Source organism: Sphingobium sp. TB-6 (genome assembly GCF_012927365.1).
In the GTDB taxonomy this organism is placed as follows: domain Bacteria; phylum Pseudomonadota; class Alphaproteobacteria; order Sphingomonadales; family Sphingomonadaceae; genus Sphingobium.
Window position 1 is genome coordinate 1 of the sequence record NZ_JABBGL010000028.1, and the last position, 45,026, is coordinate 45,026.

Sequence of the window (45,026 nt, forward strand, 5' to 3'; positions counted from 1 at the left end):
ACATCCATCGCCAGATCGTGCAGCTTGAGGATGTCATTGCGGATTTCCGGGGGATTGTGGTGCTCCCGATCGTTCAGATGGCCACGCATTTTATCGAGTTCGTCGACCGCGTGAATGAGCGACAGTGTGTCCAATCCGTCCTGGAGCGCTTCCAGTTCTTTGTCGGTGATCTCCGCCATCTCAGGCCTCCAACGCCTTGAGCGCGTGACTCCGGAGCGCGCCGTCTGGACCGATATAACGATATAGAGTCGCGCGGCTGATATCGAGCTCTCGGCATAGCTGCGCCACGTGGGTGTCCCGATTGGCCATGGCGGACTGCGCGAGACGGATCTGGTTCTTGGTCAGCTCGAATTTGCGCCCGCCATGGCGACCTCGCGCCCGGGCAGCGGCGAGGCCGGCCATGGTGCGCTCGCGGATCAGATCTCCTTCGAATTCCGCGAGAGCGGCGAAGATGCCGAAGATCAGTTTCCCGCTCGCGGTCGTGGTGTCGATATTCGCACCCTGGCCGGTCAACACACACAACCCAATATTGCGGTCAGAGAGACCGCGGACCGTGTTGACCAAGTGCTTGAGGTCCCGTCCGAGGCGATCGAGCTTCCATATATATAATGCGTCGCCCTCGCGGAGCGCTTTCAGGCAGGCCTCCAGCCCAGGGCGATCATCGCGCTTACCCGAGGCTTCGTCTTGATAGAGGTGTTCCTGCGCCACGCCAGCGGCGGTCAGAGCGTCGATCTGCAAATCCAGCGTCTGTGAGCCGTCGGCCTTGGATATGCGGGCGTAGCCCAGGTTCATGATAGTCTCACAAACGAACGTATGCGCGACTTTGAGGAACAGCCCTCAAGCGGCATTCGAGCGTGTATCATATCCCGTATCGGAAATAAAGTTTAGCAAAGGGGTGTCGTTCCAAGAAAACGAGACACCTAATGCCCGAATGCAAATCCTCACTGTCGCCGAACAGCATGTGTTCGGCACGCCGCCCATTTTCAACGCCGCCCAGCGAAAGGCGGTCTTTGATCTGCCCCGCGCCCTCCAGAAGGAAGCCGAAAAACTGCGCGATCCGATCCATCGAATCGGCTTCTGGGTGAACGCTGGGTATTTGGGGCTCCGTGGGAATTTCTTCAGCCGTGTACGCTAAGCGATTTGGCGGCGGCAGAGGGTAACGACAAACAGGTGATTGTCGTGCTTGGCGTGTGACCAATGGTCTAGAATATCCCGCGCGACAATCCCTGTCGGATCGCTACGGTGTGCGTCAATGTCCGATTCGGGGTTTGTCGCACATGCTGGTCGGTTACATGCGGGTGTCGACCAATGATGAGCGCCAATCGGTCGACCTGCAGCGTGACGCCCTGCTCGGCGCAGGGGTCGACGAGCGGCACCTGCATCACGATCGCGCCTCGGGGGCGCGAGATGACCGGCCCGGCCTCAAGGCATGCATGGCCGACCTGCGCGAGGGCGATGTCCTTGTCGTTTGGAAGCTCGATCGGCTCGGCCGGTCGCTGCCGCACCTGATCCGGATCGTCGAGGAGCTGAAACAGCGCGGGGTCGCCTTCCGATCGTTGACCGAGGCGATCGACACGACGAGTGTGCATGGCAGCTTCCTGTTCAACCTTTTCGGCACGCTCGCCGAATATGAGCGGGCGCTGATCACCGAGCGCGTCAACGCCGGGCTCGCGGCGGCGCGTCGACGTGGCCGCAAGGGCGGCAGGCCGCCCACGATCGATGCGGAGAAGATCGACCAGATTTTGGCGGCGTTGGAGGGCGGTGCCAGCAAGGCCTCGGTGTGCCGCAGCTTCAAGGTGCCGCGCTCGACATTGATCGACATGCTGAAGCGGACCGGATGGGCTGGGGCCGGGACGGCCGACAAGCCCGCAATCACCGGCTGAAGGAGCGGATCGCGGGCATGGCCTTCCTGGACGCTCAGGCGCGAGCGGTCCTGTTCGAGCCTCCCGACACCCACGAAGAGGCGCTGGCGCGCTATGCGCTCACGCCGGAGGACGTCGCCTTCGCCAGGCGTCGTCGCCGATCGCACAACCGGCTAGGCTTTGCGGTGCAGCTGGCGCTGGTGCGCGATCTCGGGCGGCCGTTGCGCCCGGGCGAGACGATCCCGGCTGCCGTCCTGGATACGGTCGCCGACCAGATCGGCATCGATCCGGTCGTGTTCGAGCTTTACGCCCGGCGTGACGAGACCCGCCGCGAGCATCTGGCCGAGATCGTGGCCCAACTGGACCTGCGCACGATGCGCGAGCGGGATTACCGATTGTGCATCCGCGCGGCGACGACAGGTGCTGTCGCCACGGAAAAGGGTGAACCGATCGTACTCGCCGTGATCGACGCGCTGAAGGCCGCGCGCATCGTCGTCCCGGGCGCGGGCCCCACCCAGGGCCTCGAACACAGTTTGCATGGAACCTCCCGTCGATCGGTCGGCCCGGCTGCTGGCGGCAATCCCTCATGGACATAGCCCTCCCGTTCTCGAAAACAGCGTTTTCGAGTTGACTTCACGTCCGATCTGCGGGAGGCTTGTTCTTGCGACAGAACGCGGGTTGCCTCCCGCAAATCAGACTTTCCGAGAGCCCGGCCGCCAAGCCGGGCTTTCGTCGTTTTGGCCCTAGCGGTGCCACCCGCTATGATCGCCACGGCGAATCGGCGAACGAGTCCGCCGACACCAAAGCCTGTCAGATTCCGATAGCGTTGGGAAGTGCGCTCTATAACGCTGGTGCAATAGGCCAATTGTGCACGTGTTCACACATTCACACATTCACACGTGAACTTGTTCACTTCTCGATGGGCTGATTGTACTTCTGGAGAATGTCGAGAACGGCCTCGGTTAACATCGCCTCAATCGTGCTATCTTCCTTGACGGCGAGGATCGCAAACGCTCGGGCAATCGCCGGATCGAAACGGCCAGCGATCGACTTCTTGCCAATGCGATTGCGCTGGCGACGCGGGGCTTCGATCGGCAGCATCGGTTCGTCGGCCTCCGTTGCCGTCCCGGCCGGTTTCCTGGCGTTTGTCGATCGTGCCACCCCCAAGCTCCTAATCTTTGTGTTCACACACTCACACGTTCACATATCCACACGTGGACAACTATCGCTCGCCGAACGGATGCTTGCCATGCTGGCGCATGAGTAAGTCGATGGCTTCGCCAAGGAGAGCCTGCAACGTCGTTCCCTGCTCGGCCGCCAGCATATTCAGACCGCGACTGACCTCCGGGCTGAAATAGGCGCTCACTGCCTTTTTGCCTTGCCGGGTCGCGGCGCGCGAGGCGGGCATTGCCGCTGCCGCGTCGGGACTTTCGCCGATCGCGCCCGCCTTCTCCGCCCGTTGCTGCTTCATCGCGCCAAACTTACTCATGCCGCGCCCCGCTTTTTGTTCACTCGTGAACGTGTGGACACGTTCACCTGTTTGCTTGTCCACGCCCATAGCGCGGCGACCTCCTCGGCCGCTTTGCCTGCGGGTTCTAGTTCGATCGCGGTTTTCCCCTGCGCCGTGCTGTGATGGTAGATCGCCCGCTGGGTGAGCATGACGGGAGCGACGTCCACGCCCATGCCGGCGACGCCATCACCGCCCTCGATCAGCTCGCGCGCATCCCGGTAGGTCGTCGGCGCGCGCTGGGGGCCGCCCATGAACAGCACGAACGCGGGCTTACCGGCCGCCTGCACCAGCTCGGCCGTCATCTCGACGGCCTTGAGGTCGAAGGCTTGCGGACGACAGGGAATCAGCACCAGGTCCGCCACCTTGCAGGCTTCCCGCGCCATGATGTCGGCATGGGGCGGGGTGTCGATCACCACCAGATCGGCACCGAGTTCGGCCGCTTGCTGGAGCTTGCGGGGCAAGAGGGAAGGGGAGGCGCAATCGACCACCTCAAGGTCCGACGATCCGCGCCACTCGCTCCAGTGGCTCGCCGTCGCCTGCGGGTCGGTGTCGAGGATCAACGCGGTAAGCCCCGCGCCAGCGCCGGCCGCGGCTAGGTGGATCGCCAGAGTAGTCTTACCCGCGCCGCCCTTCTGGCTGATGACGGTGATGACCTTCATGCGAACCCCTGAACACGTGAACGTGTGGACTTGTGAACACGTTCACGTGTGGACGCTTCATGCGTCCAGGTCAAGGCGACGATCGCCGTGCGGATCCTCGCCCCCGCCAGCCGATCGGAACCCGGCAGGGCCAAGACCGCTCGCGGGCTTGGGGAGCGGAGCGACTGAGAGCTGCGGTGCCGCGTAGCGGCAGGTGCCAATCGTTTCAGGCCGGGTGAAGGTGAAACCCTGCTTGCCCGCCGGGCTTGCGCGGCAGCACGGAAACGGACACCTGCACGTCGCGATTGAGCCGATCGAGGATCGTCATCAACCGGTCGATGGTGAAGCCTTTGAGCTTGGCCTGACGGATGCGCGAAAAGTCAGCGGCGGCGACACCGGTGATCTTCTCGGCCGCACGAACGGTCAGATTGTCGGTCGCGAGCGTCTTGCTGATTTCAGCCGCTAGGATTGCGCGGAGCTGGCGCTGTTCGGGTTCCTTCATGCCAAGGTCGGCATAGACGTTGCCGGTGCCTCGGATCAGCTCGAAGTCATCGTCGTCGGTCATTGCAGCACCTCCTTCAAACGCTTGATGCGCTCTCGCACCAGGTCGATTTCCTGCTTCGGGGTGGCGATCCCGCTCTTGGACTTCTTCTGGAAGGCGTGAACCACCCAAATGTCGTCGTCGAGCTGGAGCGCGTAGATCACCCGGAAGGCGTCTCCCCGTTCCTTGATCGCCAGTTCCCATATTCCCGAACCCAACCCGGTCATGGGCTTGGCGATTTCCGGCGTGTCGCCCTCGGCGATAGCCGTGAGGGCGTCGGTCGCTTGGTCCTGCGCGTCCTCGGGAAAGCGGCCGAACTCTCTGAGCGCGCCCTTGATCCACGAAATGTTACGCAGGGCTTTTCGATGCATTGGCGCAAATGTAGTTGTTTTTCACAACACGGTCAAGGGACGGGTGCAATGATCCGGCGGCAATCGGCCGGGCCGAAGGCCAGGCCCCAAGGGTTAGGTGGGTGGGACAGACACGCGGGCCGCCGGAACGGCAGCCTTCATCAAGCCGGGCAGGGCAGGGGGCTATGCTCCCGCCGATCGCGCCCGATGCTGGCGCAATACGCGCTGCACGGTCGATCGCGACACGCGGAACAGGTTGGCGAGCTGGGCGGGGGAGCCTTGGCCGGACTCCGCCTTAGCGATGATCTCGGCACGCTGCTGGCCGGTAAGGCTCGGCCGGCGTCCAAGGTGCTGGCCGGCTTTGCGGGCGTGCGCCAGCCCGTTCATGGTGCGCTCGCGGATCATGGCGCGCTCGAACTCAGCGAACGCGCCTAGCATCTGCGTCATCAATCGACCGGGGGCGGTCGTGGTATCGATCGCCTCCGTCACCGATCGGAACCCTGCGCCTGCGGCGGTGATCGCCTCAAGGGTGAACAGTAGATCGCGAAGCGAGCGCGATAGCCGGTCGAGCTTCCACACCACGAACACGTCGCCGGCCTTCAACGCGCCGATCGCACGCTCCAGCTCGGGACGGTCAGCTCGGCCGCCCGATGCCTCCTCCTGGTAGATGGGATCACACCCCGCATCGCGGAGCGCGCGAAGCTGCGGGTCTATGTCCTGGGAGTCACCTCGGGACACGCGGGCATAGCCGATTTCCATGCTGTCATTCTGGCACGGGGTTTTGACACCTGCAAACCCTTGAAAAAGCTGGGGCAGGGTGTTGGTGTCAAAACCGACCGGTTGTGACACCCAGTCGCTTCTCGAAAACCGCTCCCGAGAATGCTCGCCCCGTCTCGCCGGCTGCTCCCAAATCGGGAGAACTGCGGCACTCCCCGCAGCGGAGGTTGCCTTACGCGACAACATAAGAGCTGCTGTCTGCACACGCGTACCCATTGCTCGCTCACGGACACGACAGGGTCCTACCTGTGTGACGACAGTTATGTTGGCCGCCTGACGACAAACGAGATGGCCGGATCGTGATACATTTGTGTCAGCTTTGCCCCCTGCGATCGCAGGGGGCAAAGCTGATGCCAGGTGAGTGGATCACGGACCGCCAGTACAGGCGGTATATGGAACGTAAACAGCAGGGTGACACGCAGGTGCTGGCGGCGAGCCGGGCCGGGATTAGTGAACGCAGCGCGCGCCGGATCAGCGCGGCAGCATCATTACCAAGCCAGTGTCGCAAAGCGCGTGGACGGACGCGGCCAGACCCGCTTGCCGATGTGTGGGACGGAGAGAGCAAGAGAGGACTGCTGGATGTGTGGACAGAATCAAACCGCACAGGATAGCGACGGCGTCGCGGACAATTCTGATCCCGACGCCTGGTTCATCCTGTGGATCCTCACAGCGGCGATGGTCATCAGTTATGCGGATCGTCAAGCGCTCGCGATCCTCGTTCAACCCATTAAGACCGATCTCGCCATTTCGGACACGGCAATGGGGATAGCCACGGGCTTCGCCTTTTCAGCATTTTACGCAACGTTTGGGTTGGTGATCGCTCGGATGTCGGACCTGTACGGCGGGCGAAAGGTGATCATAGGCTCTCTGCTAATCTGGAGCGTGATGACCGCTTTGTCCGGCGCGGCCCAAAACTTCTTTCATCTGATCGCTGCTCGATTTGGAGTGGGTGCCGGCGAAGCTGGGGTCGCACCGGCATCTCACGCCATCCTCGCGCGGCTATTTCCGCCCGCGCGGCGCAGCCTGCCGCTTGCAATCGTCAGCGCCGGCGGACCAGTGGGAATTATTCTTTCTTTGCTTCTCTGCACAACGATCGAGCAGCGTGTCGGCTGGCGCCTCACCTTTGTGCTCATGGGCGTGCCGGGAGTCTTGCTTGCCCTGGTTTTTCTGATCGTGCCGCGTCTGAAGCAAAGTAAAGTGCTCAAGCCGCCTCAGGATCACATACCTGCGGAACAGGCCCGAGTGCTACAGATGCTCGTTTTGAGCCCAGCATTCTTGAGCGTCAGCTTCACTCTGGCAGGATTGGTATACCTTTCTTTCGGCCAGGGCCAATGGCTCCCAGCCTATCTTGAGCGAAGCTTCCACCTTTCGCGATCCAACATCGGCGTAGGCCTTGCCCTTACGCAGGGCCTTGGGATGATCTTCGGGATCGTTCTCGGAGGCGCGGTAAGCGATTGGGCCTCCGAACGAGCTCCCTTGATGCGGGCGCTCCTAATCGTTGGCGCGCTTGTTTTAGCCGGGCCACTCACGATCTCGATCTTTCTGGTAAAGTCCTCTTGGGCAGTTTTTACGCTAATTGGCATCGCGACCGTCTTTACGGCGTTACCAACAGGCGCTTTGTGGGCTTCTGTTCAGGACAGGCTAACCGACTCCGCGCGCGCGACCGGAGCAGCATGCGCAACTCTTATTGGATTTATAGTCGGACTTGGATTTGGACCTTTCGCTATAGGGGCGGTCAGCGATGCACTGACCGTAAACTACGGGAGCGAGTCTCTACGCTATGCTCTTCTTATATCGACATCTGCTGCAGTCCTTCTTCTTCTACCACCAATGGCCGGTGTGGTGTACTTTGCAAGGAATCAAGTTATCGATGTTTAGAACGGATTCCTTTCAGTCTGGGTTATATCCGCACGAGCTGAAGTAGTTGGCGCATTCCTGCGGCTCGAAGAGGTCGACCAGTTTGCCGATGAGCGACAACAGCCCGGACACGGTGCGCTCGCCTGCCTTGTGGAGATGGCCTTGAGGCGAGCAAAGGCCTTTTCGATCGGGTTGAAGTCGGGGTTCCGCTGACAGGATGCGCTCGGAGAGCGCCTTCTCCAGCTCGTCGAGCAGACCGTAGCGGACTTCTGCCGGTGGCGGTTGGCTGACTTGACAGAGCTCGGCGGCTTGTTCATTCAAATCCGAAATCGAATAACCTCCTGCAACGATCGGAGGTTAGTTGGGGAGAGGCATCATGAAGAATGCGCACGTTTCCGTAAGCATTGCGCTGCTCCTTGCCGGATCGGCGATGCCTGCTCTGGCTCAGGACATCGGAGCGGCCCCACCCGAGGAAAGTCAGCCCAGCGCCGGTATCGAGGACATCGTCGTCACCGCCACCCGTCGCGAGGAGCGTTTGCAGGAAATTCCGGTGACCGTCACCGCGCTCACCAGCGGCGCGATCGCTAGCGCTGGTGTTATCGACTTACGCAGCCTGACAACGCTGGTGCCCGGTTTCTCGGGCAACCGCACCACGTCAGTCATCCTGCCCGTCATCCGCGGCGTCGGCTCGGGCGGCGTCTCGGTCGGCGATGAGCCGAACGTTGCCACCTACATCGACGGGATCTACCAGCCGGACGCCTTTTCGAACTCGACCGAGCTCGTGGAGATCGAGCGCGTGGAAGTGTTGCGCGGCCCGCAGGGCACCGTCTTCGGCCGCAATGCCACCGGCGGCCTGATCAATGTCATCACGCCGGAACCTAGTTTCTCCACGCGCGGCCGCATCGCGGCGCGCTACGGCCGGCTGCGCAACGACTCGAGCGACTACGACGTGCGCGGCTATTTCACCACCGGCCTCACTGAAACGATCGCGTTCGACTTCGCTGGCCTCTACCGCGAGACCGATCCCTATATCGAGGATCTCGCGCTGGGCGAGGATCTCGGCTGGATCCGCGTCTTCGACGCGCGCAGCAAGCTGCTGTTCCAGCCGAGCGACACGGTCCAGTTCATCTTGACGGGCGGCTACACCAACCAGAAGAGCAACATCAATGGGTCGCAGCCGATCAACGACAATACGATCGGCAAGTCGCTGCCCGGTGTGCTTCTGCCACAGGAAGCTTGGCAGTCATCTTCGAGCCTGGAGCCGCGGATCGACTACGAAAAGGTGAGCTTGTCCCTGCGCGGCCGGATCGAACTCGATGCCTTCAACATCGAGACGGCAACCGGCTATATGCACAATTCCGGCGTGCAGTTCATCGATTCCGACGCCACCAACCTCGACTTGGGGCAGATCAACCTGCCGAGCATCAAGGCAGAGGCGATCAGCCAGGAGGTCCGGCTGTTGTCGACGGGCAGTGGGCCACTCAACTGGCTGGTCGGCATCTATGCCTTCCAAATGAAAGGCAGTTTCGACGCCGACTTCGCCGTTCCCAACCCGGCCGGGCCGACTACGCTGCCGCTGATCCACACCTACCTCTTGCCGAAGACCAAAACCACCTCCTTCGCCGGTTTCGCGGAAGGTACATATGCGCTGACCGACGCGCTGTTCCTGACCCTCGGCGGCCGCTACACCACCGAGAAGCGCGAGTTCATTCAGATCGTAAACGGCGCTGTCGTGCCGCCGGGCTGGGTAGACAAGCGCTTCAACCGCGCAACCTACCGGGCCGCGCTGCGCTATCAGTTCACCGAGGACGCGAACCTTTATGCAAGCTACGGCACCGGCTTCAAGAGCGGGGTGTACAATCTGCTTTCGCCCACGAACGTGCCGGTTAACCCAGAGAAGATCAAGGCCTGGGAGGCCGGCCTGAAGGCAGACCCCTTCCGTTGGCTACGCACCAACTTCTCTGTTTTCCACTATGACTATAGCGACCTGCAGGTGCAGGCGCGCAACGCCGCCGGCAGCGGCTTCGTCCTCCTTAACGCCGCAAGTTCGGAGATTTACGGCGGCGAAGCGGAAGTGACGATCGTCCCCGGCGACGGGCTGAACATCCGTAGCGCCATTTCCTATCTGCACGGCAAATATACGGATTTCCCGGGCGCACAGGACTTCATCCCGCTCGCGCGGGGCGGCAATATGCCTGCGGTGACCGACGCCTCCGGCAACCAAGTTATCAGGTCGCCGCGCTTCACCGCCATGATGGGCATCGACTGGCGCACCCCGCTGGCCGGCGGCGAGTTCGGGGTGTCCGCCAATTTCTTCCACAGCAGTCGCGTCTTTTATGACGCGCCTAACCGCTTCTCGCAGGATCCCTACGAGATGGTGAGCGGCGAGATCAGCTGGACCCCCGGCACCGAGGGTCTTCGCTTGAGTCTATGGGTAACCAACCTCACAAATGCGAAGGTCGCGCAGCAGGTCCGCCCGAGCCCACTCGGCACCGATGCCCTCTACGAGAAGCCGCGGGTCATCGGCGTCGGCGCGCAATACAAGTTCTGAGTTCGACTTTCCGCATTTTGTTGGCCGATGAGTCGATCTCGACGCTGGTGTTCGCGGGAGAACTTGCCGAACTCCCCACGCGTCATATTGCGTGAATCGGGGTGGGGGATGTCAAGGGTTAGCGATGCGAGCTACCCACCTAGACAAGGTCAAACGGACCATTTGGGGCCGGTTACCTGATCTCGATGTTGCGGCTTCCAGCGAGGTTGACGTGAAGCATTTCGATGACCTCTGGAACGACGCGCCAGGATTCTGAGAGGATTTGTGAGGCCTGTGCATTGATCGCGGCTATGCGCTCGTCTTCACTGATCATGGTGGTACAGTGGGCAAGGATCGCGGTCATAGCGATTCCGATCTCGTGATGGCTTATAAAGGGCTTCCAGTCGTCAATGCTCAGGCGCATGCCAAGGTAAAATCCGTTGGCGAAGTCTTCGAGCAGCACCTCTTCATCATCTGTGCGCATGAAGACGGGTGCATAGCGTTTTGGCCCACCTGACAGCGTCGCACCGATCTGACTGTATCGGTGGAAGATCGTGTTTCGGACAGCGCTCTGGATGCTGCCATCGGGCGCATCGGCGATCTCACGACCAACTATGGGCAAGAGCCATTGCTCAGGAGGTATAAACTGTGGCGAGACGACAAGCGCGGCCAGGTAACCGTCGATCATTGAGACATTGGCAGCCTGCGGGTCGAGATTGGAAAGCCAGTCTTCCAGCTTCTCGCGCGTGAGGATCCGCGCTGTCCCCGGCTTGGCGGACCGCTTGAACCGGCTGCTACTCATGCTGCCAGTTGCACCTTAGGCTGATCAGCAAGCCTCCAGTTCCAGGCGAGAAGCTGATCGAGTTCGTTATTTTTAACTTCGCCCGATACGATGCGCGTCAGCACATCATTGAGCCAAGTGAAGGGATCGTGTCCGTTGAGCTTGGCAGTCTGAAGCAGCGAGGCGAGGACGGCCCAGCTGTGCGCGCCGCCATCATTGCCGGCGAACAGACTGTTCCGTCGACTGATGCCAATGGGTCGCATTTGCCGCTCGATCATATTGTTATCCACCTCGATCCGGCCATCGTCGAGGAACAAGGTAAGGCCACGCCAATGCCCTTGAGCGTAGCCGATATGCTCGGCAAGCTTCGAAGTGCTCGACACGCGTTCTCCCGTGTCGTCGAGCAGCCGCTTAAGATCTTCCATGATCGGCCTGGATTGCGCGGCCCGGACTGACAGCCGGTGTTCGGCGCTGGCACCGCGGATCTCTGCCTCGGTTTTATAGACGCGGCCAAGCATGCTGATAATCTGCGCAGTGATCGGCGATTGCGTGCTTTTATGCAGATCCACAAAGCGCCGCCGCAGATGCGCAAGGCAGAAAGCCAGCCTTATCTTCCCGGCTTGGCGGCCCGGATCCTCAAGAGCCTTGTAAGCGGTGTACCCATCGACCTGCAGCACGCCTGTATAACAGCCCAGTTGCTCAGCGATGGCGCGATGACTGCGGGATCGGGCATGCACATAACAGACCGCTGGCGGTGCTGGCCCATTCCAGGGGCGATCGTCTGATCCATGGGCCCAGAACTGATCGATTCTGACCTGACCCCGCCCCGGATCAATGACCGGCATGCGGGTCTCGTCGACATGGATCCTGGCTTGACTATGGATGAAGCGCAGTTGTCGATCGTAAAGACCCTCGAGCCACCAGGCCGCAGACTTGACCCATCGCACCGGTGTCGAACGATCGAGCACGAGGCCATGGCCTGCCAGCATCTGGGTTTGACGGTAGATCGGCAGATACCAAGCGAAGCGCTGGGTTACGATCCAGGCGATGAACGATATCGTCGCCATGCCGCCTTCGATCATCCGCCGTGGCGCGGGTGCCTGGATGATTGTGCCTTCGCACGCACGACAGGCATATTTCGGGCGAACCGTCTCGATAACACGCAATATAGCGGGCACGATGTCGATGGCTTCGCTGACATCCTCGCCGATCCGATGCATGGTGCCTTGGCAGCAAGCACATTGCGTGCTTTCCGGCTCGATAATATGGACAACACGGGGAAGATGCTTCGGCAAGGCGCCGATATTGCGTTTGGGCCGGGATCTGGACGAAGACGCGCCATCGTCATTGGCTGCCAGTGGTGCGGCAAGTTCGCTCAGATCTCCCAGATCGAGGCGCGCCTGCTCGGCAAGAACGAGGCTGGCTTTTTCTGAACGTGGGCCAAAGAGCATCGCTTTGTAGGTGCCCAACAGGCTGTTGGCGGCAGCGAGCTCAGCCTCCAGTTCGGCGACTTTCTGCCGTAGCGCATCGAGCGCTCTGCCAGGATTTTCCGGTGGCTCACTCACCCACTATTCATAACGCGCAACGGCTCAAAAGCCCAGCAAAATCCCCATTTCCTAGCCTGCCATCGTCGGTTTTCTCACAGGGTTTTCCTCCAGCCTGCGCCAGTCCATGCCGCCTAAAAGCAGTGTCATTTGTGCGTGACTGAGCTTTATCACGCCGCCTTCGACAGGCGGCCAGACGAACTTGCCGGCCTCAAGCCATTTGGTAGCCAGTATCATCCCCGATCCGTCAAAATGGATAAGCTTGAGCCGGTCCATCCGCTTGGACCGGAACACGAAGACGTCGCCGCAATAGGGATCTTTCTTCAGCGCATGGGCGACCAACGCCGCCAGCTTGTTTATGCCTGCCCGGAAGTCGATAGGGCCTGTCACCAACACGACCTTAAGGTCACTTCGATCGCCGATCACTTAAGTCGCAGTGCGTCGAACACGGCTCGTAATAGGGCACCATCGACGGCACCGCGCACATGGACGCGAGCGCCGCCGATCTCCACTTCCAGTGCCGAGCTGGTCGATGCCGAACCGTCCTCCATCGTCAGCGGAATGAACGAGATCGGCTCCATGCCACCACGATCGCGCACCATTCGTCGCCAATAATGCAAAAGCCCAAGGCTCACGCCATGGCGCCGTGCGACCGCCGAGATATTCGCGCCAGGCTCAAAACTTTCCGCCGTGATCTTCGCCTTCTCCTTGGGATCCCATCGGCGTGGGCCTCGCGGCGCGCCAAGAACATTGGCACTGTGCGAGCTCGGACCCCCACTATGCGGCGCATAGGTCAAATCGACACTCGCACTGTGCGCCGCATGGTTCAAATCTCCTGCAGCACTATCCCTCTCGCCGTCCAATGCCACAATCCACCTCGCCGATTACACACCGCCGCGGTCTCAGATTTTTATTGCCACTCGTCTATGTGGGATGCTCGCATCGCTAACTGTCAAGGCGCGCTGCCGCCGCTTTCAAAAGCGATAAGCCGCACCAAGGCCCACCTGGCGAGGACGCTCGAAGATTGCGTCGGTGCCGAGTGCGCCTGGACGTAGCGTCTGAACATAAGCCTCATTGGTGATATTTTTCGCCCAAATCGAAAAGCGCCAGGCCTCGTTAGGTGATGTCCATGACATTTCGCCGCTCAAGGTCGTATAGGGCTTTTGTGACGCGAGATTGAGGAAGTCGTAATAGACCCGCGCACTGTGGAAGAGGTTGCCAACGATTTGAAGCCTTCCGCTCCCGACGTCGCGGCCCCAATCAAACCCAAGGTTGATGGTATGGCGCGGAGCGCGAATCATATGGTTGCCAGAAGCGTCCGAAGGTACCACCTGATTGCCCCCGGTAGGCCGTGGGACGAAACCCTGCGCGGCGGGGAAGCTGGTATATTCGGCGTGCGTGTAGACTAGTGCGCCGCGCAGGTTGAGATCCTTGGTCACTGCCGCGGTGACTTCCAATTCGCCGCCGTAGATCTCTGCGTTCGCAGCATTCTGCAAGATGTAGCTAACGCCCGCAGCGTCACGAGCCTGCACCTGTAGATCGTTATATTTATACCGGTAGATCGAGAGGTTGGTACGCAGCCAAGACAGTGGGTCGGCTTTCAGGCCGATTTCGGCCGCCTTGATAGTCTCGGGTCTCGTCGCGGTGCCTAGAACGCCCAGCTCATTAAAGACGCCACTCTTGAAGCCCGTTCCGTAGCTCGCATAGACATTCGCGCTGTCTGCAAAATTATATCGTAGCGCGACGCGATATGTCCATTTGTTGAATGAAGCTTTCGCTCTACCGAACGGCAGGGGAACCAAGTTTCGTAGTGTCGTAAATCTTCGCGTTTCTTCCGTATAACGCACACCAGCTGTCAGAAAAAGCGAGTCTATGACCTCGTATGTGCCTTCTCCAAAAGCTGCGTAAGATTTTACCTTGGAACTCGGATCGAGCCGCGTGACGGTAACTGGTTGCCCGGGACCGGCAGAGTTCTGAAGTTGGATATTCTCGAATCCGGCGTCGAGTTTGAAGAAATAAAGACCGGCAATCCATTTAAACCGACCGCGGCCGGTCGAGAGGAGCCGTACTTCCTGACTGAAGGATTTGCCGGACGTGTCAAATGGAATTTGACCTAACAGGATGTTCGATGCGTCGGAATCAGTAAATTGTTTGCCGTTGTTGTCAATGTAGCCAGTAGTGGTCTGGAGGCTGACAGATCCTAGGTCAAACGCGGTGTGCAGGTTGATTGTCACCTGCTCGTAGTTGGATATGGGCACTTCTGTCAGCGACGCCTCCCACGGGCCCTTCGGCAAGATGACGCCCGGAATAGTCGCGGCCGCAGTGTTGCTTCCATAAGGCCGAACCGTGTTCACGCTGCTCTCATGATCGACATAATTGGCCATCAGGATGATGCGTGCGGTCTCGCTAGGCTCGAACAGCAGCTTGCTACGCACATTGAACATCCGCGAATCGCCCAATCCGCCCCCGCGGACGAGATCAGTGATGAAGCCGCCATTATCACGGTAGAGGCCAGCAAAATCCATTGCTATCTTGTCGTTGAGGCCGCCGGTCACGTAGGTCCGTAGGTCAATTTCATTGGCATCGTTGCGCATGCGACCGAAGCGCGCCTCGACGCGACCTTTCGTCGTAAAGCTTGGATCGGGCGTAATGACGTTTACAAGGCCGCCTGTCGCGTTCCGGCCAAACACTGTCCCCTGCGGACCACGCAAAACCTCGATACGCTCGATTTCAACAAGATCAAGCGAGCTGGTGAAGGAGAACGGATGATAAACGCCGTCAATATAGGTGGCGACATTGGCTTCGTCAGCCATGCCGACGCCGCTCGATCCAACGCCCCGGATCGTCGGCTGGTTCACGCCGGAGTTCCGCCCTCCCTGAAAGCCTGGGACAACGAGGGTGAGTTCACGAAGAATGCCGACTCCCGCGCCACCGAGTGCCGCGTTCGTGATTGCCGTGACGGCCACCGGGACGTCTTGAAGCCGCTCTTCACGGCGGGTCGCCGTTACGACGATATCCTCTAGTCCGCCACTAGTCTCAGCAACAGCGGGGGTCCTATTGGGATTGGCGTCCGGTGATTGAGCGTCCGCGCCAGAGTCCTGCGCAAACGCTGTTCCGCTTGCGGAGCAGGCAAGTACCGCCAAGGCACTCAAGATCTTCTTGAACATTGTAAATCCCCCAAATCGCTTATTAGTATTTATATTGATGCTTCGTATAAAATGCTCGTTTCCGGCGGCGCGCCTCTGACCAAATCAATGAGCTCCAGGGGATTTTCTGGTTCGGAATCCCCGCGCCACGCGATATGCTGATCGGGCCGTGAGAGCACCAGTTTGCAACGATAGATGTCGCCCCCACCGCCCGATGAAAGATCTAAGATGGTGAGCGGCACGCCGCGTTGCGCCGCAGCTTGGCTAAGCCCTGTCACGTCAACGGCGGGGTCGAAACGCAATAGCGTGAACTCCGAACCCATCCGATCATAGAGAGAGACTCCACCGTCGAGCCAAAGATGCGGTGTGCGGCATCCGGGAACGGTGGAGGGGTGATAGATCAAGAGATCGTATGCCGGTGCGGCTTCGCCATCATAGGCGATGACCGGAGATTCTTCATAGTAGGTGCCGAAATTTAAGCCAAGGCAGGCGAACTGGCCAACATTGGCGTCATAGAGATAGCGTCCGGCTTCGGCGCGGATCCTGTCGCCTGCTGGTCCATCTTCAATCAAAGTCGCTGGAGGATTCTTGACCAGATCTGTGTCCAGATTGCTGAGCGCGATCGCCATGACGACGCGTGATACCTGATCGGTGACGGGATGGCGTTCAACCTCATAGGCGCGCAGCAGCCCGGGATCGCCCCACCCATTGATCACTCCGGCAAGCTGCCACGAAAGATTCATGGCATCGGCGATCCCGGCGTTCATCCCATAGCCGGCAAAGGGTATCCAGATGTGCGCCGCATCGCCGGCGATGAAAATGCGGCTGTCGCGAAATCGGCTCGCGATCAGCCGGCGTCCGTACCAGTCATCGATAGATATGATGTCATATTCAAGATCGCCACCTACCGCTGCGCGGATCGCGATTTCCGGGTCGACCGAATCAAAATCCGGCGCCCTGGACGGCAGCCAGATGTGGAAGGCCCAGAGGTCCGTGCCATTCATTGCAACCACACACCCGAACCCGCCCGGGTTGACGAACCAGGTCATCCAAGCTGGTTTGTTATGCAGCATTCCCAGAAGCGCGGGCGCGCGAACCAACACGGACCGTGTGCCCGAAATGACGCTGGCTCCCTCGAAACTGGCGCCGATGGCCTTGCGAATGGTTGATACACCACCGTCGCATCCGACCAGATACTCGGCTCGGAACAGCAACTCCTTATCGCTGCCCGCAACGCGCGCCCGCACTATGACACCGCTATCGTCCTGCGTCGTTTCGATGACCTCGTGATCGTAGAATATACGGATACGCGGAGATGCCTGTATGTGGCGCTGCAGGATAGGTTCGAAGTACATCTGGTTACAACGGTGCGGCGGCTCTGGCGTTGGCCAATCTGAATCGGCATAGCCGACACTGCCGAACCGATCCGCGCGCGCGGGGATGCGGATACGCGTCAATTCGTGACCGGTTAGCGTGGTGACATAAGCGACATCTTGTGGGTAGTTCGCAGGTAGGCCAGCGTCGCGAATTTCAGCCGCCACACCCAGACGCCGGAAGATCTCTAGCGTGCGCGCGGAGATATGATTGCACCGTTGACGCGGTGGCGCATGCTCCGCGCGCTTTTCGACTACGGCCACCTCCACCCCGCGCGATGCCAGGTCAAGGGCAAGTGTCATCCCAACTGGCCCCGCACCGACTATGAGCACTGAAGTCTGCACTGTCTGAGCGTCCGCCGCCATCGATCATCCCCCCGCTCACGCCGTTTCTGAACAATTATTTCCTTGGGCAATGCGTTGCACGCTGTGTATATATTATGCATATGAGGTGCAAGGGGAGTGGCTTCGCACTCGTAATAGCGTTTCATCTCTAATGAAGCGCGGCGGTCGATAGCCCCGATATCCGGTGTTTCTGCGTCGACCCCAATGTACAACTTGTGCTATTGGCAGTGATGAGAGGCTTCGTATTTTACGGGCCAACCACTCAATTTCACCCATCATCTTTATGTCGGCGCGGTCCACTATCAAGTGCAGACCTGCATCCGTCGTTTCACACCCTCAATTCAGTCGCAAGGCGGTGTCATAATCCTGTCCTGGGCCGATGATCCGATGCACGAAGATGCAATCCGACTCGACAGAATAGAGAATTCCATATCCCTTGTGGGAACGACGCCTGATCCCATGCTGTTCATAGCGCGGGACCAGCGGGAAGGCGCGGGGCATGTCGCCTATGCGTTTCGCGGTGCCGCGCAGATCGTCAACGAATGAGATCGCGCGTGCGGGATTGTCCTTCTCGATATATCTTCTGATGCCTTCGAGGTCGCGCGTGGCCCGTGTGGACAGCGTGACCTTCATTGACGCGATTCACCGCTCGCCGTTTTCTGAATATCGGCAATGAGAGTGTCACAAACTTCGTCGAGATCATGACCGCCACCGGCCTTCATCTCCTGAAGGCTTTCATCAATCGACGCATCGAGTTCCTTCAGCCAGCGTTCTTCGTCAACGATCGCGCTCTGATCGCGGCGGATCAGGTCGCGCATATAATCGCTGACGCTGGCATATTGGCCGCTGTCGATCCGGTTCTGCACATAGTCCCGTAGGGGATCGGGCAGGGAAACATTCATGGTAGCCATCGGTTGATACCTCCAATCACCCCTATATGGCAAAGATTGCCACGACATGCAATCATGCCCCTCTCGCCGTTCTTGTCGATGCTGCTTTGCTATCATTTTGGATATCATCTGCATATCATACCGCTACTGATATGCAGTCATTCCGACATTAAAAGGAGATACTGGGAGTGGCCCTTCGGGAACGGCTCTATCTCCGCGTGACGATCCTCGCGTGCGCCAGGGGCAAGGCCCCTGCCCTGTCGTGCCGGCGTGCGCCGACGTGGATCTTCGTTTGCGTGGGGAGAGAGCGTTCCGCCCCCCTCTCCCACGCAACGAGAATAGACGGGCCGTGGCTCACTCGGCTGCGCCTCGCTGCGCCCGCACCACCCCGTCGATTCCCGCTGCCCCCTCTCCTGCCGGCGTTCTTGGGCGTCCGTGTTCCGGCCGATGGCATGGCCATCGCCGAACAGGCGATTTGAAGCGAGTAAAGACGGTGACCCACGAAACCCGCGAAAGCTGGCTCAATGCGGTGGCGCTGGGCATGGCCCCCTTGTTCGAGGCGCTGGACGCCCCCCTGCCCGACCGGGTGCGCGTGGCGATCGGCTTCACCAGCAGGGGAGCCAAGGGCAAGGCGATCGGCGAGTGCTGGGACAACCGGCTCAGCGCGGGCGGGCATTTTGAAATCTTCATCCGCCCGGACCTCGCCCACGCGCCCGACGCCATGCCGGCGCAGATCGCGGCCATCCTCGCACGAGCTGGTCCATGCCGCTGTCGGTATCCCGGCAGGGCATGGGAAGGCGTTTGAACGGGTCGCGCTGGGAGCTGGGCCTTGTCGGGCCGATGCGCGCCACCACCCCCGGCGATGCCTTCCTTGTGGCCGTCGCGCCGATCCTCGCTGATGTCGGCCCCCTCCCCCATGCCCGTCTCAACACCGTCGGAGAGTCGACCGCGCCCAAGAAGCAGAAAACCCGGATGCTCAAATGCGCGTGCGCGACGTGCGGCTATACCGTCAGGACCGCGCGCAAATGGCTGGAGCTGGCCGGAGCGCCGCTTTGCCCGATCGAGGATCATGGGCGGATGGAGCATGAGCCGCTAGACGACGAGGGCGAGCACGGCGAATAATCGCCGCCATCAAATGTATATCGTCTGGCTTTACAAACGATGCTATAACGCGCTTATATTGCCAGCGGAGTGAGAGCGGAATGATATTGGTAGTCGGGAACACCAAGGGCGGCGTCGGCAAGACCACGCTCGCCGTCAACCTTGCGGTAGCGCGCGCGCTCGCGGGCCGCGACCTCCTGCTGGTGGACGGCGACGAGCAGGGGACCGCCCTCACTTTCACCCAGCTTCGCGCCGAACGGCTAGGCAAGGCCGGCTATACCGCCGTCGCGCTTACCGGCGCTGCGCTGCGCAGCCAGGTCCGCCAGCTCGCCGCCAAATATGCAGACATCATCATCGACGTGGGCGGGCGCGACACCGGCTCGCTGCGCGCCGCGCTCACCGTGGCCGACACGCTGCTGGTGCCGGTGCAGCCGCGCAGCTTCGACGTGTGGGCGCTGGATCAGGTGGCGACGCTGGTGGCCGAGGCGCGCGAGATCAACGAGGGGCTGCGCGCCGTCGGGATCCTCAACGGCGCGGACCCGCAGGGCGGCGACAATGAGGCGGCCCTGCAGATGATCGGCGACATCGAGGGGATCGAGGTGCTGCCCACCTCGATCGTGCGCCGCAAGGCGTTCCCGAACGCGGCGGCCGAGGGCAGGGGGGTGGTCGAGCAAATCCCGCGCGACGCCAAGGCGATCGACGAATTGACCGCGCTGATCGGCGCGGTATTTGTATAGCATGATGATAGCGGAGTGAGCTGCGATGGCTATCGCTCGTAAACCGAACAGCAAGCCCAAACCCCCCGTCGATGACGATGCGGCGGACGCTTTCATTGCCGGGGCCGCCAAACCCGCGACGCCGACGATCGAGACGGCGGCCGAGGATGGCCCGCGCAAGTCGCCGGTCATGCTGCGCTTCGACCGCGCCTTGTTGGCGAAGGTCGATAGCGCCGCGAAGCGGCGCGGCATCAGCCGCAGCGCGTGGATTCAGTTCACCGTGAGCAGGGCGCTCGACGCCGGCGAAGGGTGAAGCGCTGGGGGTGAAGCGCAGCGGATCGTAACGCGGCGCGCGAAAGGTGAGTTTTGGGGTAGGGGCTCACCGTTCGGCGGCGGGCAGGTTGAAGTCCACGAGCACCGGCATTTCGGGAATACCGCCGCGCATCTTCGCGCGGCGGACGATGCTGTGCTGATCGATCAGGTTTTGCGCGTCGCGGCGACCGCTCGATGTTTTGGACATCCACAGCATCGCGACCTTTTCGACCTTGCGGCCTTTCTTGATCGGCGTGAAATCAACATAGAAAGGGCAGAGCTTGTTAATTTCCTCCTGGGCGACCTTGAGGCAATATTTGTTGAGATCGGCGAAGCGTTCAAGCTTGCCTTCGGGCACGTTGAGCAGTCCGCGCAGCTCCGCGATCGTGAACTCTTCGCTTTGCTTGTATTCGAGGCCGATCCGGCGCTCGATCATCTCATAGAGGCACAGCGCGTATTTCGACTCGAAACAATACATCACTTGAGTCTTGAGGCGCGCATAGACCTCGCTGTTGCGTAGTATCTCGATCAGTTCCTCGGGGATGCGGTAGTGCAGGAAGCCGTCCTTTTCGAGGCTTTCATCGCTGGGGCCGAGAAGCTGGACGCGGCGCTTGTAGCTCTTGCCGACCTTGCGGATGGTGACGATCGCGATGGTGCCCATCAGGCGCAGCAGCGAGCTTTCGATGCGCTCATTGCCTTGGTGCGTGCCCTTGAGCGCGGTCTTGGCGATGCGATGGATGACCGGCTCGCCGATGCGCTCCCAGGCGTTGGCGATCAGCAGATTGTAGATTCGGCGATCGGTGAGGTTGAGGGGGGTCAGCTCGACAATATCGACCAGCTCGCCGGGTTTGACGATTTCCCCATAATTGGCCGGATCGAACGGGTTTCCGCGCCCTTTTTGCGCGAGGGTGCGGGCAGGGGTATCGACCAAGGCAAGCTGTGCCTTGGCGCCGTCCAAAGGTGAGGTTGCATGGGACATGCGCTCACCTTACCACCAATGGTGAGCCAGGCAATTCCTAAAACTCGCCGTTCGAGCGAACGGTGAGGGGCTACCCCAAAACTCACCGTCGATCGGGCGGCTACCCGAAAGCTCACCGGACTCGACCCCAAAACTCACTTTTACCGGCCCCAAAACTCACCGAAGGCTACCCCAAAACTCACGCGACTCGACCCCAACGCTCACTTTTCACGGTTATTTCCCTAGGTTTTCTGCGGGTTTGAAGGCCCCTGAATCTTGAATCTAAGAAGAATCATTGAATTAGAAGGCGAAGGGTGAGTTTTGGGGTAGCCCTGCCTGTGGATAACTTTGCGTCCGATGCAGCAACAACACCGAAAAGAAGAAAAGCACCGCCTCTTGGGGGGCTTCGCCCCCGCCGGCTCGCGGCCATCGGCCGCCCCAGATCGCTAAAGCGATCCTCCGACCCGGCATCCCAATGATGAGCCGGCTACGCCGGTACGTTATTTGTTTTACTAGAATCATTTAAACGCTGCGCCCACAGCGCCAGCGGCACCGTCGCAAATTGGCTTTCCAGAAAAGCCAGGCGGATAGGATGGCGATCCGATTGAGAGGGCAAGGGAAACGGAAACGTTGCACAGGCGCGATTTGCGGGCGCTTCACATGGCATCGTCGGCGAGATCGAGGCCGACAGGGTCGATACGGGCGAGCGGATTGGGTATGATCGTGCCCACGCCCTTGCCGGTGCGCAGCGGCTTGCCTGACTTGCGATCACGGCCGATCAGCAGGCCGTCGCCGCCCTGGACGAATGGCCGTGTCTCGCGATCGCTGGCGAAGCGGCCCGAGCCGTGGGTGTCGTCGCCGGCGGGGCCGCCGTAGCTTCGACATCGAGCCTGGTCATGCTGTTTCACTCCCTTGCGCTTCCGTGTCGAAGGCGCGTTTGCCGCGCCGTTTCCAGAGCACGAGCGCATCGCCGTCGTCGCGCGCTTTCGCTGCCAGTTCGAGCATCGCGCCGTAGAGGGTGGCGCGATCGTCGTCGGTGAGATCGACGAGGCCGGCTTTGTGGACGAGGCCGCCCAGCTGGATCAAATGGCGGGCGCGTTCCCGGCGTTGCACGACCCATCCCCTCGTATCGGTGCGGCGCTGTCCGGCCTCAGCCCTGTGAACCGCCTGAGCCAGTTTCGTCTGCGCCCTGGCCGTTGCCTGCATCGCCTTTACCAGCCTTACGCCCGCGTCGCTGAAAGAAGACAGCGCCATCGGAGCGCCACGCCTCCCGGTTTCCCTCAACCTGCGCTTGCGCAACGATGTGGAGCAGCGCACCGGCCAGCACATCGGGATCGAGCGCATCGGCCCCTGTGGACGCGACGAGTTCGCCGAGCTGCTGTATCTTCCTGGCCTTCAACGTCCTGGCCTTGTCGCCGAGCGCTTTCAGCTCCGCGCCATAGTCGCGCACCTTGCGCATCATCTTCTCCCTCGCGCCTACAGCAGAAGCCGCAGCGTAGCACAGCATGCGTGCGACAAAACAGGACGGATCAGAAAATGCGGGCGAAGTCAATCATGCGAACGGCAGAGAGTTTGAGTGCGCGCTTATACGTCGTTGCCGACATGCGCTTGACAAGGCAGTATAGAAGCCATCATGGCGATCTACCATTTCTCAGCCAAGGTCATCAGCCGCGCGAACGGATCGAGCGCGGTTGCGTCGGCCGCCTACCGTTCAGCGTCCGAGTTGCACGATGACCGGCTTGGACGCGATCACGATTTTAGCAACAAGGCGGGCGTCGTCCATTCGGAAGTGATGTTGCCGGAGGGCGCGCCGGAGCGCTTAAACGATCGTTCGACCTTGTGGAACGAGGTCGAGGCGGAGGAGAGGCGCAAGGACGCGCAGCTTGCCCGTGAGGTTGAGTTCGCGATTCCGCGCGAAATGAACACGGCTCAGGGCGTGCAGCTCGCCCGCGATTTCGTCGAAAAGCAGTTAGTCGAACGCGGCATGGTCGCGGACCTCAATGTGCATTGGGACAGGGGCAAGGACGGCGAACCCAAGCCGCACGCGCATGTCATGCTGTCGATGCGCGAGGTTGGCGCGCAAGGGTTCGGCCAGAAGGTGCGCGACTGGAACAGCAACGCGTTGTTGCAGGAATGGCGAGTCGCGTGGGCCGATCATGTCAACGCGCGCCTGGCCGAACTGGATATCGATGCACATATCGATCATCGCACGTTGGAGGCGCAGGGCATCGACCTTGAGCCGCAGCACAAGATCGGGCCGGCAGGATCGCGCCGGTTCGGTCGGGGCGAGGATGCCGAGCGGGTTGAGGACCATGCCCGGATTGCGCGCGAGAATGGCGAGAAGATCATCGCCAGGCCAGAGATCGCGCTCGACGCGATCACGCGCCAACAGGCCACGTTCACGCGGCGCGACCTGGCGCAGTTCGCGTTCCGGCACAGCGACGGCAAGGACCAGTTCGACCAGGTGATGGGGGCGGTACGCGCCAGCTCCGAGCTGGTCGCATTGGGGAAGGACGGGCGCGGCGAGGATCGGTTCACTTCGCGCGACATGATCGAGACCGAGCAAAGGCTTGAACGTGCCGCCGATCGGCTTGCTGACAGGACGGGGCATGGTCTCCCGGCGGCGACCCCTGGCAAGGGGCGCGCCGCCGGGAGTGGGGGCCTCGTGCTCGGGGCAGAGCAGCAGGCCGCACTGGACCATATAGCTGGTGACAGAGGGCTTTCAATCGTCATCGGCTATGCCGGCACCGGCAAGTCGGCCATGCTGGGCGTCGCCCGCGACGAATGGGAGCGCGCCGGTTACATCGTGCGCGGTGCGGCGTTGTCGGGAATCGCGGCGGAGAATCTGGAAGGCGGCTCTGCTATCCCCTCGCGGACGATCGCCAGCCTTGAGTATCAGTGGGAACAGGGCCGCGAGCTGCCGGGGCCGCGTGACGTGCTGGTGATCGACGAAGCGGGCATGATCGGTACGCGGCAGATGGAGCGGGTGTTGTCGCGCGCCGAACAGGCGGGGGCGAAGGTTGTGCTGGTCGGCGATCCCGAGCAGTTGCAGGCGATCGAGGCTGGTGCGGCGTTCCGCGCGCTCGCCGAGCGCCACGGTGCGGCCGAGATCACCACGATACGCCGGCAACATGAGGACTGGCAGCGCGACGCGACCCGGGCGCTGGCGACGGGCCGTACCGGCGAGGCGGTCCATGCCTATGAAGCCCATGGCATGGTGCAGGTGGCCGAGACGCGCGAGATCGCGCGCGCTGACCTTGTGGACCGCTGGGACGCGCAGCGCAGCGCCGACCCCGATCAGACCCGGATCATCCTCACCCACACCACTGCCGAGGTCCGCGACCTGAACCTGGCCGCGCGCGATCGGATGCGGGCCAGCGGGGAGCTGGGTGAGGACGTGCGCGTGTCGGCCGAGCGGGGATTGCGCGCGTTCGCGAGCGGCGACCGCATCATGTTCCTCAAGAACGAGCGCGGGCTAGGTGTGAAAAACGGTACGCTGGGGAAGGTCGAGCGCGTATCACCCGATCATATGGCGGTGCGGCTCGATGACGGGCACAACGTCGCGTTCGACCTGAAAGACTATGCCCATGTCGATCATGGCTATGCCGCTACCATTCACAAATCGCAAGGTGTAACGGTCGATCGGGCGCATGTGCTGGCGACACCGGGGATGGACCGCCACGCCGCCTATGTCGGGTTGTCGCGGCATCGTGGTGGGGTGCAGCTCCATTACGGCCGTGACGACTTCGCCGATCAAACGAAGCTCGTCCGCACGCTGGGACGCGAGCGGGCCAAGGATATGGCGTCGGATTATTACGTTCGGGACCGCGACGCCGAGGCCCGCGCCTTTGCCGATCGGCGCGGCCTGGCGGGCGAGATCCGCTTGGGCGAAACGCTCCGCGCGCCGCGGCGTGGCATGTTCGACGGGTTGAAACTGCCGACCGAGCCGGCGAAGGGCACGGAACGACCGCCCGCGCATGCCGATCGGGTTGAGGATCGTGCGTTCGCGCGGGCGCTTGAGCGCACGTCGCGTTCAGCCGAGGCGGTGTTGCAGGCGCGTGCATCGGGCAGGCCGGTGCTGGAGCATCAGAAGGTCGCGCTCGAGCGCGCGACCCAGGCGCTCGACAGGATCAGGCCGGGAGCCGCGCGCGACCTGTCGGCGGCGATGCAGCGCGATCCCGCCTTGCTGCGCGAAGCGGCGGCGGGGCGCAGCGGCCCGCTGCTCGACGCGATGGCGCAGGAAGCGCGCATGCGTGCCGATCCTGCCTTGCGCGCGGATCGGTTCGTGGAGCGCTGGCGACAGCTCTCCCAGGATCGCGAACGGCTCTATCGCGCCGACGACATGGCGGGCCGCGAGAAGGCGGGCAAGGAAATGGCCGGCATGGCGAAAAGCCTTGAACGCGACCCCCAGGTGGAATCGATCCTGCGCGGACGCACCCGTGAGCTGGGGCTTGAGATCGGCATGAACCGCGCGCGCGTCATGGGCGGCGGCGAGCTTGGCCGCCAGTTGGCGCACGAGCTTGGGATCGGCCGTGATCGCGGCCTCAGCCGGTAGGAGAGGATGATGGACGAGTATCGCGACGAGGCCGGTGCCGGCGACGATCCGGCGCTGGCGTTCGAGCGGTTGCGCGGCGAGGTGGCGCTGTTGCGCCATGCGGTTGAGGGGATGACCGCCGCGCGCGAGGCTATCGATATTCCCGACTATGAGCCGACGCTCGAGCGCACCGAAAAGGTGCTGGGCCTGTTGGTGCGGCAGATCGACGCGGTTCGGAAAAGTCCCGCCATGACCCTCACCCCGGAAAATATGGGAAGCCGTTTAAACGCTTCTGTCGCCGATGCGACCCGCGAATTACAGCATCAGGTCCAATCGGCGAAATCGACGATGGCAGCGGCCACCCACGACTTGCAGGACATGGTCGCGTCCGCGCGGCGGAAAGACGAGCAAAATCAGTGGCTGTCTATCGCCGCCGCCAGCAGCCTGGTGGCAGGGCTGGCGCTCTGTGCGCTGATGGCGGGACCGATCGCGCGCCTCGCGCCGGCACACTGGCTGTGGCCTGAGCGCATGGCCGCCCGTATCGTCAACGAACCGACCCCGTGGGATGCCGGCGCCTATCTGATGACGCGCGCGTCACCGCCAAGCTGGGAGGCGATCGTCGCGGCGGCGAACCTGGTCAAACATAATCGCGAGACAATCGAAACCTGCCGCGAAGCCGCCGCCAAGGCGAAAAAGACCGCCCGCTGTACGATCACGGTCAAGCCTGCGGAATAGGCGCGGGCTTGCCGCCGACTTGTATAATTATAAAACTGTAGTCATATTTGGGCGATGACAGGCATCTGCTGCTGCTGGTAGCGCATACCGTGGCGGAGGACGATGAGGCGGGACAGCCGGTCGAGGTCATCCATATCATTTCGGCTCGACGGCCGACCGGAAGGAAAGGCGACGTTATGAAGAAGGACGCTGATATTGTGCGCTTTGCGGTCGATCCGGCCAATCTGCCGCCCTGACCGACGCGCAGAAGGCCGAGCTGGCGGCCTTGCAGGCGAAGCCGGACAGCGAGATCGACTATAGCGACATTCCCCTGTGGCGGAGAGTTTCTGGCAGACGGCCGAGCGCGGGCGGTTTTACAAGCCGATCAAGCAGCAGATCACAGCACGCGTAGATGCCGATGTGCTGGCCTGGTTCAAGTCCCAGGGAAAGGGCTACCAGGCGCGGATCAATGCGATCCTACGCCGTGAAATGTTGTCGGCTGTGAAGGGAGAGCATGCTTCCCGATAGGTTGCGATCCAGTCGAGCATGGCAGGGCTATAATCATCGGTTTGGTGACTCAATGTCGTGCCGGTGATTCAAATAAGTCATCGGACTTTGACTGGCCCATTCTGTAGGCTTGCGCCATGAATGGTGCCATTCTCCCTGATCCGATCGAGCTGGTAGCGCTCGATCCCGCGCGCAATATCTGGCGGCGTTACAGCATCACCGCCAGCTTCGACCTGTTCGGCATGATCGTCGTGGAAACCCGCTGGGGCCGGATCGGCGCCTTGGGTCAGGCACAGCGGCATGCTTTTGCCGATCGCGCGGCGGCAGATCGCCATATCGTCGCGACCTTGCGTCGCCGTGACACGGCGCACAAGCGGATCGGCGTACCATATCGGTCAAGGCCAAATGCCAGCGGCATGGTGTGACGCTGGCGGAAATCGAAAGCGTGTTCGCCGGTACGTCATCCATAGGGCCGGATGTTGCCCATTCTACGGCAGAGATGCGCTTCTGGCGATCGGTCGTGCCAGCAGTGGCCGACATGTGTTTATGGCCTTCACATGCGCGAGCGGAACTGGGCCAGCTACATTCGTCCGATCAGGGCCCGTTACATGCATGCCAAGGAGGTGCAGCACCACCAGCGCTACCACGAGAGATATCCGCCGACGCCGACCTCGGCAGGGCTCCAGCCATCATCAAACAGCGCGAAAGGATCAAGGGATAACGCCCAAGCATCCGCGAATAAGGCGATCAAGGCGATCGCACGGGATCTGCATGTGTCGCGAAAGGTCATCCGCAAAGCGATCCGAGCGCCGGAGGGCGCTTTTGATTATCAGCGTGACGCCCCAAGGAAATCATTACCCCATCTCCCAAATAGATAAAATGCTCCGAAGCGCTGTTACAAAGGCCAAGGGCTGATCGAGCATCAGATGGTGGCGTGCTTCCGGTACGGCGATCATCACAATGTCGTATCCGCCCAGTTCACGGACGTATTCGACGGAGTCCCGTGTGAAAAGCTGACTTTTGCCGCCGTGCACAATTGCTTTGCGGCCCGGTGCCTGCACCAGGCGTTGGCCAATGGCGAGCCATTCGTCGGGGTCGCTGTTCCGCCGGAAGACCTCGGGTGAGAATTTCCAAGACCAATCCTCGCCTTCGCGTCGCATGGAATGATAAGCCATATACTCCAGCAGAAATGGCTGACCGACCGGCTGTGGGGGCGACAGGATGTATCGCGCGCGCGCCGCTTCATAGCTGGTATAGCGTTTGTTAGGTTTATCTGGGTCGCCGGATCCAGGCGCAAAGTGGCTGAGTTTCCAATATTGCTCGAGGACTTCGGGCCGCATGGTTATGAGATCGCAAACCACCACACCACCAAATGCATCGGGCGCCTCAGTAACAGCAGTCAACGCGACGCTCGCACCGAAACTGTGCGCGATGATCGTCGGCCTTTGGCCATCGGCAAACATGCCTAGGGCCTGGGCAATCTCGCGGAACTCACGCCCTCTTGCTGCGGTGTCCGCTTGCCCGCGCATGTCGCTGTCGCCCATGCCGGCAAGATCGAACGCTACCACGTCGTAATCTTCGGCAAGAAATGGTGCAATGAAGGCAAAGCAACGTGAATGGGCAAGAAGGCCGTGCGTCATCAACACCTTTGGCTTGTCACGGTCGCCCCAGCGGAAATAGTGCGCCCTGGCGCCATCGATCTCCACATAACCCTCTTCGCGCGGTACTCTTAGTGCCGATACGAACCATTCGGGCAGTTGCGAACCATCGCCAGCCCAAAGAGGATCGATGTCCGTCGGCACGTCATTGATTATCGCCATGTCATTCATTGCAAAGCTCATTCCTCATCCGGAAATTGGCGGCATTCGAACCATTGGATATGGCTTGCGCCGTAGAAGCGAAGTGTGGGCCTTCTCAAGGGTATATTATGCGGCGAGATTGTAGTGGTGCAAGCGCGGATGCTTGATCGGTGCGGTCGTCGGCCAGCTTTCGTGGCCGTCCGGCCGAACCTAGCCCGTATAGTTCATCGCGTTGTTGATCGGGCGTCAGGATTTCGGTTTTTGGTTGGAGGCAGGCGCGGTGCATCACTCCCGGGGATGAGCCGAAGGTCGGGTATGTTGAGGCTTGCGGGTTGAAGGGACGGGTTTGGTTTTTGGGGCCAGGCCCGTTGTTCAGGTAACGAGGCGAGGGATACGATCGAGGGCGACCCGACGATCTGCTGGTTGGGACAGGCGGTGGGCCATTGGACGCGGATCAAGGTCTTCATTTCGACGACACGGGCAGCGATCTTGATGAGGCGCAGGCGCAAGGTATCGAACTGGACAGTGCGCCATATTGAGCGTTTCGGCATGGCGGTGCGCAGACCCCACATAAGCCAGTAGGCACCGGCATGAAGGAACAGCCGCAACTGGTTGGCCGTGGCCTTTGTGCAGGATGTACGGTCTGCGGCGAGATGGGTTTTCCACGACTTGATGTGATTTTCCGCCTGCCCTCGCCGGCAATAGACCTGCTCGTAGAGCCAGCGGGGCGAGCCCTTTTTGAGATTGGTGACGACGAAGCGGGTGTCGGCCCCCTGATCGCCGACTTCGACGCGGGCGATGATCCGCTCGACGCGGCTCCAGCTTTTAGCGCCGTCGTGGAATGCCTTGAAGCGGCGCACCTTACCATCGTCGGTTGCGGCCTCGAAGCGCGCTTTGGTGCTGGTTTCGAGATCGGTGACATGGCGGCGCAATGTCGAGGTCGGCGCGACGCCCAGGATGAAGTCGTGTCCGCCCGCCCGGCACCAGTCGATGACCTCGGGACAGCAATAATGACTGTCGCCGCGCAGCATGATCTGCGTTCTTGGCCAGTTGGCGCGGATCGCACGCATCAGGCGGCGCAGGAAAGCCCTGATTTCCTTGCCGCCGGGTCGTTTGGCCGGGCGTAGCACGGCAGTGATGAAGCGGCCCTCGCCATCGAACACGACGATGGGTTGGAAGCCATATTCGTCATGATGGGCATTGAATAATCGCAACTGCTGGCCGCCATGCACGGCATCGAATGTGTCATCAATGTCGAGGACAATACGCTTGGGCACGGTGCGGAAGGAATCGCAATACAGATCAACCATCGCCCGGCCCATGCCCAGCAACGCACGCGTATCAGACAGGTTTCCAGTCGCGAGATCGTCGGCTGCGAACATAGCGCGCGATCCGAAGGTGCCAGATCAAGGGCCAGCTTGAACATCGGGTCGACGCGCAGACTGGAGGCGTCATTGCCATCCTCGTAACCCGCCGCAATCATCATCAGCCGGAAGCGGATAATGTCGGTAAGGCTGTGGGTGATCAGATCCGGCGCGCGGGGATCTTTGATGCAGGCCGCCATGCGATCCGCAACGCCAAGGCGCTGCTCCACCTCGCGCAACAGCAAAATCCCGCCGTCTGACGATAGCAGACCGCCGTCAAATCTGACGTCCAACCGCTTGCCCGAGGCAGCGTAGGATCGTCCATGGCGGGTGTAGCTTTCTTGAAATGACGTTGATCGGATTAGACAACCAAATAATACGTTAAATCAGATGCTTACGCTACATCCGCCAACCCCCGATGAATTATACGCGCTAGATCGGAGAAAAGTCTTGATTCGCAGCCACCCAGCGCCGCGTAAAGCTTGTCTGGCATCGCTTCGTAACCCGCTTATGCTGTGCTCAGGAGGCTGGGGTCCACATGTTGTCTCGAAGATGCCTGCAATGTTACGAGACTCTATGTGCTCGAACGTCTCTTAGAAAGCTTTGCGAATGTCACCTGATCCAATGCGTACCACTAATGATAAATCGCGTATCGCCGAGTTCATCGATGCTGCCTCTCGCCTCATCGCGGAGAAAGGATATGACCGGACGTCTGTTCGCGATATCGCCCAAGCGATCAACCTTACATCCGGCACGATGTTCTACCATTTTAAAACGAAGGACGATCTGCTTGAGGCAGTGATCAAAAAGGGGGTCGATGACGGCTTCCAACTCATGACCGAGGCGCTGCGCCGTGCCGATTCTGGATCACTGGCCCGCTTCCTTGCATTGGTCACCGCTCATATAGGCGTCGTTCACGGCGATCTTCGTCACGTACACCATGTATGGCTGCGTGAATGGGATCGGTTACCTAAAGAAGCACGGGTGCGTCTGCGTCCGTTGGCCGAGCAATATCGCGAGTTGCTCGATAATCTGCTTTTCGCTCTGGCACAGGACGGTCATATCAAGGCGGACCCGGCGACGGTGCGGCATTTATTGCTGCCAGCACTCAACTGGACCACCGCCTGGGCAAACTTGCCTGACCAACACTCTCGCACCTTGTTGGCTGAGCAGATTTGCGCGGCGACCCTCAACCAAACCGTAGACACTTTTCGTTCGCTCTTGCGTAGGGAAACTGAAGTCTCCCGAGCAGCATTCTTGTCTGGCAATTCCTTGACTGATTGATTGATCAGCACTAAGATAGCTATTAATTGTAGGCTGGATAACGGAGACGGATGATGTCGTTTCAAGAAATGAATACCAGTTCGAATGAGGCTCATGTGGATTATAGCGCCTTGATTCAGGAGGACCGCATCCATGGATCGCTCTACACGAGCGAGGCCGTGTTCAAGGACGAGATGCAGCGCATCTTCCGCGAAGGCTGGGTTTATGTGGCTCACGAATCGGAAATTCCCAATCGTGGCGATTTCGTTCGGCGCCGCATCGCGGGCGACCCGGTCGTGGTCATTCGCGCCGCCGACGAGCGGATCAACGTGTTCGTCAATCGCTGCGCACATCGTGGCAACCTGTTGTGCGCTGAGGACAGGGGTTCGACACGGGCGATCGTCTGCAAATATCACGGATGGGCCTACGATCTGCAGGGTGATCTGGTAGATGTCCCCTATCCGGCAGGCCTCACCGCCGACCGCAAAGGGCTCGGTCTTACTAAGCTGGCCCGGATCGACCAGTACCGTGGCTTCTATTTTGCCAGTTTCAACGAGAACGTCATGCCTCTGATGGAGCATCTCGGCAAGTCGGCGGCGCTGATTGACCGCGCCTGCGAGATGTCACCGACCGGCAAGCTCAAGCTCGACGGCGGCTGGGTTCAGCATCGTTTCAAATCGAACTGGAAAATGCTCCCGGAAAATGACGTTGACGGCTATCATGTCAGTTTCGTCCACCCCTCGTTCGCGGAGGCGATCCGCACCCGCTATGACGAAGCTGCCCTCCTCCAGAGCGAGGAGGATCTTGTCTCGGAGGCGCGCTACTGGGGCATGGGTCACACCGAGATCGACTTCAGCAAGGCCTATAAGTCCGTGCTCGGATGGTTCGGCTGCGACGAGAAGCGTTATCCAGAATATGTCGCCAACATGGTCAAGTCCTATGGCGATGAGGGCGCGCGCAAACGGATGACGATGGGGCCACCCCACGCCTGCATCTTTCCGAACCTGTTTCTCGCTGAGGGGAATATTGGCATGTTCGAGCCAATCAGCCCGACCGAATGCATCCATTGGCACACTCCGATGCAGCTCGAAAACGTCGAACAGGGCGTCAATGACCGCTTCAAACGGCAGTCCGAAGGGGCGATGGGTCCGGCAGCATTCTTGCTTGCCGACGATGCAGTGATCGCGGAGCGCGCGCAGGAAGCTTTCGGCCAGTCCGGCGGCTGGCTAGACCTCAGCCGCGGCATGGAACGTGAACATGAGGAGGACGGTGTGATGGTTGGTCATCTGACCGACGAACTGACCAATCGCGGTTTCTGGCATCACTATCGCACCGTCATGGCCCCCGCTCGCAAGCCTGAGCGTATCGTCAAGGCTGCCTGACTTTAGATAACGTTGGTCTGATCCAGCAACCTGGCCGTTTGGAACAGTCAGCTTGCTGGATTGCCGAAAAGAACAATTTAAGGAGGGCTGAATGAACGTGTCGGTTGAAGAGCGTCTGGAGATCGAGGAATTTCTGGCGCTTGAAGCTCGATTTGCTGACGAGTCGCGTTACAGCGATTGGGAAGCTCTGGTCGATGACGACATGGTCTACTGGGTGCCAACCGCCGAAGGTGCTATTCTGCCGCCGGGTGACAAGATATCGATTATTTTCGACAATCGCCAGCGGGTCGCGACCCGGATTCGCCAGCTGAATACTGGCAAGCGACATTCCCAGGTGCCGGCTTCACCGATGGTCCGCACGCAGACCAATTTTCTGATCGAGGCTACCAGCGCCGACACCTACACGGTATTTTGCACCCAAATCCTCTACGAATACCGCATCCAGTCGACCCGCGAACTGGCTACTTGGCCGGCCCGGGTCGAATATCGGCTGCGTCGACACGGCGATGGTCTGAAGATGTGCTTCAAGGGCGTGTATCTTGTCTCTGCCTCGGACGCGCTTCCGGGCCTGCCGTTCATCATCTGAGCTGAACATGACCGGCCATCCCATCGCAGCGATCACCGGCCTTGGTTTCAGTGCCTTGTCACGCAAACCCGGTTCGAGCGTGCGCCGCCTAGCTTGTGATGCGGTGCGTGACGCGGCGGCTGACGGTGGCCTGCCATTATCGTCGATTGACGGGCTGTTGCTGAACCGCAGCCCGATTGAGCCGTTTGAGACCTTGCCGCTCAGCGTCAGGCGCGATCTCGGCTTGGGCGACTTGCGCCTGCTTGCCTCAATCGAGGGTGAGGGCAGTTCGGTTGTCCAGATGATCCAATATGCGGCGCTCGCGATACAGGCGGGCATGGCTGAGCGTGTCGCCTGCGTGTTTGCCGATGCGCCGATCACGGCCAACGTCAATGCCGGGAAAACCTTCGCCATCGCGCTGCCGATTACCGGGATAGAGGATTGGGAAAGCGAGATCGGCTTCCTCGGCGCGGCACCCGCCTTCGCGTTAGTCGCCGCCCGTTACATGGCGCTTTACGGTGCCACGCCAGAGGATTTCGGTAATTGGGCAATCGCGGAGCGCCAATGGGCAATGCTCAATCCGCGCGCTTTCCTGAAAAAGCCGCTGTCGATGGACGACTATCTCGCGTCACGCCCGATCGCCCGGCCGCTGCGAATGCTTGACTGTGCCTATCCGGTCAACGGCGCGGTCGCGTTCATCGTCGGCAAGGTAGAAGTCGCCGCTGTGGCGCGCCCGCCGGTTTATATCCACGGCATGGGCCAAGGACATTCCGGCTGCCCCGCGTTCAGCGAACATGAGCCGGAGTTCGACAATGGTGCCGCGATGGCGGGCAGGATCGCTTATGCGATGGCAGGTATTGGCCCGGTCGACGTCTCAAGCGCGCAATTCTATGCGCCGTTCTCCTGCGCTGGTATCGTCGCGCTTGAAAATTATGGCTTCTGCAAGCGCGGCGAGGGAGCGGGTTTCGTTTCCGCAGGCAATATCGCGCCCGGCGGCACGCTTCCGGTCAACACCGGCGGCGGCATGCTGTCAGGCTTCTACCTGCAGGGCGCGACTTCGATCTGCGAAGCGGTAATCCAGACCCGCGGTGAAGGCGGACAACGCCAGGTCACCAATGATGTAGTGCTGGCAACCGGCCTCGGCGGCCGCCAGGAACATCATGGCGCATTGATCCTCAGCCCGCACGCGAGCCTGACATGAGCAACCCGATCGCAACCGATGAACCCGATAGCTTCCGCGTCGGCTTAGCGCGTGGCGAGCTGATGGTGATGTCCTGCAGCGCCTGCGAGACCGTGCTCGACTACAGCGCGCGGTATTGCACTGTCTGCGGATCACCGGAGATCCGCTGGCGCAAAGCATCGGGCAAGGCAGAGCTTCGCTGCGTTGTTGAGATGAGCGTCTCCTATACTCTGGAACTACCAGCGCCGTTTCTGATAGCGTCGGTCAAACTAGAAGAAGGGCCACATTTATTGGCCCCATACATTGGCTTTTGGGAGAGTGCATATGGCGGACAACCAGTCGCCGCGCAGTTCGAAAATGGCGGATTCCACTTCCGGTCGGTCGCAGCCTAGGTTTGGCCCCTCTGGCCCTGCCGCCCCCGGTGATTACCGGTTGCCGCGCGACCAGATCGCACGCTGCGGCCACCATTATCCCCGGCACCCTGCCTATGTCGCGGGTGACGTTTCGCGCAGCTGGGGCGAGATGGACGCACGTTCGGACCGGATCGCTGCCGCGCTTCAGGCGCTGGGCACGCGCAAGGGCGATGCGGTGGGCATGCTGGCTGGCGAGTTCGTCGAAGTCTATGAGCATTTCTTTGGTTGCCTCAAGATCGGTGCGATCCGCGTCGGCATCAACCGACGTCTCGCGGTGCGCGAGTTGATCCATGTCATCCGGGATGCGCGCCTCACATCGCTTGCAGTCCACGTCGATTGCATGCCGTTGCTCGAAAAATTGCGTGATGCAGGCGGCACCGAAGGTCTCCACCTGATAGGTTTCGGCGGCAAGCACGATCTTTCGTTCGACCTCGAAACGATGATCGCCCAAGCGACCGAGCAGCCCGATTATCCGGATATAGATCCCGAGCATCCGGCATTCTATTCCTACACGTCAGGTACCACTGGTCTGCCCAAGGGGGTGGTGCTCACCCAACAAGGGCTCGTCAGCTCGATAACCCATGCCGTCACCCAGTTCGGCTTCAATCGCGAGGACAAATTCTACCACGCGACCTCGAATGCCTGGGTGGCGATCGTGCTCGGCATGCTTGGCCTGGCCAACGGCATGACCACCATCCTGCCTGAGGGCGGCCTGTTCGAACTGCCCAAATTGCTGCCCGATCTCGCGAAGCACCGCGCGACTATTGCCCTGCTCGCACCGACAATGCTCGGCTGGGCGATTGAGGAGCATCGCAAGGGCGAACAGGACCTGTCCGCGCTGCGCCTGATCGCGTTCGGATCGTCGCCCTCCACCCCTGAAATGATCCGCTACGCGCACGAGGTGTTCGGTTGCGAATTGCTCAATTGCTATGCCATGACAGAGACTACCTGGGGCGGAATTTCGTTCCTGCTGCCGGGCGATATCCGCCGCGGCGTCGCCGACAGGCCAGAATTGCTGAACTCGGTCGGTCAGATCTCGCCCCTGTTCGACATCGCCATTCGTGACGAGCAAGGCCACGACCTGCCAGTAGGGCAAGCTGGCGAAGTGTGGCTGCGCAGCGAAGCCAACATGCTGTGCTATCTAAATCTGCCGGACGAAACCGCCGATGTGCTCATCGACGGCTGGATGCGCACCAACGACGTAGGCCAGCTCGACGATGAAGGTTATCTCTATCTGCTCGATCGCCGCAAATTCATGATCATCAGCGGTGGCATCAACGTCTATCCTGTGGTGGTCGAAGCGGCGCTCGACGAGCATGGTGCGATTGCCGAAAGCTGCGTCGTAGGCATCGCGCATCCAGTGTGGGGCGAGGCGGTAGTGGCGGTGGTGCGCTTGCGCGAGGGCGAGACCGCCAATGTTGATGCCTTGCGCGACTTTTGCCGCGAACGGCTCAACCACATCCAGGTGCCCAAGCATTTCCATTTCGTTAGCGAAGCGCTACCTCGCACCGTAACTGGAAAAATGCAGAAGGCGCAGGTCCGCCAATCGTTGGCCGCTCAGCCTGAGCTTTTCCCCTGGCACAAATAGGCCCAGTGACCTCATAGCTTGAAAAGCGGCCAACTCGTAGAACGAAGGTGGAATGCTACGGGATCGGTACGGTGTCTTTGACGGCAACGTTGCTGACGATGCGACTGATCGTGGCGCGATGGACGCGGAAGAGTCGGGCGATATCGGCTGTCGATCATAGGCATAGGGGGCACTTCAAGGTTTGTCACACGGACAGCGGTAAGCTGAACAATTGAGGACACGGTCGGTGTTGGGATAGCCTCGGCGTCTCACGCCACTTTGGCGATGCGTTCGAGACCGAGGTTGAGCGGCCTGAACCCGTCATCATCAACGCCGAGGCCGGTGTTCTGCCAGAGATAGTCGCCGGTCAGGCTGATGTGCCGCCAGCCAAGCGGCGCGACATGCGCGAGCAACTCATCGGGAGCAGGTCAGAGGCTGCAAAATCTGCTCAGTTTTGGGGGGAAGAAAAGCCAGAATTCCCTATATGCTGCAATGAGTTCCAGGAATCCTATGTCGCCAAACGTATCTTTGCCGGGACGAACCCTCTATGGCTCCATTTGACTGAGCACTTGACCAGAATAAGTTAATGTCTTAAAAATCTAAAAAATTGGGGGAGAGAACGATGTCTATCAAGACAGCGCAGATTTTGAGTTCGGGCGCGTTCATGGGAGCCGTTCTCTGGTCCGCAGCGGCCAATGGACAGGTCGCTGTCGACGCCGATCCGCCGGCCGAGCAAACCAGCGGCATCGCTGACATCGTCGTGACCGCCCAGCGGCGCGCTGAGAGTATGCAAAACGTTCCGATCGCGATCAGTTCGTTCAATGGCCAAATGCTTGAGCATGCCAACATTACGTCGCTTCAGGATCTCCAAGGCCGAACCCCGGGCTTGGTGATCAACTCGTTCAGCCCGGGGCAGCCAGAGCTTGCAATCCGCGGCATCGGCACCAAAGAGGATGGTGCCGGCGCGTCCGATTCCACCTTGGTAATGGTCGATGGCGTCTATTTCGCCGCCCGTACCGCGACAAACATAGACATCTTTGATCTGGAGCAGGTCGAGGTACTGCGCGGTCCTCAGGGCACGCTGTTTGGCAAGAACGCCATTGCCGGCGTGATCAACTACGTCACCAAGAAGCCGACGCTAGGCGAATTCGAGCTGAAGGTTCGCCAGACGGTCGGGAATTTTGGCACGTTCGACACCGGTGCCGGCGTAAATGTACCGATCGGCGACACGCTCGCTGCGCGGCTTTCTTTCAGCCGCCGCAAGACAGACGGGTACCTGACCCGCGTAAACGTCGGTGTGCCGGCGATTCCATTCGGCACCGAAGACAGTGACCACATCGGTTATGTCAATCGCTTCGCATGGCGTGCTGCCGTCAAATGGGAGCCGTCAGACGCGACCACGCTGCTGATCTCGCTCGACGGTGCCAACGACGATTTCGGTACTGACAATCGTGAGCCGGTCGGCTCGGCCGGCCCTTTGCACAATTGCCTGTGCGCGTCCAACCCCGTCGCGGTCAACGTGGCGATCGGTGGCGCGAGCGGTAAGCACGGAGGTGTCTACAGCTACGCTGGCGAAATACTAGGATACTCCAAACGCGAAATCTTCGGCGGGATGGCCCAGCTTGATCATGACTTCGGCTTTGCGACGCTGACCGTGCTTGGTGCCTATCGGGATTCCACGTACAAGAATGTGCTCGACTCATCCGGACTTCCGCCTAGCCCGGTCATCGATTTGACCGGCGCACACGGGAGCCCCAACATCGGCCTCACCGCAGCTCCCACCGTCGGCTTCACCTTCGATACTACCGACATCGTCGAGGAGAAGGGTAAGCAGGCGACGGGCGAGGTTCGCCTTACTTCACCATCGGGCCAGCGATTAAAGTGGGTCGCCGGCATCTTCGCATCGCACGAAGACATTGATCGCGTCGAGGCGGTCGGTTTCCCAGCTCTGTCAGACGCTTCGCTCAAGCCCAGCCTCGCCGCTGCGAACATGTTCTTCACTGGCAACAGCATCGCTGGCTACGGTCAGGCGAGCTTCGACATTACCGATACGCTGACGATTACCGGTGGCGCGCGTTACTCCTATGAGAAAAAGGAGATTGGCGCCCGCAACGACATTCTTGGCTCGCCAACTTTGATCCTGCTGTACACCGCGTTTCCTCTGACCAGGGGTGAAGATAGCTGGAAGAATTTCTCATGGAAAATAAACGCCCAATACCGCCCGAGCAAAGACATTATGGTCTATGCAAATGTCTCTACCGGTTTTAAGAGCGGGGGCTTCACAGGGGCCGCAACAACGGCGACGGTCGCGACCAAGGCCTTTAATCCGGAGAAAGCAACAAATTACGAAGTCGGCGCTAAGCTCGACCTGTTCGACCGTCGCCTCCGGCTTAATACCTCGACTTTCTATATTGATTATTCCGACCTTCAGGTTACCCGTTTCTTTCAACCTGTAGGTTCGAATTTCGGTGAGTTCATCACCGAGAATGCGGCCACTGCGGAGATCAAGGGCGTCGAAGTCGAGTTGACCGCGCGGCCTGTAGAGTGGCTAGAGGTTGGCGGTACCTACGCTTATCTCGATGCTAAATATAAAAGCTTTTTCGGCACTCCGGACATTAGCGGCACCGGCGACTTCTCAGGCAACCGCCTGCGTCAAGCGCCCAAGAACGTCTGGAGCGCTTATGTTCAGCTCAGCCACGAGTTGTCTTGGGGCGACGTGCTCACAGCCAACGTCAGCGGTCGCCACCAGGACAAGTCATTCACCAATGCCGACAACAATCCGCTCGACGTCATTCCGGCTTACACGCTGGGTGATGCCTGGGTTTCCTGGCGCAGTGCAAATAAGAAGTGGGAGTTGCAGGCCTGGGTCAAGAACTTCACGGACGAGGCTTGGCGAAGCCACGTCTACACTCAGCGCGGCGATCGCATCGCTTTCGGCACGTTCGGGGCTCCACGCCAATATGGCTTAACACTAACCTTCGATTACTAGGGCGTGGTGACGATTTAACTGTCCGGCTTCAGTCGGGCGATCTCGGGGACGCGGCGCTCCGCAATTTGGGCCAATCGCCGTAGTATCCGCAGGTCCGCATCGACGATCCGCTCTATTCCCGGACGTCGGACCTTGACGATCACATCCCGCCCGTCGAGCAGCGTCGCCGCATGGGCCTGCGCGATCGACCCTGCCGCGATCGCCTCGGCGTCGAACTCGCGGAAAAAGCTCTCGATCAGCGGTTGCACGACCGCGAATGGCAGCGGCGGAACCCGATCCTGCAGTTTCGACAGAGCGTCGACCCACGCTGGCTCGAGCAGGTCGCCACGCATCGCGAGGATCTGCCCGAACTTGACGGCTACGGGGCCGATGTCCCGCAAGAGCGCGACGACGGCTTCCGGCCGCGCGCTGTCGAGGGGCTCTTCACCACCGAGTCCCAGACCGAGCCGGGCGGCCAGCCCCTTGAGGCCATGGCGCCCGAACAGGACCAGGATTTGCTCAAAGTGCTCCCTTTCCTTCAAGGCGGCTGCATCAAGCCCGTCGCTCGAGGCCAAATCAACCATTATCGCGGGACTTCGACGATCGCGTGCGGCCTTGGGGAGCGGTGACCTTCTTCTCTAATTGATCAATAAGACGGTTTAGGTGCTTGACCGCCTTCTTCACCACGCCGTGGTCATCCAGATCGAGGGCTCCAGCTATCGCATGCGACAGCACGCCGACCTACTGCCCGAGCATGCGCGCATGGCACCCTCCATCAAACCGCCGTCCTTGCCGAAACGGCGCGGCCGCCCGCCAGCAAAGGAAAAGCCCGATCTCCATCACGGCTGATCACCGACACAAACCCTCCCGCCAAACTAGGGAATTTTAGATGCCCACTTTTGGGCTCTCCCGCACTTTCGGTGCAGGTGTCATGCCATGATGCGCGCCCGGAGTAGGTCGAGGCCCGCCCGGCCGTACATGGAACGCTTGATGAGCTTGAGCTTGTTGATCTTACCTTCGACTGGTCCAGTGCTCCACGGCAAAATCAATGCGGCGCGCACGGCATCGATATCGCGCCGGAGGCCGCGCGCGAACGAAGCGATGGCGCTTCAGCCGCCGCATCCTATACCAGGTCCAGCCATAATTCATGGCTATCCCACGCAGAGCCAATTCGTGAGGCTCCATACTATATGTGTTTGCCGTACTGGAGCGGGCATGGCAAGGATGCCCCCAATAATCCCGCAAACGGTGGTTGCGACCGAGTTCGCACCAGCGTGGACGGCCGGGCATTTATAACTCCTCACAACCGCCAGGAATGAGAATTGGATAACGGACAAAGCAGCTTCGGCGATAAGCCTGGGCTAGAAGACGCGGTGCCGGTCACGGAGCCCGCGCCCGTCGTACAATCAGTCGATTCCACACCGGGGCGCCGGCAGCGCCTACGCAAGCCGCTGCTGCTCGCAGCGCCAGTGATTGCGCTGGCGTTGGGGCTGTTCTTCTATCTGAGCGGCGGACGCTATCAGGACACGGACAACGGCTATCTCCAGTCTGGGTTGGTACCAGTCAGCGCCAGTGTCAGCGGCCCGGTGATCGCAGTGGCAGTGGTCAACAACCAACGGGTAAAGGCGGGCGATGTGCTGTTCCGCATTGATCCGGCGCCGTACCAGGCGGCAGTTGACGAGGCGGAGGCGGAACTTGCCAACGCTAGGACCCAAGTTTCATCGCTACGTGCCAACTATCGCGAAGGTGAAGCCGGGTTGCAGGCGGCACAGGCTCGCCTCGCCTACGCGACCCGCGAGGCGGCACGCCAGAAGTCGCTGCTCGCCGAGGGAATATCCTCCCAGAACCAGTATGATCAGGCTGTGCTCGCGGCGCAGACGGCGCGCCAGCAGATCCAGACCTCCGTTCAGCAGAATGCCGGCGTCGCCGCGACGCTGACGGGTAGCATCAACGCTCCAACCGAGCGCCAGCCCGGTGTCCAGCGCGCCCAGGCGGCGCTTGAGCGCGCGCGCCTCAACCTTGGTTATACGGTGGTGCGCGCAGCGCAGGACGGCATCGTCACCAAGGTGAACCAGCTTCAGGTCGGCAGCTATGTCGCGGCGTCGAAGCCGGTGTTCACCCTCGCCGGCACGAAGCTATGGGTCGAAGGCAATTTCAAGGAGGACCAGTTGGCTCACATGCGGGTCGGCCAGCGTGCGACCTTCCGCGTCGATGCCTTCCCTGACCTCAAGCTCACCGGGCGGCTGGCAAGCTTCAGCCCGGGCACCGGCAACAGCTTCTCGCTGCTCCCGGCGGAGAACGCGACGGGCAACTGGGTGAAAGTCGTCCAACGCCTGCCCGTCGAATTCAGCATCGACCAGCTGCCCAAGGACGTGCCGTTGCATGCCGGGCTCAGCGTCGAGGTGACGGTCGATACAGGCTACAAACGCCACCTGTTCGGCAGCGCGACCGAGAAACGATGACTGCAATCTATCCCGACCCGGTCGCTCGCCGCTTCATCACCGCGTCGGTGATGGCGGCGACCGTGATGAACTCGCTCGACAGCACTATCGCCAACGTCGCGCTGCCGCACATCCAGGGCAGCGTGTCGGCATCGGGCGAGGAGATTACCTGGGTCCTCACGTCGTACATCGTGGCAGCGGCCATCATGACGCCGCTGACCGGCTGGCTCGCCGGTCGATTCGGGCGCAAGCGGCTTATGTTGTGGTCGATCGTCGGGTTCACCGTCGTATCGGGGCTGTGCGGCATCGCCAACAGCCTGAGCGAACTGGTCGGCTTCCGCCTGCTTCAGGGCGTCTTCGGCGCGGCGCTGGTGCCGATGAGCCAGGCCATCCTGCTCGACATCAACCCGCCGGAACGGCACGGCCCCGCCATGGCGGTTTGGGGCATGGGTGCAATCCTCGGCCCGATCATCGGTCCGGCGCTGGGCGGCTGGCTCACGGACAACCTATCATGGCGATGGGTGTTCTACATCAACCTGCCGATCGGGCTGCTCGCTTTCGCCGGCCTTTCGGCGTTCCTGACAGAGACAAAGGATGCAATGCGCCCACGGCTCGACCTGTTCGGCTTCGCGATGCTCGCGCTCGCGCTGGGGTCAATCCAGCTGATGCTGGACCGCGGCCAGACCAAGGACTGGTTCAGCTCTCTCGAGATATGCATCGAAGCAGCGCTGGGCGTCTTCTTCGGCTACTTGTTTGTCGTCCATACGCTAACCGCGAAAAAGCCATTCATTGATATCGGCATGTTCAAGGATCGTAACTTCCTCACCGGTTCGATCTTCGGCTTCTTTCTTGGTACCGTGCTTTTCGGCGTCCTCGCGTTGCTGCCTACGATGCTGGAGACACTGATGGGATATCCCGTCGTCCTCACCGGCCTTGTTACGGCACCACGCGGGGTCGGCACACTTATCTCGATGATCGTTGTTGGGCGGCTCATCAAAAAAGTCGACGCGCGGCTCCTGATCTTCATCGGCTTCGCGATTGCCGCCTTTTCGCTGCACATCATGTCGGGCTTTTCGCTCGGCATGGACGAGCGCCTGGTAATCCTCTCAGGCTTCATCCAGGGTATCGGGACCGGCCTCGTCTTCGTGCCGCTGACAACAATCGCCTTTGCAACGCTTGACATAAAGTACCGCAATGAGGGTGCGGCGATCTTCACCCTCACGCGCAACATCGGCTCGGCGGTTGGCATATCAGTGTTGCAGGCCCTCACTATTCGCAACAGTGCCACGGTACATTCCCGTCTCGTCGAGGGCATCCGGCCCGATAATCCGGTCATGACGCAAGGCTTTGACTTCGACGTGCCGAGCGCGGTCGCCGCACTGAACGCCCAGATTACACGCCAGGCGGCGATGGTTTCCTATGTCGATGCGTTCTGGCTCCTCTTCCTTCTGACCCTGGCAGTGATCCCGCTGCTGCTGCTGATGCGCGGGCCCCGCGCCGACGCCGGCGAGGGTCCGACGATCCACATGGACTGAATTCGATGCGTATCGCTTCCCTACTCCTCGCCGCCACCCTGGCAGGCTGTACCGTAGGCCCCGACTTCATAAGGCCGCAGGCTCCGACCGCTACGGCCTATCAGCCGGCTGGCGAGGCGGTATCGTCTCGCGCCGTGCTCGGCACCGGGCCGGAGCAGCGCTGGTGGACCGCGTTCGGCTCGCCACAGCTAAACGCGCTGGTCGATCGCGCTTTGACCAACAACCGCAGCCTAGCCGCGAGCAATGCCACCCTTGCAGCCTCGCTCGACGAGCTGCGAGCGGTCTCGGGCCGGCGGCTGCCCCAGATCGACGCCAATGCGCGGGCCGATCAACAGCAGGTCAACCTTGCGGGGTTCGGCTTCTCCGGGGTCAATCCGCTCGCGTCGGGCGGCAATCCGGAATTTCACCTGTATTCGGTGGGCGGCGGCATCAGCTACGACTTGGATTTGTTCGGTGGGCTTCGTCGTCAGGTCGAGCAGAGTGCCGCCCGGGCGGAGGCGCAGCAACGCCAGACCGAGGCCGCACACCTCACTCTTGCAGGCCAGGTGGTGAATCAGGTGCTGGCGATTGCGGCTCTGCGCGCACAGATCGCCACTGCCAACAGGCTGCTAGCCGAAGATCAGCGCAACGTGGATCTAACTCAGAAACGCCGGGCCGGGGGCGAAGGCACGCTCGTCGAGGTGCTGAATGCACAGAGCCAATATGCCGCAGACCGCAGCGATCTACCCCAGCTTGACCAGCAACTCGCGGAAGCTCGCCACCTCCTCGCTACGCTGATCGGGATCGCACCAGCCGAGTTGGAACCGACCGACTTTGATCTCGCGCAATTGGCGCTCCCCCCGTCTGTTCCGGTCGCCCTACCCTCGGAGCTGGTGCATCGGCGTCCCGATATCCTCCAGGCAGAGGCTGAACTGCATGCAGCTGCAGCGGGCGTGGGCGTTGCAACCGCGCGGCTTTATCCCGACATCACGCTCGGCGCGACGCTCACGCAAGGAGCACCCGCGGTCGGCGACCTCGTGAAGAACGCCTTTCGGGGCTACGACCTGTTCGCCGGCCTGACTGCGCCTATTTTCCACGGCGGGACCTTGAAGGCCGAGCGCGCGGCGGCGATCAACCGCGCCAAGGCGAGCGAGGCCACCTACCAGCAAACGGTGCTTAACGCCTTTGGCCAAGTCGCCGATCTACTCTCTGCGATCCAGAGTGATGCCCGCTCAGTAGCCAACCAGAGCGAGTCTCTTTCAGTCGCCGAGCGCTCGCGCTACCTGTCGCGTCGCAGCTTCGAAGTGGGCAATTCCGGCATCCTACAGGTGCTCGAGTCCGAGCGCCTTTACCAGCGTGCAAGCAACGGCCTCGTCCTTGCCCGCACCCGACAGTTTCTCAACGTCGCGCGACTGTACGTTGCGACTGCGGGCGGCTGGCGTTCACTATCAGGGTCAAATCCCGGCAAAGGTACGTAACGCGACATAGGATTTCAGTCGCCCCATCGAAGGCTCTCGGGTTGTAAATCCGTCAGTTTGTCGATCGCTTCCTGGATATTTTCGAGGGCCTCGCTGAGGTCGGAGA

Annotated in this window: 43 protein-coding genes and 6 pseudogenes; 24 read left to right on the top strand and 25 right to left on the bottom strand. The window is 60.9% G+C overall.

Annotated features, from left to right (window positions below; all coding sequences use genetic code 11):
* Window positions 1–180: 180 nt before the first annotated feature.
* Window positions 181–792 (bottom strand): recombinase family protein, encoded by a 612-nt coding sequence (locus HHL26_RS22335; RefSeq protein WP_169576760.1) that lies wholly within the window; start codon window positions 790–792, stop codon window positions 181–183.
* A 103-nt stretch (window positions 793–895) separates the two neighbouring features.
* Between HHL26_RS22335 and HHL26_RS22340 the strand changes: the two genes are divergently transcribed.
* From HHL26_RS22340 to HHL26_RS22350, 3 genes are all read left to right on the top strand, one after another.
* On the top strand, window positions 896–1,135 hold the full coding sequence (locus HHL26_RS22340; RefSeq protein ID WP_157035899.1) for a DUF4158 domain-containing protein: 240 nt from the start codon (window positions 896–898) through the stop codon (window positions 1,133–1,135).
* 142 nt (window positions 1,136–1,277) lie between these two features.
* Entirely contained in the window at window positions 1,278–1,883 is a 606-nt protein-coding gene (locus tag HHL26_RS22345; protein WP_169576761.1) for a recombinase family protein, read from the top strand.
* A 17-nt stretch (window positions 1,884–1,900) separates the two neighbouring features.
* Window positions 1,901–2,458 (top strand): DUF4158 domain-containing protein, encoded by a 558-nt coding sequence (locus HHL26_RS22350; protein WP_052757593.1) that lies wholly within the window; start codon window positions 1,901–1,903, stop codon window positions 2,456–2,458.
* A 313-nt stretch (window positions 2,459–2,771) separates the two neighbouring features.
* Here the strand turns inward: HHL26_RS22350 and HHL26_RS22355 are convergent, their stop codons facing one another.
* From HHL26_RS22355 to HHL26_RS22380, 6 genes are all read right to left on the bottom strand, one after another.
* Window positions 2,772–2,963, bottom strand: a complete 192-nt coding sequence (locus HHL26_RS22355; protein ID WP_046766319.1) for a ribbon-helix-helix domain-containing protein — start codon at window positions 2,961–2,963, stop codon at window positions 2,772–2,774.
* Window positions 2,964–3,084: 121 nt separating this feature from the next.
* Window positions 3,085–3,351, bottom strand: a complete 267-nt coding sequence (locus tag HHL26_RS22360) for a ribbon-helix-helix domain-containing protein (protein ID WP_046766318.1) — start codon at window positions 3,349–3,351, stop codon at window positions 3,085–3,087.
* Window positions 3,348–4,031: a ParA family partition ATPase gene (gene parA / locus HHL26_RS22365; RefSeq protein WP_046766317.1), complete on the bottom strand. Its 684-nt coding sequence runs from the start codon at window positions 4,029–4,031 to the stop codon at window positions 3,348–3,350. The genes HHL26_RS22360 and parA overlap by 4 nt, the downstream gene beginning before the upstream one ends.
* Window positions 4,032–4,236: 205 nt before the next feature.
* On the bottom strand, window positions 4,237–4,575 hold the full coding sequence (locus HHL26_RS22370; protein WP_046766316.1) for a helix-turn-helix transcriptional regulator: 339 nt from the start codon (window positions 4,573–4,575) through the stop codon (window positions 4,237–4,239).
* On the bottom strand, window positions 4,572–4,922 hold the full coding sequence (locus tag HHL26_RS22375) for a type II toxin-antitoxin system RelE/ParE family toxin (RefSeq protein ID WP_046766315.1): 351 nt from the start codon (window positions 4,920–4,922) through the stop codon (window positions 4,572–4,574). Before HHL26_RS22375 ends, HHL26_RS22370 begins: the two co-directional genes overlap by 4 nt.
* A gap of 162 nt (window positions 4,923–5,084) precedes the next feature.
* Window positions 5,085–5,660, bottom strand: a complete 576-nt coding sequence (locus HHL26_RS22380; protein WP_046766320.1) for a recombinase family protein — start codon at window positions 5,658–5,660, stop codon at window positions 5,085–5,087.
* Window positions 5,661–6,257: 597 nt separating this feature from the next.
* Between HHL26_RS22380 and HHL26_RS22385 the strand changes: the two genes are divergently transcribed.
* Window positions 6,258–7,556, top strand: coding sequence for an MFS transporter (locus HHL26_RS22385; protein ID WP_046766314.1), 1,299 nt, complete (start codon window positions 6,258–6,260; stop codon window positions 7,554–7,556).
* Window positions 7,557–7,568: 12 nt separating this feature from the next.
* Here the strand turns inward: HHL26_RS22385 and HHL26_RS22390 are convergent.
* Window positions 7,569–7,738 (bottom strand): annotated as a pseudogene (locus tag HHL26_RS22390) (transposase); the annotation flags it as partial.
* Between the two features lie 173 nt (window positions 7,739–7,911).
* Between HHL26_RS22390 and HHL26_RS22395 the strand changes: the two are divergent.
* Window positions 7,912–10,086 carry a TonB-dependent receptor gene (locus HHL26_RS22395; protein ID WP_169576762.1) on the top strand — a complete coding sequence of 725 codons (2,175 nt, stop codon included), beginning with the start codon at window positions 7,912–7,914 and terminating at the stop codon, window positions 10,084–10,086.
* A gap of 172 nt (window positions 10,087–10,258) precedes the next feature.
* On the opposite strand, the gene HHL26_RS22400 is transcribed toward HHL26_RS22395, so the two are convergent.
* The 8 genes from HHL26_RS22400 to HHL26_RS22435 all read right to left on the bottom strand — a co-directional run bounded on the left by HHL26_RS22400 (window position 10,259) and on the right by HHL26_RS22435 (window position 18,165).
* Window positions 10,259–10,867, bottom strand: a complete 609-nt coding sequence (locus tag HHL26_RS22400; protein WP_046766278.1) for a UPF0149 family protein — start codon at window positions 10,865–10,867, stop codon at window positions 10,259–10,261.
* The gene (locus HHL26_RS22405; protein WP_046766279.1) at window positions 10,864–12,411 is read right to left on the bottom strand and encodes an IS66 family transposase; all 1,548 of its coding nucleotides are present in this window, start codon (window positions 12,409–12,411) and stop codon (window positions 10,864–10,866) included. Before HHL26_RS22405 ends, HHL26_RS22400 begins: the two co-directional genes overlap by 4 nt.
* A 51-nt stretch (window positions 12,412–12,462) precedes the next feature.
* Window positions 12,463–12,816, bottom strand: a complete 354-nt coding sequence (tnpB, locus tag HHL26_RS22410) for an IS66 family insertion sequence element accessory protein TnpB (RefSeq protein ID WP_046766280.1) — start codon at window positions 12,814–12,816, stop codon at window positions 12,463–12,465.
* Complete coding sequence (locus tag HHL26_RS22415) at window positions 12,813–13,253, bottom strand: transposase (protein WP_194229680.1); 441 nt, start codon at window positions 13,251–13,253, stop codon at window positions 12,813–12,815. Before HHL26_RS22415 ends, tnpB begins: the two co-directional genes overlap by 4 nt.
* Window positions 13,254–13,364: 111 nt before the next feature.
* Window positions 13,365–15,557, bottom strand: a complete 2,193-nt coding sequence (locus tag HHL26_RS22420; RefSeq protein WP_169576763.1) for a TonB-dependent receptor — start codon at window positions 15,555–15,557, stop codon at window positions 13,365–13,367.
* A 29-nt stretch (window positions 15,558–15,586) separates the two neighbouring features.
* Window positions 15,587–17,275 (bottom strand): FAD-dependent oxidoreductase, encoded by a 1,689-nt coding sequence (locus HHL26_RS22425; protein ID WP_169576764.1) that lies wholly within the window; start codon window positions 17,273–17,275, stop codon window positions 15,587–15,589.
* A 315-nt stretch (window positions 17,276–17,590) separates the two neighbouring features.
* On the bottom strand, window positions 17,591–17,887 hold the full coding sequence (locus HHL26_RS22430; RefSeq protein ID WP_169576765.1) for a type II toxin-antitoxin system RelE/ParE family toxin: 297 nt from the start codon (window positions 17,885–17,887) through the stop codon (window positions 17,591–17,593).
* Window positions 17,884–18,165 carry a type II toxin-antitoxin system ParD family antitoxin gene (locus HHL26_RS22435; protein ID WP_169576766.1) on the bottom strand — a complete coding sequence of 94 codons (282 nt, stop codon included), beginning with the start codon at window positions 18,163–18,165 and terminating at the stop codon, window positions 17,884–17,886. Before HHL26_RS22435 ends, HHL26_RS22430 begins: the two co-directional genes overlap by 4 nt.
* A 472-nt stretch (window positions 18,166–18,637) precedes the next feature.
* On the opposite strand from HHL26_RS22435, the pseudogene HHL26_RS22440 reads away from it, so the two are divergent.
* From HHL26_RS22440 to HHL26_RS22450, 3 genes and pseudogenes are all read left to right on the top strand, one after another.
* A pseudogene (locus HHL26_RS22440) lies at window positions 18,638–19,266 on the top strand (transcription elongation protein SprT).
* A gap of 80 nt (window positions 19,267–19,346) precedes the next feature.
* Complete coding sequence (locus HHL26_RS22445) at window positions 19,347–19,982, top strand: AAA family ATPase (RefSeq protein WP_169576767.1); 636 nt, start codon at window positions 19,347–19,349, stop codon at window positions 19,980–19,982.
* A 25-nt stretch (window positions 19,983–20,007) separates the two neighbouring features.
* The gene (locus HHL26_RS22450; RefSeq protein ID WP_119749876.1) at window positions 20,008–20,274 is read left to right on the top strand and encodes a hypothetical protein; all 267 of its coding nucleotides are present in this window, start codon (window positions 20,008–20,010) and stop codon (window positions 20,272–20,274) included.
* A gap of 66 nt (window positions 20,275–20,340) precedes the next feature.
* On the opposite strand, the gene HHL26_RS22455 is transcribed toward HHL26_RS22450, so the two are convergent.
* From HHL26_RS22455 to HHL26_RS22470, 4 genes and pseudogenes are all read right to left on the bottom strand, one after another.
* A complete protein-coding gene (locus HHL26_RS22455; RefSeq protein ID WP_239019064.1) occupies window positions 20,341–21,252 on the bottom strand; it encodes a replication initiation protein in 912 nt (303 codons plus the stop codon).
* A gap of 638 nt (window positions 21,253–21,890) precedes the next feature.
* Window positions 21,891–22,106 (bottom strand): annotated as a pseudogene (locus tag HHL26_RS22460) (type IV secretory system conjugative DNA transfer family protein); the annotation flags it as partial.
* 19 nt (window positions 22,107–22,125) lie between these two features.
* Window positions 22,126–22,344, bottom strand: coding sequence for a conjugal transfer protein TraD (locus HHL26_RS24400; RefSeq protein ID WP_169576768.1), 219 nt, complete (start codon window positions 22,342–22,344; stop codon window positions 22,126–22,128).
* Between the two features lie 37 nt (window positions 22,345–22,381).
* A complete protein-coding gene (locus HHL26_RS22470) occupies window positions 22,382–22,690 on the bottom strand; it encodes a conjugal transfer protein TraD (RefSeq protein ID WP_169576783.1) in 309 nt (102 codons plus the stop codon).
* A gap of 174 nt (window positions 22,691–22,864) precedes the next feature.
* Here HHL26_RS22470 and traA point away from each other — a divergent pair, with 174 nt between their 5' ends.
* The 5 genes and pseudogenes from traA to HHL26_RS22495 all read left to right on the top strand — a co-directional run bounded on the left by traA (window position 22,865) and on the right by HHL26_RS22495 (window position 27,411).
* Window positions 22,865–25,786, top strand: coding sequence for a Ti-type conjugative transfer relaxase TraA (gene traA, locus HHL26_RS22475; RefSeq protein WP_169576769.1), 2,922 nt, complete (start codon window positions 22,865–22,867; stop codon window positions 25,784–25,786).
* Window positions 25,787–25,795: 9 nt separating this feature from the next.
* Window positions 25,796–26,500 carry a DUF6118 family protein gene (locus HHL26_RS22480; protein ID WP_206377588.1) on the top strand — a complete coding sequence of 235 codons (705 nt, stop codon included), beginning with the start codon at window positions 25,796–25,798 and terminating at the stop codon, window positions 26,498–26,500.
* Between the two features lie 47 nt (window positions 26,501–26,547).
* Window positions 26,548–26,736, top strand: coding sequence for a hypothetical protein (locus HHL26_RS22485; protein WP_240962561.1), 189 nt, complete (start codon window positions 26,548–26,550; stop codon window positions 26,734–26,736).
* Window positions 26,736–27,007, top strand: a pseudogene (locus HHL26_RS24650) (BrnA antitoxin family protein); the annotation flags it as partial. The gene HHL26_RS22485 and the pseudogene HHL26_RS24650, both read left to right, overlap by 1 nt.
* A gap of 116 nt (window positions 27,008–27,123) precedes the next feature.
* Entirely contained in the window at window positions 27,124–27,411 is a 288-nt protein-coding gene (locus HHL26_RS22495; RefSeq protein WP_169576771.1) for a WGR domain-containing protein, read from the top strand.
* 429 nt (window positions 27,412–27,840) lie between these two features.
* Here HHL26_RS22495 and HHL26_RS22500 read toward each other — a convergent pair whose 3' ends face one another.
* Together HHL26_RS22500 and HHL26_RS22505 are read right to left on the bottom strand one after the other, a co-directional pair.
* Window positions 27,841–28,815: an alpha/beta hydrolase gene (locus HHL26_RS22500; protein ID WP_169576772.1), complete on the bottom strand. Its 975-nt coding sequence runs from the start codon at window positions 28,813–28,815 to the stop codon at window positions 27,841–27,843.
* Window positions 28,816–29,157: 342 nt separating this feature from the next.
* Window positions 29,158–30,442: pseudogene (locus HHL26_RS22505) on the bottom strand (IS1380 family transposase).
* A 316-nt stretch (window positions 30,443–30,758) separates the two neighbouring features.
* Between HHL26_RS22505 and HHL26_RS22510 the strand changes: the two are divergent.
* From HHL26_RS22510 to HHL26_RS22535, 6 genes are all read left to right on the top strand, one after another.
* Window positions 30,759–31,433, top strand: coding sequence for a TetR/AcrR family transcriptional regulator (locus HHL26_RS22510; protein ID WP_169576773.1), 675 nt, complete (start codon window positions 30,759–30,761; stop codon window positions 31,431–31,433).
* Between the two features lie 68 nt (window positions 31,434–31,501).
* Window positions 31,502–32,794 carry an aromatic ring-hydroxylating dioxygenase subunit alpha gene (locus HHL26_RS22515; protein WP_169576774.1) on the top strand — a complete coding sequence of 431 codons (1,293 nt, stop codon included), beginning with the start codon at window positions 31,502–31,504 and terminating at the stop codon, window positions 32,792–32,794.
* A gap of 91 nt (window positions 32,795–32,885) precedes the next feature.
* The gene (locus HHL26_RS22520) at window positions 32,886–33,380 is read left to right on the top strand and encodes an aromatic-ring-hydroxylating dioxygenase subunit beta (RefSeq protein WP_119749862.1); all 495 of its coding nucleotides are present in this window, start codon (window positions 32,886–32,888) and stop codon (window positions 33,378–33,380) included.
* A 7-nt stretch (window positions 33,381–33,387) separates the two neighbouring features.
* Window positions 33,388–34,560, top strand: coding sequence for a thiolase family protein (locus tag HHL26_RS22525; protein WP_169576775.1), 1,173 nt, complete (start codon window positions 33,388–33,390; stop codon window positions 34,558–34,560).
* Entirely contained in the window at window positions 34,557–34,931 is a 375-nt protein-coding gene (locus tag HHL26_RS22530) for a hypothetical protein (RefSeq protein WP_169576776.1), read from the top strand. The genes HHL26_RS22525 and HHL26_RS22530 overlap by 4 nt, the downstream gene beginning before the upstream one ends.
* The gene (locus HHL26_RS22535; RefSeq protein ID WP_169576777.1) at window positions 34,864–36,540 is read left to right on the top strand and encodes an AMP-binding protein; all 1,677 of its coding nucleotides are present in this window, start codon (window positions 34,864–34,866) and stop codon (window positions 36,538–36,540) included. Before HHL26_RS22530 ends, HHL26_RS22535 begins: the two co-directional genes overlap by 68 nt.
* A gap of 248 nt (window positions 36,541–36,788) precedes the next feature.
* On the opposite strand, the gene HHL26_RS22540 is transcribed toward HHL26_RS22535, so the two are convergent.
* Window positions 36,789–36,932: a hypothetical protein gene (locus tag HHL26_RS22540; RefSeq protein ID WP_169576778.1), complete on the bottom strand. Its 144-nt coding sequence runs from the start codon at window positions 36,930–36,932 to the stop codon at window positions 36,789–36,791.
* A gap of 209 nt (window positions 36,933–37,141) precedes the next feature.
* Between HHL26_RS22540 and HHL26_RS22545 the strand changes: the two genes are divergently transcribed.
* Window positions 37,142–39,508 (top strand): TonB-dependent receptor, encoded by a 2,367-nt coding sequence (locus HHL26_RS22545; RefSeq protein WP_169576779.1) that lies wholly within the window; start codon window positions 37,142–37,144, stop codon window positions 39,506–39,508.
* Between the two features lie 14 nt (window positions 39,509–39,522).
* Here the strand turns inward: HHL26_RS22545 and HHL26_RS22550 are convergent, their stop codons facing one another.
* Window positions 39,523–40,071 carry an AarF/UbiB family protein gene (locus HHL26_RS22550; protein WP_240962562.1) on the bottom strand — a complete coding sequence of 183 codons (549 nt, stop codon included), beginning with the start codon at window positions 40,069–40,071 and terminating at the stop codon, window positions 39,523–39,525.
* A 79-nt stretch (window positions 40,072–40,150) separates the two neighbouring features.
* On the opposite strand from HHL26_RS22550, the gene HHL26_RS22555 reads away from it, so the two are divergent.
* The gene (locus tag HHL26_RS22555) at window positions 40,151–40,336 is read left to right on the top strand and encodes an ATP-binding protein (RefSeq protein WP_277349448.1); all 186 of its coding nucleotides are present in this window, start codon (window positions 40,151–40,153) and stop codon (window positions 40,334–40,336) included.
* Between the two features lie 80 nt (window positions 40,337–40,416).
* On the opposite strand, the pseudogene HHL26_RS22560 reads toward HHL26_RS22555, so the two are convergent.
* Window positions 40,417–40,596, bottom strand: a pseudogene (locus HHL26_RS22560) (transposase); the annotation flags it as partial.
* A 213-nt stretch (window positions 40,597–40,809) separates the two neighbouring features.
* On the opposite strand from HHL26_RS22560, the gene HHL26_RS22565 reads away from it, so the two are divergent.
* The 3 genes from HHL26_RS22565 to HHL26_RS22575 are packed head-to-tail and all read left to right on the top strand — an operon-like array spanning window position 40,810 to window position 44,920.
* Window positions 40,810–41,949: an HlyD family secretion protein gene (locus tag HHL26_RS22565; RefSeq protein WP_169576780.1), complete on the top strand. Its 1,140-nt coding sequence runs from the start codon at window positions 40,810–40,812 to the stop codon at window positions 41,947–41,949.
* The gene (locus HHL26_RS22570) at window positions 41,946–43,463 is read left to right on the top strand and encodes a DHA2 family efflux MFS transporter permease subunit (RefSeq protein ID WP_169576781.1); all 1,518 of its coding nucleotides are present in this window, start codon (window positions 41,946–41,948) and stop codon (window positions 43,461–43,463) included. The genes HHL26_RS22565 and HHL26_RS22570 overlap by 4 nt, the downstream gene beginning before the upstream one ends.
* 5 nt (window positions 43,464–43,468) lie before the next feature.
* A complete protein-coding gene (locus HHL26_RS22575) occupies window positions 43,469–44,920 on the top strand; it encodes an efflux transporter outer membrane subunit (protein ID WP_169576782.1) in 1,452 nt (483 codons plus the stop codon).
* Window positions 44,921–45,026: the final 106 nt, after the last annotated feature.

Bases quoted from the DNA above. Each gene is read 5' to 3' on its own strand.
- HHL26_RS22420 (WP_169576763.1), bottom strand. From the start codon at position 15,557: ATGTTCAAGAAGATCTTGAGTGCCTTGGCGGTACTTGCCTGCTCCGCA.
- HHL26_RS22535 (WP_169576777.1), top strand. From the start codon at position 34,864: ATGGCGGACAACCAGTCGCCGCGCAGTTCGAAAATGGCGGATTCCACT.
- HHL26_RS22500 (WP_169576772.1), bottom strand. From the start codon at position 28,815: ATGAATGACATGGCGATAATCAATGACGTGCCGACGGACATCGATCCT.
- HHL26_RS22510 (WP_169576773.1), top strand. From the start codon at position 30,759: ATGTCACCTGATCCAATGCGTACCACTAATGATAAATCGCGTATCGCC.
- HHL26_RS22370 (WP_046766316.1), bottom strand. From the start codon at position 4,575: ATGACCGACGACGATGACTTCGAGCTGATCCGAGGCACCGGCAACGTC.
- HHL26_RS22495 (WP_169576771.1), top strand. From the start codon at position 27,124: ATGAATGGTGCCATTCTCCCTGATCCGATCGAGCTGGTAGCGCTCGAT.
- HHL26_RS22470 (WP_169576783.1), bottom strand. From the start codon at position 22,690: ATGCGCAAGGTGCGCGACTATGGCGCGGAGCTGAAAGCGCTCGGCGAC.
- HHL26_RS22550 (WP_240962562.1), bottom strand. From the start codon at position 40,071: ATGGTTGATTTGGCCTCGAGCGACGGGCTTGATGCAGCCGCCTTGAAG.
- HHL26_RS22345 (WP_169576761.1), top strand. From the start codon at position 1,278: ATGCTGGTCGGTTACATGCGGGTGTCGACCAATGATGAGCGCCAATCG.
- HHL26_RS22520 (WP_119749862.1), top strand. From the start codon at position 32,886: ATGAACGTGTCGGTTGAAGAGCGTCTGGAGATCGAGGAATTTCTGGCG.
- HHL26_RS22385 (WP_046766314.1), top strand. From the start codon at position 6,258: ATGTGTGGACAGAATCAAACCGCACAGGATAGCGACGGCGTCGCGGAC.
- HHL26_RS22570 (WP_169576781.1), top strand. From the start codon at position 41,946: ATGACTGCAATCTATCCCGACCCGGTCGCTCGCCGCTTCATCACCGCG.
- HHL26_RS22545 (WP_169576779.1), top strand. From the start codon at position 37,142: ATGTCTATCAAGACAGCGCAGATTTTGAGTTCGGGCGCGTTCATGGGA.
- HHL26_RS22435 (WP_169576766.1), bottom strand. From the start codon at position 18,165: ATGGCTACCATGAATGTTTCCCTGCCCGATCCCCTACGGGACTATGTG.
- HHL26_RS22380 (WP_046766320.1), bottom strand. From the start codon at position 5,660: ATGGAAATCGGCTATGCCCGCGTGTCCCGAGGTGACTCCCAGGACATA.
- HHL26_RS22515 (WP_169576774.1), top strand. From the start codon at position 31,502: ATGAATACCAGTTCGAATGAGGCTCATGTGGATTATAGCGCCTTGATT.
- HHL26_RS22575 (WP_169576782.1), top strand. From the start codon at position 43,469: ATGCGTATCGCTTCCCTACTCCTCGCCGCCACCCTGGCAGGCTGTACC.
- HHL26_RS22350 (WP_052757593.1), top strand. From the start codon at position 1,901: ATGGCCTTCCTGGACGCTCAGGCGCGAGCGGTCCTGTTCGAGCCTCCC.
- HHL26_RS22355 (WP_046766319.1), bottom strand. From the start codon at position 2,963: ATGCTGCCGATCGAAGCCCCGCGTCGCCAGCGCAATCGCATTGGCAAG.
- HHL26_RS22530 (WP_169576776.1), top strand. From the start codon at position 34,557: ATGAGCAACCCGATCGCAACCGATGAACCCGATAGCTTCCGCGTCGGC.
- HHL26_RS22445 (WP_169576767.1), top strand. From the start codon at position 19,347: ATGATATTGGTAGTCGGGAACACCAAGGGCGGCGTCGGCAAGACCACG.
- HHL26_RS22430 (WP_169576765.1), bottom strand. From the start codon at position 17,887: ATGAAGGTCACGCTGTCCACACGGGCCACGCGCGACCTCGAAGGCATC.
- HHL26_RS22360 (WP_046766318.1), bottom strand. From the start codon at position 3,351: ATGAGTAAGTTTGGCGCGATGAAGCAGCAACGGGCGGAGAAGGCGGGC.
- HHL26_RS22335 (WP_169576760.1), bottom strand. From the start codon at position 792: ATGAACCTGGGCTACGCCCGCATATCCAAGGCCGACGGCTCACAGACG.
- HHL26_RS22395 (WP_169576762.1), top strand. From the start codon at position 7,912: ATGAAGAATGCGCACGTTTCCGTAAGCATTGCGCTGCTCCTTGCCGGA.
- HHL26_RS22525 (WP_169576775.1), top strand. From the start codon at position 33,388: ATGACCGGCCATCCCATCGCAGCGATCACCGGCCTTGGTTTCAGTGCC.
- traA (WP_169576769.1), top strand. From the start codon at position 22,865: ATGGCGATCTACCATTTCTCAGCCAAGGTCATCAGCCGCGCGAACGGA.
- HHL26_RS22455 (WP_239019064.1), bottom strand. From the start codon at position 21,252: ATGTCCCATGCAACCTCACCTTTGGACGGCGCCAAGGCACAGCTTGCC.
- HHL26_RS22450 (WP_119749876.1), top strand. From the start codon at position 20,008: ATGGCTATCGCTCGTAAACCGAACAGCAAGCCCAAACCCCCCGTCGAT.
- HHL26_RS22375 (WP_046766315.1), bottom strand. From the start codon at position 4,922: ATGCATCGAAAAGCCCTGCGTAACATTTCGTGGATCAAGGGCGCGCTC.
- parA (WP_046766317.1), bottom strand. From the start codon at position 4,031: ATGAAGGTCATCACCGTCATCAGCCAGAAGGGCGGCGCGGGTAAGACT.
- HHL26_RS22480 (WP_206377588.1), top strand. From the start codon at position 25,796: ATGGACGAGTATCGCGACGAGGCCGGTGCCGGCGACGATCCGGCGCTG.
- HHL26_RS22425 (WP_169576764.1), bottom strand. From the start codon at position 17,275: ATGGCGGCGGACGCTCAGACAGTGCAGACTTCAGTGCTCATAGTCGGT.
- HHL26_RS22400 (WP_046766278.1), bottom strand. From the start codon at position 10,867: ATGAGTAGCAGCCGGTTCAAGCGGTCCGCCAAGCCGGGGACAGCGCGG.